General features: G+C 69.0%; 58 protein-coding genes, 2 tRNA genes and 1 pseudogene (1 of these 61 cut by a window edge). 32 read left to right on the top strand and 29 right to left on the bottom strand.

The features are described 5' to 3' along the window. Positions 1-343, top strand: partial view of a PAS domain S-box protein gene (locus O4N75_RS01115; protein ID WP_269627571.1) — the 3' end only. 401 nt of this gene lie to the left of the window's left edge; the window shows 343 of its 744 coding nt (coding positions 402-744); the start codon falls outside the window, past its left edge; its stop codon occupies positions 341-343. A 480-nt stretch (positions 344-823) separates the two neighbouring features. Here O4N75_RS01115 and O4N75_RS01120 read toward each other — a convergent pair whose 3' ends face one another. Beyond that, the gene (locus O4N75_RS01120) at positions 824-1,735 is read right to left on the bottom strand and encodes a PDZ domain-containing protein (RefSeq protein ID WP_269627572.1); all 912 of its coding nucleotides are present in this window, start codon (positions 1,733-1,735) and stop codon (positions 824-826) included. Between the two features lie 26 nt (positions 1,736-1,761). Between O4N75_RS01120 and O4N75_RS01125 the strand changes: the two genes are divergently transcribed. From O4N75_RS01125 to O4N75_RS01140, 4 genes are all read left to right on the top strand, one after another. After that, positions 1,762-1,980, top strand: coding sequence for a hypothetical protein (locus O4N75_RS01125; protein ID WP_269627573.1), 219 nt, complete (start codon positions 1,762-1,764; stop codon positions 1,978-1,980). A 373-nt stretch (positions 1,981-2,353) separates the two neighbouring features. After that, complete coding sequence (locus tag O4N75_RS01130) at positions 2,354-2,677, top strand: hypothetical protein (protein WP_269627575.1); 324 nt, start codon at positions 2,354-2,356, stop codon at positions 2,675-2,677. Further along, on the top strand, positions 2,674-3,132 hold the full coding sequence (locus O4N75_RS01135; protein ID WP_269627576.1) for a helix-turn-helix domain-containing protein: 459 nt from the start codon (positions 2,674-2,676) through the stop codon (positions 3,130-3,132). The genes O4N75_RS01130 and O4N75_RS01135 overlap by 4 nt, the downstream gene beginning before the upstream one ends. 160 nt (positions 3,133-3,292) lie before the next feature. Next, positions 3,293-3,445, top strand: coding sequence for a hypothetical protein (locus tag O4N75_RS01140; protein ID WP_269627577.1), 153 nt, complete (start codon positions 3,293-3,295; stop codon positions 3,443-3,445). A 430-nt stretch (positions 3,446-3,875) separates the two neighbouring features. Here the strand turns inward: O4N75_RS01140 and O4N75_RS01145 are convergent. From O4N75_RS01145 to rdgB, 7 genes and pseudogenes are all read right to left on the bottom strand, one after another. Further along, positions 3,876-4,730, bottom strand: a pseudogene (locus O4N75_RS01145) (ATP-binding protein); the annotation flags it as partial. Between the two features lie 132 nt (positions 4,731-4,862). Next, the gene (gene gshB, locus O4N75_RS01150) at positions 4,863-5,810 is read right to left on the bottom strand and encodes a glutathione synthase (RefSeq protein WP_269627578.1); all 948 of its coding nucleotides are present in this window, start codon (positions 5,808-5,810) and stop codon (positions 4,863-4,865) included. Positions 5,811-6,032: 222 nt separating this feature from the next. Further along, positions 6,033-6,848: a transglutaminase family protein gene (locus tag O4N75_RS01155; protein ID WP_269627579.1), complete on the bottom strand. Its 816-nt coding sequence runs from the start codon at positions 6,846-6,848 to the stop codon at positions 6,033-6,035. 11 nt (positions 6,849-6,859) lie between these two features. After that, positions 6,860-7,234: a YraN family protein gene (locus O4N75_RS01160; RefSeq protein WP_269627580.1), complete on the bottom strand. Its 375-nt coding sequence runs from the start codon at positions 7,232-7,234 to the stop codon at positions 6,860-6,862. Continuing rightward, positions 7,231-8,097, bottom strand: a complete 867-nt coding sequence (gene rsmI, locus O4N75_RS01165) for a 16S rRNA (cytidine(1402)-2'-O)-methyltransferase (RefSeq protein ID WP_269627581.1) — start codon at positions 8,095-8,097, stop codon at positions 7,231-7,233. Before rsmI ends, O4N75_RS01160 begins: the two co-directional genes overlap by 4 nt. 25 nt (positions 8,098-8,122) lie before the next feature. Further along, positions 8,123-9,268, bottom strand: coding sequence for a radical SAM family heme chaperone HemW (gene hemW / locus O4N75_RS01170; RefSeq protein WP_269627582.1), 1,146 nt, complete (start codon positions 9,266-9,268; stop codon positions 8,123-8,125). Continuing rightward, positions 9,265-9,864 carry an RdgB/HAM1 family non-canonical purine NTP pyrophosphatase gene (rdgB, locus tag O4N75_RS01175; RefSeq protein WP_269627583.1) on the bottom strand — a complete coding sequence of 200 codons (600 nt, stop codon included), beginning with the start codon at positions 9,862-9,864 and terminating at the stop codon, positions 9,265-9,267. Before rdgB ends, hemW begins: the two co-directional genes overlap by 4 nt. A gap of 331 nt (positions 9,865-10,195) precedes the next feature. Here rdgB and O4N75_RS01180 point away from each other — a divergent pair, with 331 nt between their 5' ends. The 3 genes from O4N75_RS01180 to O4N75_RS01190 all read left to right on the top strand — a co-directional run bounded on the left by O4N75_RS01180 (position 10,196) and on the right by O4N75_RS01190 (position 11,917). After that, positions 10,196-10,729, top strand: coding sequence for a DUF2975 domain-containing protein (locus tag O4N75_RS01180; RefSeq protein WP_267234305.1), 534 nt, complete (start codon positions 10,196-10,198; stop codon positions 10,727-10,729). 99 nt (positions 10,730-10,828) lie between these two features. Further along, complete coding sequence (locus O4N75_RS01185; protein ID WP_269627584.1) at positions 10,829-11,065, top strand: helix-turn-helix transcriptional regulator; 237 nt, start codon at positions 10,829-10,831, stop codon at positions 11,063-11,065. Between the two features lie 96 nt (positions 11,066-11,161). Continuing rightward, entirely contained in the window at positions 11,162-11,917 is a 756-nt protein-coding gene (locus O4N75_RS01190; RefSeq protein WP_269627585.1) for a creatininase family protein, read from the top strand. A gap of 133 nt (positions 11,918-12,050) precedes the next feature. Here the strand turns inward: O4N75_RS01190 and O4N75_RS01195 are convergent, their stop codons facing one another. The 4 genes from O4N75_RS01195 to tsaD are packed head-to-tail and all read right to left on the bottom strand — an operon-like array spanning position 12,051 to position 14,795. After that, positions 12,051-12,416 carry a Rieske (2Fe-2S) protein gene (locus tag O4N75_RS01195; RefSeq protein ID WP_269627586.1) on the bottom strand — a complete coding sequence of 122 codons (366 nt, stop codon included), beginning with the start codon at positions 12,414-12,416 and terminating at the stop codon, positions 12,051-12,053. Next, positions 12,416-12,706: a YciI family protein gene (locus O4N75_RS01200; RefSeq protein ID WP_269627587.1), complete on the bottom strand. Its 291-nt coding sequence runs from the start codon at positions 12,704-12,706 to the stop codon at positions 12,416-12,418. The genes O4N75_RS01195 and O4N75_RS01200 overlap by 1 nt, the downstream gene beginning before the upstream one ends. An 11-nt stretch (positions 12,707-12,717) precedes the next feature. Beyond that, entirely contained in the window at positions 12,718-13,707 is a 990-nt protein-coding gene (locus O4N75_RS01205) for an NAD(P)H-dependent glycerol-3-phosphate dehydrogenase (RefSeq protein ID WP_269627588.1), read from the bottom strand. Next, positions 13,704-14,795, bottom strand: coding sequence for a tRNA (adenosine(37)-N6)-threonylcarbamoyltransferase complex transferase subunit TsaD (tsaD, locus tag O4N75_RS01210; protein WP_269627589.1), 1,092 nt, complete (start codon positions 14,793-14,795; stop codon positions 13,704-13,706). Before tsaD ends, O4N75_RS01205 begins: the two co-directional genes overlap by 4 nt. Before the next feature lie 83 nt (positions 14,796-14,878). On the opposite strand from tsaD, the gene hemC reads away from it, so the two are divergent. The 5 genes from hemC to O4N75_RS01235 all read left to right on the top strand — a co-directional run bounded on the left by hemC (position 14,879) and on the right by O4N75_RS01235 (position 19,117). After that, complete coding sequence (hemC, locus tag O4N75_RS01215; RefSeq protein ID WP_269627590.1) at positions 14,879-15,847, top strand: hydroxymethylbilane synthase; 969 nt, start codon at positions 14,879-14,881, stop codon at positions 15,845-15,847. 64 nt (positions 15,848-15,911) lie between these two features. Further along, positions 15,912-16,619: a uroporphyrinogen-III synthase gene (locus O4N75_RS01220; RefSeq protein WP_269627591.1), complete on the top strand. Its 708-nt coding sequence runs from the start codon at positions 15,912-15,914 to the stop codon at positions 16,617-16,619. Then, the gene (locus O4N75_RS01225; protein ID WP_269627592.1) at positions 16,616-17,476 is read left to right on the top strand and encodes a mitofilin family membrane protein; all 861 of its coding nucleotides are present in this window, start codon (positions 16,616-16,618) and stop codon (positions 17,474-17,476) included. The genes O4N75_RS01220 and O4N75_RS01225 overlap by 4 nt, the downstream gene beginning before the upstream one ends. Next, positions 17,473-18,999: a heme biosynthesis HemY N-terminal domain-containing protein gene (locus tag O4N75_RS01230; protein WP_269627593.1), complete on the top strand. Its 1,527-nt coding sequence runs from the start codon at positions 17,473-17,475 to the stop codon at positions 18,997-18,999. Before O4N75_RS01225 ends, O4N75_RS01230 begins: the two co-directional genes overlap by 4 nt. 42 nt (positions 19,000-19,041) lie before the next feature. Then, positions 19,042-19,117 (top strand) — tRNA-Thr (locus tag O4N75_RS01235). Positions 19,118-19,239: 122 nt separating this feature from the next. Here the strand turns inward: O4N75_RS01235 and O4N75_RS01240 are convergent. Then, a complete protein-coding gene (locus tag O4N75_RS01240) occupies positions 19,240-20,136 on the bottom strand; it encodes a SurA N-terminal domain-containing protein (RefSeq protein ID WP_269627594.1) in 897 nt (298 codons plus the stop codon). Between the two features lie 303 nt (positions 20,137-20,439). Between O4N75_RS01240 and O4N75_RS01245 the strand changes: the two genes are divergently transcribed. After that, positions 20,440-20,727, top strand: a complete 288-nt coding sequence (locus O4N75_RS01245; RefSeq protein ID WP_269627595.1) for a hypothetical protein — start codon at positions 20,440-20,442, stop codon at positions 20,725-20,727. Positions 20,728-20,740: 13 nt separating this feature from the next. Here the strand turns inward: O4N75_RS01245 and O4N75_RS01250 are convergent, their stop codons facing one another. After that, positions 20,741-21,484 carry a Sir2 family NAD-dependent protein deacetylase gene (locus tag O4N75_RS01250; RefSeq protein ID WP_269627596.1) on the bottom strand — a complete coding sequence of 248 codons (744 nt, stop codon included), beginning with the start codon at positions 21,482-21,484 and terminating at the stop codon, positions 20,741-20,743. A gap of 276 nt (positions 21,485-21,760) precedes the next feature. Here O4N75_RS01250 and O4N75_RS01255 point away from each other — a divergent pair, with 276 nt between their 5' ends. From O4N75_RS01255 to O4N75_RS01265, 3 genes are all read left to right on the top strand, one after another. Further along, positions 21,761-23,668 (top strand): methyl-accepting chemotaxis protein, encoded by a 1,908-nt coding sequence (locus O4N75_RS01255; protein ID WP_269629418.1) that lies wholly within the window; start codon positions 21,761-21,763, stop codon positions 23,666-23,668. Further along, positions 23,668-24,132 (top strand): chemotaxis protein CheW, encoded by a 465-nt coding sequence (locus tag O4N75_RS01260; protein WP_269627597.1) that lies wholly within the window; start codon positions 23,668-23,670, stop codon positions 24,130-24,132. Before O4N75_RS01255 ends, O4N75_RS01260 begins: the two co-directional genes overlap by 1 nt. An 87-nt stretch (positions 24,133-24,219) precedes the next feature. Continuing rightward, positions 24,220-26,490 (top strand): methyl-accepting chemotaxis protein, encoded by a 2,271-nt coding sequence (locus tag O4N75_RS01265; RefSeq protein WP_269627598.1) that lies wholly within the window; start codon positions 24,220-24,222, stop codon positions 26,488-26,490. An 84-nt stretch (positions 26,491-26,574) separates the two neighbouring features. Here the strand turns inward: O4N75_RS01265 and O4N75_RS01270 are convergent, their stop codons facing one another. Beyond that, positions 26,575-26,859 (bottom strand): DUF167 family protein, encoded by a 285-nt coding sequence (locus O4N75_RS01270; RefSeq protein ID WP_269627599.1) that lies wholly within the window; start codon positions 26,857-26,859, stop codon positions 26,575-26,577. A 4-nt stretch (positions 26,860-26,863) separates the two neighbouring features. After that, positions 26,864-27,175 (bottom strand): YggT family protein, encoded by a 312-nt coding sequence (locus O4N75_RS01275; RefSeq protein WP_269627600.1) that lies wholly within the window; start codon positions 27,173-27,175, stop codon positions 26,864-26,866. 125 nt (positions 27,176-27,300) lie between these two features. On the opposite strand from O4N75_RS01275, the gene O4N75_RS01280 reads away from it, so the two are divergent. Further along, positions 27,301-27,376, top strand: a tRNA-Ala gene (locus O4N75_RS01280). A 43-nt stretch (positions 27,377-27,419) separates the two neighbouring features. On the opposite strand, the gene O4N75_RS01285 is transcribed toward O4N75_RS01280, so the two are convergent. Then, positions 27,420-27,836 carry a cupin domain-containing protein gene (locus O4N75_RS01285; RefSeq protein ID WP_269627601.1) on the bottom strand — a complete coding sequence of 139 codons (417 nt, stop codon included), beginning with the start codon at positions 27,834-27,836 and terminating at the stop codon, positions 27,420-27,422. Between the two features lie 99 nt (positions 27,837-27,935). After that, positions 27,936-28,796 (bottom strand): MBL fold metallo-hydrolase, encoded by an 861-nt coding sequence (locus tag O4N75_RS01290; RefSeq protein WP_269627602.1) that lies wholly within the window; start codon positions 28,794-28,796, stop codon positions 27,936-27,938. 74 nt (positions 28,797-28,870) lie between these two features. Here O4N75_RS01290 and O4N75_RS01295 point away from each other — a divergent pair, with 74 nt between their 5' ends. Genes O4N75_RS01295 through O4N75_RS01305 form a run of 3 tightly spaced genes read left to right on the top strand, consistent with a single transcriptional unit; the run spans position 28,871 to position 30,502 of the window. Then, positions 28,871-29,239: a metalloregulator ArsR/SmtB family transcription factor gene (locus O4N75_RS01295; protein WP_267234250.1), complete on the top strand. Its 369-nt coding sequence runs from the start codon at positions 28,871-28,873 to the stop codon at positions 29,237-29,239. Further along, complete coding sequence (locus tag O4N75_RS01300) at positions 29,199-29,729, top strand: rhodanese family protein (protein WP_269627604.1); 531 nt, start codon at positions 29,199-29,201, stop codon at positions 29,727-29,729. Before O4N75_RS01295 ends, O4N75_RS01300 begins: the two co-directional genes overlap by 41 nt. A 2-nt stretch (positions 29,730-29,731) precedes the next feature. Then, on the top strand, positions 29,732-30,502 hold the full coding sequence (locus O4N75_RS01305) for a sulfite exporter TauE/SafE family protein (protein WP_269627605.1): 771 nt from the start codon (positions 29,732-29,734) through the stop codon (positions 30,500-30,502). Between the two features lie 77 nt (positions 30,503-30,579). Here the strand turns inward: O4N75_RS01305 and ssuD are convergent, their stop codons facing one another. Beyond that, positions 30,580-31,728 carry an FMNH2-dependent alkanesulfonate monooxygenase gene (gene ssuD, locus O4N75_RS01310; protein WP_269627606.1) on the bottom strand — a complete coding sequence of 383 codons (1,149 nt, stop codon included), beginning with the start codon at positions 31,726-31,728 and terminating at the stop codon, positions 30,580-30,582. A gap of 377 nt (positions 31,729-32,105) precedes the next feature. Here ssuD and O4N75_RS01315 point away from each other — a divergent pair, with 377 nt between their 5' ends. Genes O4N75_RS01315 through O4N75_RS01325 form a run of 3 tightly spaced genes read left to right on the top strand, consistent with a single transcriptional unit; the run spans position 32,106 to position 36,728 of the window. After that, positions 32,106-34,400, top strand: coding sequence for a TonB-dependent receptor (locus O4N75_RS01315; protein ID WP_269627607.1), 2,295 nt, complete (start codon positions 32,106-32,108; stop codon positions 34,398-34,400). A gap of 11 nt (positions 34,401-34,411) precedes the next feature. After that, positions 34,412-35,791 (top strand): MFS transporter, encoded by a 1,380-nt coding sequence (locus O4N75_RS01320; RefSeq protein ID WP_269627608.1) that lies wholly within the window; start codon positions 34,412-34,414, stop codon positions 35,789-35,791. A gap of 34 nt (positions 35,792-35,825) precedes the next feature. Continuing rightward, the gene (locus tag O4N75_RS01325; protein ID WP_269627609.1) at positions 35,826-36,728 is read left to right on the top strand and encodes a TauD/TfdA family dioxygenase; all 903 of its coding nucleotides are present in this window, start codon (positions 35,826-35,828) and stop codon (positions 36,726-36,728) included. 51 nt (positions 36,729-36,779) lie between these two features. Here O4N75_RS01325 and ahcY read toward each other — a convergent pair whose 3' ends face one another. Continuing rightward, complete coding sequence (gene ahcY / locus O4N75_RS01330) at positions 36,780-38,171, bottom strand: adenosylhomocysteinase (protein ID WP_269627610.1); 1,392 nt, start codon at positions 38,169-38,171, stop codon at positions 36,780-36,782. 82 nt (positions 38,172-38,253) lie between these two features. After that, entirely contained in the window at positions 38,254-39,735 is a 1,482-nt protein-coding gene (locus O4N75_RS01335; RefSeq protein WP_269627611.1) for a CYTH and CHAD domain-containing protein, read from the bottom strand. Between the two features lie 86 nt (positions 39,736-39,821). On the opposite strand from O4N75_RS01335, the gene bioB reads away from it, so the two are divergent. The 4 genes from bioB (at position 39,822) to O4N75_RS01355 (ending at position 43,986) form a co-directional block, all read left to right on the top strand. After that, the gene (bioB, locus tag O4N75_RS01340) at positions 39,822-40,820 is read left to right on the top strand and encodes a biotin synthase BioB (RefSeq protein WP_269627612.1); all 999 of its coding nucleotides are present in this window, start codon (positions 39,822-39,824) and stop codon (positions 40,818-40,820) included. Positions 40,821-40,922: 102 nt separating this feature from the next. Then, positions 40,923-41,849: an ABC transporter ATP-binding protein gene (locus tag O4N75_RS01345; protein ID WP_269627613.1), complete on the top strand. Its 927-nt coding sequence runs from the start codon at positions 40,923-40,925 to the stop codon at positions 41,847-41,849. Then, positions 41,846-42,607: an ABC transporter permease gene (locus O4N75_RS01350; RefSeq protein WP_269627614.1), complete on the top strand. Its 762-nt coding sequence runs from the start codon at positions 41,846-41,848 to the stop codon at positions 42,605-42,607. The genes O4N75_RS01345 and O4N75_RS01350 overlap by 4 nt, the downstream gene beginning before the upstream one ends. 200 nt (positions 42,608-42,807) lie before the next feature. Continuing rightward, positions 42,808-43,986: an OmpA family protein gene (locus O4N75_RS01355; RefSeq protein WP_269627615.1), complete on the top strand. Its 1,179-nt coding sequence runs from the start codon at positions 42,808-42,810 to the stop codon at positions 43,984-43,986. Positions 43,987-44,051: 65 nt separating this feature from the next. On the opposite strand, the gene O4N75_RS01360 is transcribed toward O4N75_RS01355, so the two are convergent. From O4N75_RS01360 to O4N75_RS01380, 5 genes are read right to left on the bottom strand one after another with little or no spacing between them, the layout of a single operon-like run. Then, positions 44,052-44,324: an HPr family phosphocarrier protein gene (locus O4N75_RS01360; protein ID WP_267233764.1), complete on the bottom strand. Its 273-nt coding sequence runs from the start codon at positions 44,322-44,324 to the stop codon at positions 44,052-44,054. Further along, positions 44,321-44,725 carry a PTS sugar transporter subunit IIA gene (locus O4N75_RS01365; protein ID WP_267233765.1) on the bottom strand — a complete coding sequence of 135 codons (405 nt, stop codon included), beginning with the start codon at positions 44,723-44,725 and terminating at the stop codon, positions 44,321-44,323. Before O4N75_RS01365 ends, O4N75_RS01360 begins: the two co-directional genes overlap by 4 nt. Before the next feature lie 10 nt (positions 44,726-44,735). After that, positions 44,736-45,221 (bottom strand): HPr kinase/phosphorylase, encoded by a 486-nt coding sequence (locus O4N75_RS01370; protein ID WP_269627616.1) that lies wholly within the window; start codon positions 45,219-45,221, stop codon positions 44,736-44,738. Continuing rightward, positions 45,218-46,849 carry a stimulus-sensing domain-containing protein gene (locus O4N75_RS01375; RefSeq protein ID WP_269627617.1) on the bottom strand — a complete coding sequence of 544 codons (1,632 nt, stop codon included), beginning with the start codon at positions 46,847-46,849 and terminating at the stop codon, positions 45,218-45,220. Before O4N75_RS01375 ends, O4N75_RS01370 begins: the two co-directional genes overlap by 4 nt. Then, entirely contained in the window at positions 46,818-47,540 is a 723-nt protein-coding gene (locus tag O4N75_RS01380; RefSeq protein WP_267233769.1) for a response regulator transcription factor, read from the bottom strand. The genes O4N75_RS01375 and O4N75_RS01380 overlap by 32 nt, the downstream gene beginning before the upstream one ends. A 219-nt stretch (positions 47,541-47,759) precedes the next feature. On the opposite strand from O4N75_RS01380, the gene O4N75_RS01385 reads away from it, so the two are divergent. Next, the gene (locus O4N75_RS01385) at positions 47,760-49,481 is read left to right on the top strand and encodes a hypothetical protein (protein ID WP_269627618.1); all 1,722 of its coding nucleotides are present in this window, start codon (positions 47,760-47,762) and stop codon (positions 49,479-49,481) included. 121 nt (positions 49,482-49,602) lie between these two features. Here the strand turns inward: O4N75_RS01385 and O4N75_RS01390 are convergent, their stop codons facing one another. Then, positions 49,603-50,634 carry an aspartate-semialdehyde dehydrogenase gene (locus O4N75_RS01390; protein WP_183770747.1) on the bottom strand — a complete coding sequence of 344 codons (1,032 nt, stop codon included), beginning with the start codon at positions 50,632-50,634 and terminating at the stop codon, positions 49,603-49,605. A 129-nt stretch (positions 50,635-50,763) separates the two neighbouring features. Between O4N75_RS01390 and O4N75_RS01395 the strand changes: the two genes are divergently transcribed. Both O4N75_RS01395 and O4N75_RS01400 read left to right on the top strand, forming a co-directional pair. Continuing rightward, complete coding sequence (locus O4N75_RS01395; protein WP_269627619.1) at positions 50,764-51,333, top strand: hypothetical protein; 570 nt, start codon at positions 50,764-50,766, stop codon at positions 51,331-51,333. Positions 51,334-51,408: 75 nt separating this feature from the next. Then, positions 51,409-51,795, top strand: a complete 387-nt coding sequence (locus tag O4N75_RS01400; RefSeq protein ID WP_269627620.1) for a PaaI family thioesterase — start codon at positions 51,409-51,411, stop codon at positions 51,793-51,795. Here the strand turns inward: O4N75_RS01400 and O4N75_RS01405 are convergent. Together O4N75_RS01405 and O4N75_RS01410 are read right to left on the bottom strand one after the other, a co-directional pair. Beyond that, a complete protein-coding gene (locus O4N75_RS01405) occupies positions 51,792-52,544 on the bottom strand; it encodes an NAD(P)-dependent oxidoreductase (RefSeq protein WP_269627621.1) in 753 nt (250 codons plus the stop codon). The genes O4N75_RS01400 and O4N75_RS01405 overlap by 4 nt on opposite strands. Next, positions 52,545-52,778, bottom strand: a complete 234-nt coding sequence (locus O4N75_RS01410) for a hypothetical protein (protein WP_269627622.1) — start codon at positions 52,776-52,778, stop codon at positions 52,545-52,547. Positions 52,779-52,857: 79 nt separating this feature from the next. On the opposite strand from O4N75_RS01410, the gene O4N75_RS01415 reads away from it, so the two are divergent. Then, positions 52,858-53,301: a MarR family transcriptional regulator gene (locus tag O4N75_RS01415; RefSeq protein WP_269627623.1), complete on the top strand. Its 444-nt coding sequence runs from the start codon at positions 52,858-52,860 to the stop codon at positions 53,299-53,301. Positions 53,302-53,320 lie beyond the last annotated feature (19 nt).

The raw sequence follows: 53,320 nt of genomic DNA on the forward strand, positions 1-53,320 counted from the left end.
AGCGCGAAAACGGCTCGAGCGTAGGTTTCGTCAAGTCGTCGAGTCAGCCCCCAACGCGATGGTCATGGTTCGTCCCTCCGGCGGCATCGAGATGGTCAACAGTCAGGCCGAAAAGGTCTTCGGCTATTTGCGCGAGGAGTTACTCGGGAAGCCGGTCGAGATGCTCGTCCCCGAGCGATTCCGCGGCCGACATCCGCGACTACGAGAAGGCTTCTTTAACGACCTTCAGCAGAACGCGCGCGACCAGCGGTTACGCCGCAATCCGGTTCATGTGGCTCAGGGGCGAATACAGCAGCTGATGGTGGCCGGCCAGGCGCGTGCCGACCAATGGGAGGAGTTCTAAGGCCTGCGACTATTTCCGTATTCAGCGCCAGTACCTCAAGCATGGCTCGCTAATTCGATGGCTCGCGGCGCTCCCGATACCAGCGCAGATTTCCCCGGAAATATTCCGTGCGGCTCGACGCCTATATCCAAAGAGATGGTAGATGAAACATCGTGGTTGGAGGGTTGGATCAATCCGATTTTCGATCCGTATGGGGTGGCGAGCTAGGAAGCGAGCGTATCGGAGGATGGTTTGGCTATTCTGAAGTGCCTGTGGCCTTTCCGGGCGACCGCCAAGAGCATCCCTCACCGCATCAAGGTTCAAGGTGGGTATCTCGGCCCAAGCGGAAGCGTGCCGGCGCCACCAAAGGGCGGGAGTGCCTTCAGGCAGGGCCCTGTTACTCCGCCAAGTCCGCCTTCCAGACCGTAGCGATCGTCCTAAGGGGTTCGACTACCTCTTTGGCTGCCCGCAGCCAACCCGACCGGCCCCCCGCGCCGCGCTCTAGCCCGTTGGCCACTCGCCCGTTGGCCTAATCTGCAAGCTCTTTCGGATCACTACGCCATCTCGCCTAATCTCTAGATCGAGTGCTTGCCCCCACGGCATAGCCGCGTTGTAGCTCGCGAGATCATAGACCGGGCGCCCGTTCACCTGAAGGATGACGTCGCCAGGCAAGATGTCGCTAAGGAAGCCCGGCGATCCCGTTCGAATGGCCACGACGACGAGGCCGCGATTCGTGCCGTATCGGCGGGCCTCATCAAGATCGAGCGGCCGCACGCGTAAACCGTAGCCCTTACGTGGTATTGGGGCCAAGAAGATCGCCGATTGATCATACCGATCGACAGAGTACGGGACATAGTTCGTCTGCGAGCCGTAGGTCGTCGTTGTGCCCGAGTAGGTTCCGCTTGCCGACCCGCCATAACCGAAGATTTGCGCGGTGCCGTTGGAATATGTCGTTGTCGTGGTTGGGGTCGTGATGGGCAGCGTTCCCGAGATCGTGCTCGCATATTCAGCCGACATGATGATGCGCGTCGCGCCGACCTTCTTGGCTTGCCCGACGGCGCCGCGAGCGCCTTCCTGCGGACCGTTAAAGCTGGCTTGGCCGAGCGGAGAGTAGCCGTCGCGGAACGCGATCAGGACATCCTTGAGCGGGTCGCCGGTGCTGACTTGGACGCTGGGAGTGGCACCCATCACTGGCTCAGGAACGATGGTTTGGCCTGTATAATCAACGGGCTGATAGAACTTGCTGTAGCCACTAGAGCATCCGCTCAGCAGCGCCGCAGCGCAGATTGCCGCCAATAACCGCATCCGTCCCCCCAACCCTGACGCGCAGATACTCCCCGAGCGCGCGATCCGCGACAATTGAGAATTTCGCATAGTGGTGCGCTTTTCGCTCTGGCCGAACAATGCGATCATCGCGCAGCCTCCTAACTGGACGCCACATGCAGCTCGATTTCGCCGCCCACGAAGGCCTCACCAGCGCAGGTGACGCATACAACCGGCTCGACGTTTGCTTCCTGTGTGACCATAGCCATTCTGAAGCGAGCCCCGCCATCGGCCTGCTCTGGCTTGGATCGCTCTTCCAGCTCCCAGAGCATCTGCGGCGGCGGCTGGTCGACCGAATTCGACGCCACTGTTCGCGCGTGTTGATCAAATGGTGAGAGCTTGAGCTGGGAGCTGTCCTTGTTTTGCCCCCACGCCGAGTTCGGACTTAGGCTGCCATAGCGTGTGCGGGTCGACTTCACCGACGGGAGTTCCGCTCGCGTGCATGAGGGAAGAGTGACCCGCTGCCGTTCTGATCGACGCACGACGGCACTTTCAGATCCCAATCGGTCGTTGGAGTATTGGCCGCCCCGCAACGGCTAACCCGCTGCCAACTGCTGTTTGAGGTTTGACGCCGCAGCTTAGGCGGCCCTAGCGGACCCCTTTTGGGCAATCGTCTTTCAGAGGCAAAAACGACTGCAACGGCACCGTTGCGTGGATTTAACTTGCAACCAACTATCACAGTGATAGTTGTGATACCCCGGGGGACAAATGGGACCAGGCCAATGGTCGACTGGCAAGGCGACGCAGGAGATCAACGCATGCGCAAAGAGCGCTTCGCTGAACATCACCTTCGTGAAGCCCGTCAAGGACCGGCTTCGCGAGCGCGGGCTGATTATGGGCGACGCGCTCTATGTCCTCCGTCGTGGTTTCGTCCTTGAGGATCCAGGGACCACCACGCGACCTGGCTTCTTCAAGTACCTGATCGAAGCCACAACACCGAACAGCGAAGGCCGTACCGTGGGGATTCTAGTAATCCCCGATGGCTGCTGCATGCTTAAGCTTACCGACGTAAAATGGAGAGATGAATTATGAAGAGGCTGGATTACCGCTACGACGAATGCGGCCTCGATAACGTCATTCTCGTCGGCCTTGAAGTCGTTGAGGATGACGTGGGCGATAGCTCCATTACGATTCATAACGTCGATGGACTTCAGCGCGCGATCGTCGAGGGCATAGCGAAGAAGAAGACTGGCATTAGCGGCCGTGAACTTCGTTTCGCGCGTACCGAGCTCGGTTTGACGCAGGCGGAGCTGGCGATGGTGGTTAGCAAGGATGTCCAAACCGTAGGCCGATGGGAGCGTGGCGAGTTTCCGATCGACCCGACGGCCGAAACCGTCATTCGTGTGCTGGCGCTCCAACACGTGGAGGCCGCGTTGCCGGCCGTGGAACAGATGGCCTCGTGGTCGGTGGCTTCGTCGGGAGAACCTCCGATCTACATCGACGCTTCCGATCCGGACAATTGGCGACCGATGCCAATGGCGGCCTAGAACATCCGTTGTCCTTTTGAGCCCCGCTTCGGCGGGGCTTTTTCGTATCGGCTCGCCCGCCCTGGAACTATCACAGTGATAGCTCTATTGCGCTCCGCCTATCATGGTGATATATCCGCTTTGGACTATCATGGTGATAGGTCGCATGGAGAGCATAGCGATGACGAAGGCCGAAGACGCCAAGCCGCCGAAGAAGGATGAGACCCAGGTCCACGTCCTCCACGTCGGCGACCTGGCGAAGAAGAACTTCAAGGTAAGTGAGCAAATCCAGCTGCAGGCGCTCTGGGATCAGTCCTATGGGGTAGCGTTCTAGGCTCTCCCATGCAGCGCCTATCCGCGTTGCGAGAGACCGCACCAGGAACATCGCCTGTGCAAAGGCTGGTAGGTTTGAGAGCCCGTCTTGATCAAGGGCGTTTAGCGCCAAGATCAGGAGGCGCTGAAGAATTTGGACGTCATTGGCCGCCTGTCCCGATACCAGGAAGAGTTGGACCTCGTTCTGAGGAACGAGGGCTAGGTCGCCCTTCTTGAACGAGAGCGGATAGATCGTTGCTTGCATTCGAGCTTGGCCCTGGGTCGAGGCGAGCAGCTTGGGGGCTGAGCCTAAGACGATCGGCCTGTCCTCCATCCTGCTCGGGCTCATACACTGTTCCTGTAGACGCATGCACTGTTCGAGCGGCGCATCGTCTCTTCCCGTTGCACATCTCCTGTCAGGGACGCTCACTTCTTCCGAGAGACATCTTCTTCTTCCCTTTCACACCGCCGCCGGTCAGGGCGGCCATGCTGGCCGAGTGGTGCGGGGTGCGGAAGGGACGGGCGCGGGTCAACTCGCCCTTGGCGATCAGTCCGGCCACCGAATGGACCATCGAGGTCTCCAGCAGCTCGGCCGGCGACAGCGGCGGCAAGAGGCCGGGCAGCCGCGCGGCCATCATCGATTTGCCCGAGCCGGGCGGGCCGCAGAACAGCAGGTTGTGACCGCCGGCGGCGGCGACCTCCAGGGCCCGCTTGGCGTTCTCCTGGCCCTTGACGTCGCGCAGGTCTGGGACCCGCTCGCCGTCGAGCATGGCGCCGGGCCTGGGCGGGGCGAGCACCTGGGTCCCACGGAAGTGGTTGACGACCGCGACCAGCGAAGGCGCGGCCAGCACGCGGGTTTCACCCGCCCAGGCCGCCTCTGGCCCCGAGGCTTCCGGACAGATCAGGCCGAGCCCGAACCCGCCGGCCGCCACCGCCGCCGGCAGGGCGCCGGCGACCGCGACGATGCGGCCGTCGAGCGACAGCTCGCCGATCGCCGCCCACTCGGCCAGGGCGTCGGGCGGCAGCACACCCATCGAGGCCATCACCGCCAAAGCGATCGGCAGGTCGTAGTGGCTGCCTTCCTTGGGCAGGTCGGCGGGGGCGAGATTGACGATGATCCGGCGGCTGGGCATGGCCAGGCCGAGGCCGGCGAAGGCGGCGCGGACCCGCTCGCGGCTCTCGGCGACGGCCTTGTCGCCGAGGCCCACCAGCATGAACTTCACCTCGCCGGTGGTCAGCTGGACCTCGACGTCGACGCGGCGGGCCTCGACGCCCTGAAAGGCTACAGTGACGACGCGGGAAGCCATGCCAACCCCTAGAAATGGCTCAACTTATCCACAAGCCCAGCACGCCGCGCGGGCCGGATCAAGAACAAAAGTCGAACTTTTCAGGAAGGTGAGACGATTCCGCGACTTATGCGTGTCTCTTGGAGTTGCAACCTAAGCCGTTGTGCGTGCGGCTTCAATAGCGTCCCAGAGAATCGCCGCCGCATTGACGCCGGTGAACCGCTCCAGCGCCCGCGCGCCGGTCGGCGAGGTGACGTTGATCTCGGTCAGATAGTCGCCGATCACGTCGATGCCGACGAACATCAGGCCGCGGCGCTTCAGCTCGGGGCCGATGATCTCGCAGAGCTCGCGGTCGCGGGCGGTGAGCTCGACCGCCTCGGCGCGGCCGCCGACCGCGAGGTTGGAGCGGATCTGGCCGGCGTCGGGCACGCGATTGATCGCCCCGACCGGCGCGCCGTCGACCAGCAGGATGCGCTTGTCGCCCTTACTGACCGCGGGGATGAACTTCTGGGCGATCACCGGCTCGCGGCCGATCATCCGGTGCAGGTCGAGCATGGCGTCGAGGTTGGGATCGTCGGCCAGCAGCCGCGCCACCCCCGAGCCGCCGCCGCCGTAGAGCGGCTTGAGCACGATGTCGCCGTGGCGGGCGCGGAAGTCATAGATCGCCTCGACGTCCGAGGTGATCACGGTCGGCGGCTGCACGCCGGGGAAGCCGGTGACGAACAGCTTTTCCGGCGCGTTGCGCACCTCGGTCGGGTTGTTCACCACCAGGGTCTTCGGGTGGATCACGTCGAGGAAGTGGGTCGAGGTGATGTAGGCCATGTCGAACGGCGGGTCCTGGCGCAGCAGGACGACGTCGAACTCGGAGAGGTCGACCAGCTCCCAGTCGCCGAACCTGGCGTGGTCGCCCTTGACGTCCTGGACGGTGACCGCACGGCCGCGGGCCAGCACCTTGCCCTCTTCCAGCACCAGCCGGTCGGGTGTGTAGACGAACATCGAGTGACCGCGGACCTGGGCCGTCAGCATCATCAGGAAGGTGGAATCGCCTTCGATCTTGATGGCCTCGAGCGGGTCCATCTGGACGGCGACCTTCAACGACATGGCGGGCTCCTGAACGGCGAAGGTGTCTGAGATAGGCCGGGAGGGCGCAGAGCGCCAGCGCGCAGCGTACTGTTGCTGTCATCCCGGTATCGGCGCGGCCGAAGACCGGGACCCATTCGCGCCTGCGCTTCAAGGCATGGCGAGGCCGCGCCGCATCCTGATCCATCCGGTTTTCATGGGTGCCGGACAGCCGCTCTGCGGCTTCCGGGATGACACGTGGGGTCAGTTCAGCCGCAGGCGGACGCGTTCGCGCTGGGCGCGGGCGGCCAGCGCCGCGCCGCCGTCGAGGGTGCTGGCGTGGGCCAGGGCCTGGAGGGCGCCGGCCAGCGCGCCCTGGCCCTCGCGGGCGGCGGCGACGTCGAGCCAGGGCCGGTGGTCGAGCGGGTCGAGCAGGGCCCGGCGCAGGGCGGCGCGTTCGGCGCGGCCGAAGTCGCCGGCGGCGGCGGCGCGGGCGAAGACATTGTTCTGCAGCCGGATCAGCACCGCCCGGTCGCTGGCCGGGGCCATCAGCCGGTCGAGCCGGTCGGCGACGTTGGGGGTCAGGCCGGCGTGCAGGGCGCGGCGGGTGAGCTCGGAGGGCAGCACCACGCGGCCTTCGCTGAACGGGTCGAGGGCCAGGGGCCCCTCGAGCGTCTCGATGCGCAGCAGGAAGTGGCCGGGGAAATCGACGCCCTGGACCGACAGCCCACACTTGCGCGCCACGTGCAGGTAGAACACGCCCAGCGCCACCGGCAGGCCGCGGCGGCGTTCGGCGACCGCCACCACGCAGGCGTTGTCGGGATGGTCGTAGGTCAGGAGATCGCCGGTCAGGCCGAGGTCGCCGGCCAGGGTCTCGGCCAGGGCCTCCTCGGGGCTTTCATTGCGCAGCCGCGCCGAGAGCCGCTCGACGCCGAGACCTGCGAGGTCGAGCGCCGCCCGCGGATCGCGGGCCGGGTCCTCGTGCACGGCGCAGGCGACCGCGGCGTCGAAGAGCGGGAAGCTCTCGTCCGCGGCCTGGCCGGCTTCGCGCAGCAGATTTTCGGCGTCCTCTTGGGTCATCGCGCTCGGAATTATGCGCCCTTCCAGGCATCAGGGGCGTGAACCGGAAGCCGTCCGGGCGCCAGGGCGATCAAATCGAGCCGAACGGCGATATTTTGCAAGCTCGGCCGACGTGCGGCGATTGCGCGCCCCGCCCGCCGCAGCCGCTCGCGCTGGACGTCGGAGACCGCTTCGAGCGCGGCCTGGAGGGAGGCGCGCTGCTTGACCTCGACCACCGCCAGCACCCGGCCGCGCTGCGCCAGCAGGTCGATTTCCCCCTGCGGCGTGCGCAGCCGGAAGCCGAGAATGCGATAGCCCTTGGCCATCAGCCAGAGCGCCGCCCAGACCTCGGCTCGGCGTCCGGCGGTCCGGGCCGCCGCCCCGCGCGCCTGTCGGACGACGTTCACTTCTGCTTGAGCTCCATGGCCCGGCGGTAGAGATCGCGGCGCGGCAGGCCCAGCGCCTTGGCGACCTCGGCCGCGGCGTCGGCGGGTTTCAGGCGGGTGAGGGCGTCGGCCAGGGCGGTGTCGGCGTCGGCGGCGGTGGCCGCCGCCTCGCGGCCGGGGCCGACCAGGATCACCAGCTCGCCCTTGGGAAAGTCCATCTTGGGATCGGCGGCCAGCTCATCCAACGGGGCGCGGGTGACGGTCTCGTATAGCTTGGTCAGCTCGCGGCCGACGGCCGCCTCGCGCGGACCGAACACCGCGGCCATGTCGGCGAGGCTGGAGGCCAGGCGCGAGCCGCCCTCGAAGAACACCAGGGTGGCGCGGATGCCGGCTAGCTCCTCGAAGAACGCCCTGCGTGCGGCGCTCTTGGGCGGCGGGAAGCCGGCGAACAGGAAGCGGTCGGTGGGCAGGCCGGCGACCGACAGCCCGGCCAGCAGGGCCGAGGCGCCGGGGATCGGATAGACGGCCGAGCCCTGGGCCACCGCCTCGCGCACCAGCCGGAAGCCGGGATCGGAGACCAGCGGCGTGCCGGCGTCGGAAATCTGGGCGATGCGGCCGCCCTCGGCGAGCAGGGCCAGGGCCTTGGGGCCGCTGCGGTCGGCCGAGTGCTCGTCATAGCGTTCGACCTTCTTTGACAGGCCGTAGGCGGAGAGCAGCTTGGCGGCGACGCGGGTGTCCTCGGCCAGCACCAGGTCGCAGCCGAAAAGCACATCGAGCGCGCGCAGGGTGATGTCGCGCAGGTTCCCGATCGGCGTCGCCACAACGTAGAGGCCGGGATCGAGCGGGGCTTCAGAGAGGGGCGGTGGGGGCGGGTGACGCGACATGGGGCAAGGCTTCGCCGGTTATCGCTCAGGTCGCAAGCCTGGAGGTGACGTGGTCGAGCAGCAGGCGGCCCTCTCGCGTGGCGCGCAGGCGGGCCCGGTCGGGCGCAATCAGGCCGGCGGCGATCAGGTCGGTCACCTTCGGATGGTCGGGGGTAAGACCGAGGGCGGCGACCTCGTCGAAGCCGACGCCCGGCGCGATGCGCAGGCCGGCCAGCAGGCGTTCCTCGGCGGCTTCGACGGCGCTCAGGGTCTCGCGGGTGGCGAAGGTCGCCCCGCCAGTCTCGCGCGCGGCGATGTAGTCGGCCGGCTTGGCGTGGGCGAAGGTGGCGGTGCGGGCGCCGTCCAGGGTCAGCCGGCCATGCGCGCCGGGGCCGGCGCCAACATAGTCCTGGCCGGTCCAGTAGACGAGGTTGTGGCGCGAGCGGGCGGCGGCGCCGCGGGCGTGGTTGGAAACCTCATAGGCTTCGAAACCGGCGGCTTCGAGCACCGCCTGGGTGGTCTCGTAGAGTTGGGCGGCGGTCTCCTCGCCCGGCGGGACCAAGGTCCCGCGGCGCACGGCGCGGTCGAAGGCGGTGCCGGCCTCGATGGTCAGCTGATAGGGCGAGACGTGCTCAGCCCCGAGGTCGATGGCGGCGCGCAGCTCAGCCTGCCAGGCGGCCGGCGTCTGGCCGGGGCGGGCGTAGATCATGTCGACCGACAGCCGCGGAAAGCTGGCGGCGGCGACCTGGGCTGCGCGGCGGGCCTCGGCGGCGTCGTGATTGCGGCCGAGCAGGGCGAGGCTCTCGTCGTCCAGCGCCTGCAGGCCGAGCGACAGGCGGTTGACCCCGGCGTCGGCGAAGGCGGCGAAGCGGCCGGCCTCGGCGTCGGTGGGGTTGGCTTCGAGCGTCACCTCGACCGCGCCGGCCGGGGTCCAGAGGCGGCGGGCGAGCGCGATCAGCTCGCCGGCCCAGGCCGGATCCATCAGCGAGGGGGTGCCGCCGCCGAAGAAGATCGAGACCAGCTCGCGCGGCCCGGTCAGGGCGCGCTGGGCGGCGAGGTCGTCGGCGATGGCGCGGACCAGGGCCGCCTGCTCCTCGCCCCGGCCGCGGTCGCGATAGACGTTGAAGTCGCAGTAGGGGCAGATCTTCGCGCAGTAGGGCCAGTGGATGTAGAGGCCCAGTTCGGCGGTCAAAGCAGCGCGGCCTTCAGCTTGGCGAAGGCCATGGCGCGGTGGCTGATTTGGTCCTTGGCGACCGGGTCCATCTCGCCGAAGGTGATCTGGTGGCCGTCGGCGACGAAGATCGGGTCGTAGCCGTGGCCGCGGTCGCCGCGGCCGGGGAACACCAGCGTCCCGTCGACCCGGCCCTCGACCACCACCGCCGGCCCGTCCGGCCAGGCGACGGCGAGGGCGCAGGTGAACCAGGCCGAGAAGTCCTCGGCGCCGACCTCTTCCAGCCGTTGCTCGACCTTCTTCATGGCCCCTGCGAAGTCCTTCTCCGGGCCGCCCCAGCGGGCCGAATAGATGCCGGGCGCGCCGTCCAGCGCAGCGACCGACAGGCCGCTGTCGTCGGCCAGGGCGATCAGGCCGCTGGCCTTGGCCGCGGCGCGCGCCTTCAAGAGGGCGTTGCCCTCGAAGGTCGCTTCGGTCTCGTCGGGTTCGCCGAGGCCGAGTTCGCCGGCGGTGACCAATTCGAAGCGGTTGTCGAGGATCGCGGCCAACTCGCGGGCCTTGCCCGGATTGTGGGTGGCGACCACCAGCTTGGCGCCGGGTTCGAGCTTCAGGGCCATGGGCTTCTACCTGGAAACGAGGGGGCGGAACGAAGGGCGGCGGACCATAGTCCAGGGGCGATCATGCTGCATTGCAAAAGTTTAATATCGTTTTTCGATGTTTCGTTTGATCGAAAAACGACGATTGGCTATTGAAAGCCAAGCTTTGCAGCGCCATGTGCTGCGGCGCAACATAAGAAGAAAAGGAACTGTCTCCATGTTTGTGTCCACGATGTTCGACCGCGCCCTGATGATCGCCGCGGTGCTGATGGCCGCCCTGCCGATCGCCGCCTTGGTGACGGGCGGAGCTTTCGCCTAAGCTCGCCTGGCTGCGAGAGGACGGAGAACGGCGATGCGCGCCCTGGGGCCCGGCTCGGTATCGAGCTTTCTGAAGATCATCCTCGACGTGGTGTTCTTCGCCCTGTGGATCGGCATCGGCGCTGTCGGCCTGATGATGCTGGCCGCCGTCCTCTTCAGCTTCAATCCCGAGCTGATCAAGAACATGTCGATTCGGACCGGCGGCGGCACCGAGATCGACGCCGGCGGCCCGGTGCTGCTCGGCGGCCTGGCCGCTGCCGGCCTCTATCTCGGCGGCGTGCTGGTGATCGTCGAGCGGCTGCGCCGGATCTTCGCCACCCTGACCGCCGGCGATCCCTTTCATCCCGAGAACGTCCGCCGTCTGCGGGTCATCGGCCTGGTGCTGGCGGGCCTGGAAATCGGCCGCTATGTGATCTACGGCCTGGGCGCCTGGGCGCTGCCCGACGCGGCGATCTCGCAGCCGGAGTTCAGCCCGACCGCCTGGTTCTCGGTGCTGGTCGTGTTCGTGCTGGCCGAGGTGTTCCGTGAGGGCGCGCGCCTGCGCCGCGAAGCCGAGCTGACGATCTGAACCCATGCCCGATCTTTCGAACGTCTCACGCATGGTCAGTTCTCTCGGGTCGCGCTCCCAGACGGCGAACCGGTTCCCACTTCGCCTGGGAGCGCTCTGATGCCGATCCGCGTCAACCTCGACCGAGTTTTGCTGCAGCGGCGGATGTCGCTGACCGAACTGGCCGACCGCGTGGGCGTGACCATCGCCAACCTCTCGATCCTGAAGACCGGCAAGGCGCGGGCGGTGCGGTTCTCGACCCTTTCGGCCCTGTGCCGCGAGCTGGACTGCCAGCCCGGCGACCTGCTGATCTACGAGCCAGGTCCTGACGACGCGGGCGACGACGATTTCGAATAGCCTGCGCAACGCCGTCGCACCGGCGCGCGCCGATTGGATCAAAGCCCCGTTCGGGGGCTAGTGTGCACTTTCGCACGACCAAGTAGGAATTTCCGCATGCTGCTGCACCTGTCGACCTGGCAAGAGATCGAAGCCTATCTGCTACGCTCCAAGACGGTGGTCGTGCCGATCGGCTCGAACGAGCAGCACGGGCCGACCGGCCTGCTCGGCACCGACTGGCTGTGCCCGGAGATCATCGCCCACGAGGCGCAGAAGAGCTCGGACCTGCTGATCGCCCCGACTTTCAACATCGGCATGGCGCAGCACCACCTGGGCTTCCCCGGCACGATCTCGCTGCGCCCGACCACCTTCATCGCCGCGATCGGCGACTGGTGCCGCTCGCTGGCCGGCCACGGCTTCGAGAAGATCTATTTCCTGAACGGCCATGGCGGCAACGTCGCCACCATCGAGGCGGCGTTCTCCGAGCTCTACGCCGAGGCCAGCTTCGGCAAGGTCGAGCGCGGCTTCGCCTGCAAGCTCAAGAACTGGTGGGAGCTGAAGGGTGTCAACGCGCTGGCCAACCGACAATTCCCGGTCGGGCACGGCAGCCATGCCACCCCGTCGGAGATCGCGGTGACCCAGTGGGCCTATCCGGACGCCATCAAGACCGCGGACTATTCGCCGCAGATCGCCCCGACCGGGCCGATCCGCGAGGCGCTCGACTTCCGCGCCCGCTATCCCGACGGCCGCATGGGCTCGGACCCGGCGCTGGCGACCCCGGAAAAGGGCGGCGAGCTGGTGACGCTGGCCGCGCAGAACCTGGTCGACGACGTCGCCGCCTTCGCCGCCGAGTCGTTCCCGGCGCGGGGGTAGGGGCTCCGGATTTTCCTCTCCCCTGAGGGGAGAGGAGTTTTCTGGCCGCGTTGAGGCTTGGCGCGTTCCTGAACCTCAGCGCCGCCGATAGAGGGGGCCTAGGGACAAGGCCTGGGAAGACGATTCATTTTGGTCAGGCGGTGAGGATCTGGCCGTCCACGACCTGGACCGGCCAGGGGGTGAGCTTCTGGTCGGCGCAGGGGCCGACGACGCAGAGGCCGTCGAGCGGGCGGAACAGGGCCGCGTGGCCGCCGCAGAGGATCAGGTCGCCCTCGCGGGTCAGGTAGCGGTCGTCCCAGGCGGCCAGCGGCCAGCCGGCGTGCGGGCAGCTGTCGACATAGCCGCGGATCTGCCCGCCGACCAGGACCACGAAGCCGGCGAACATCTTGCCGTCCTCGCGGAAGCGGAAGCCCTTCGAACCGGGATCGGCCAGGTCGGCGAGCGCGCAGAGCGCGACGCCGGGACCCGGCCGGGCCGGATTGTCGGGGCCGTCGCGCATCAGCTCGCGAAGCCGCCGAGGCTCGGCTTGAAGGCGGTGATCTCGACGCGCTGGAAAAGGCCGGCCTTAGCGTAGGGGTCGTTCGCCGAGAAGGCGCGGGCCTGCTCGATGTCGTCGAACTCCATGATCAGCATCGAGCCGATCATGCCGCCGTCCTCGCCCAGCAGCGGGCCGCCCAGCTTGATGTGCGCTTTGAAGCCTCCGGCATAGGCCAGGTGCGCCTCGCGGTTGGCGAGCCGCAGCTCCAGCGAGGCCGGCTTGTCGAGGCAGTGGATGGCGAAGATGCTCACGGGCGTTCCTTTTAGCGTTCGGATCTGATCGGGCGCGACAGCAGGCCGGCGATGGCCTCGTCGACCTGGGCCTGGCCGGCCAGGATGGCGGCGACGGCTTCGCAGATCGGGGCCTCGACCTCCAGCTTGCGGGCCAGGGCGACGACGGCCGGCGCTGAGGCGACGCCCTCGGCCACCGAGACCTTGCCGGCCAGCGCCTGCTCCAGGGTCTGGCCGCCGCCGAGCGCCAGGCCGACGCTCATGTTGCGCGATTGCGGCGAGGAGCAGGTCAGCACCAGGTCGCCGAGGCCGCAGAGGCCGGCGACGGTCTCGGCCTCCGCGCCCAGCGCCACGGCCATGCGGGTCATCTCGGCGAAGCCGCGGGTGATCAGGGCGGCATGGGCGCTGCGGCCCAGGCCCTTGCCCTCGGAAATGCCGCAGGCGATGGCCAGCACGTTCTTCACCGCCCCGCCGATCTCGGCCCCGATCATGTCGGTGGCCAGGTACGGCCGGAAGGTCGGCAGGCTGAGCGCGGCGGCGATCTGGAAGCCGATCTCGTCGTCGGGGCAGGCCAGGGTGACGGCGGTCGGCAGGCCACGGGCGACGTCGGCGGCGAAGCTGGGACCCGAGAGCACGGCCGGGAGCGCCTGGGGCAGGCCCTCGTCCAGCACCTCGGTCATCAGCTTCAGGGTGCCCTGCTCGACGCCCTTGGAGCACAGCACCATCGGCACGCCGGCGCGGGCGTGGGGCCGGAAGGCCTTCAGGCTGGCGCGGAAGTGCTGGGCCGGGGTGACGTTGAGCACGAAGTCGGCGGCGCGCAGCTCGGCGAGGTCGCCGGTCGCCCGCACCGGGGCGTCGAAGACCACGCCGGGCAGGAAGGTCTTGTTCTCGCGGCTCTCGTTGATCGCGCCGACCACCTCTGGCTCGCGGGCCCAGAGCGTGGTGGAAAGGCCGGCGCGCGCGCAGACCAGGGCGAGCGCGGTGCCCCAGGCTCCGCCGCCGATGACGCCTGCGGTCTTCATGCCTTGGCTCCCTTGCGGCCGAAAGCGTGGGTGGGATTGGCGGCGGCCGCCTCCGGATCCAGCGGCCAGCGCGGCCGGGCCGGGGCGTCCAGCGGGTCGGATATGCCGAGCGCCAGGCGCTCGGCCCCGGCCAGGGCGATCATCGCCGCATTGTCGGTGCAGTAGGCCAGCGGCGGCGCGTCGAAGCTGAAGCCGTGCCGTTCGGCGATCTGCTGCAGGGCGGTCCGCACGGCCTTGTTGGCGGCGACCCCGCCGGCGACGACGAAGCGCAGCGGCTGGCCCGAGCGCTCGGCGGCGTAGGCGATCATGGCCCGTTCGGTGCGCTCGGAGAGCTGGCGGGCGATAGCCGCCTGGACGGCGGCGGCCAGGTCGCGGCGTTGGGCGTCGGTCTCGACCGTGGCGGCGAAGCGGGCGGCGGCGGTCTTCAGGCCCGAGAACGAGAAGTCGAAGCCCTTGCGGCCCAGCAGGGCGCGCGGCAGCTCGTAGGCCGCAGGATCTCCGCCCTCGGCGAGTTTCTCCAGCGCCGGGCCGCCCGGATAGGGCAGGCCCATGGACTTGGCGATCTTGTCGAAGGCCTCGCCGGCCGCGTCGTCTATGGTCGAGCCGAGCCGCTTGCAGGCCCCGACGCCCTCGACGCTGAGCAGTTGGCAGTGGCCGCCGGAGACCAGCAGCAGTAGGAAGGGATAGGGGATGTCGGCGGCCAGCCGGGCCGAGACCGCGTGGCCTTCCAGATGATTGACCGCGACCAGCGGCAGGCCGCGGGCCAGGGCCACCGCCTTGCCGAACGACAGTCCGACCATCACCCCGCCGACGAGGCCGGGGCCGGCGGTGGCCGCGACGCCGGTAAGGTCGCCGTAGCCGAGGCCGGCGGTCTTCATCGCCTCGGCGGCGACGGCGTCGATGGTCTCGACGTGCGAGCGGGCGGCGATTTCGGGGACCACGCCGCCATAGGGGGCGTGCAGGGCGAATTGAGCGCCGATCACCGAGGACAGCACCTGGACCTGGCCGTCGCCGCCCAGCCGCACGACCGACGCGGCGGTCTCGTCGCAGCTGGTTTCGAGGCCCAGGACGGTCAGCGGCTCTGTCAACTAAGGGCTCCCGCCGGTTGCGGCATTCGGTCCGGTCCTATAGGCCGGGGCTTCCTTTGAAACGCCGAGGTAGACTGCGCGTCGTGCCCACGCAACCGCTCGTCCGGATCGGAGCCCGCGGCTCCAAGCTTTCGCTGGCCCAGACCGGCATCGTCCAGCGCCGTATCGCCGCCGCCCTCGGCGCCGACCCGACCAACCCCGCCGAGGTGGAGGCGGTCGTCCAGATCGTGGCGATCACCACCACCGGCGACCGGGTCCAGGACCGCCGGCTGCTGGAGATCGGCGGCAAGGGCATGTTCACCAAGGAGATCGAGGAGGCGCTGCTGACCGGCGCCATCGACTGCGCGGTGCACTCGATGAAGGATATGCCGGCGCTGCTGCCGGAGGGATTGTGCATCGCCGCGATCCCCGAGCGCGAGGATCCGCGCGACGCCTTCCTGAGCCACAAGGTCGAGAAGCTGGAGGACTTGCCGCAGGGCGCGATCCTCGGCACCGCCTCGCTGCGCCGCCAGGCCCAGGCGCTGAATCGCCGGCCCGACCTCGACGTGCGGATGCTGCGCGGCAATGTCGGCACGCGCCTGGACAAGCTAGCCGCCGGCGAAGCCGACGCCATCCTGCTGGCCATGTCCGGGCTCAACCGCCTGGGGCTCGGCCATCTGCCGCAGAGCCTGCTCGACCCGGTCGCCTATCCGCCGGCCCCCGGGCAGGGCGCGCTGGCCATCGAGACCCGGCTCAGCGACATCGGCAAGCCGTGGCTGGAGGCCATCCGTCACGCCCCGACCGCGGTCGCGGTGTCGGCCGAGCGCGGCGCCCTGACGGCGCTGGAAGGATCATGCAAGACCGCGATCGGCGCCTATGCGCGGCTGTCGGGCGGCTCGCTGCACCTGATCGTCGAGGCGCTGTCGGCCGACGGGGCGCACAAATTCCGTCACGAGGGCTCGGCCGAACTGTCGGCCTCGCCCGACCCGCAGGAGGCGGCGCGGGCGCTGGGCCTGTCACTGGGAGCGGCGGTGAAGGCCGAGGGCGGCGATTTGATTCTCCCGCCGGAATAGCCGCCTTTTTGCAATGCAGCGGATTGATTCAGGCGCGGCGCCTCTCCAGGGTTGCAGCTGAGCCATGAGCAGTCAGCGTCCCCTGAAGATCTGGATCACCCGCGCGCAGCCGGGGGCCGAGGCCACGGCCGCGCGGGTGCGCGCGCTGGGCCACGCGCCGTTCGTCGCCCCGCTGCTGGCCGTGCGGATGGTCGAGGACCCGCAGATCGACCTGGAGGGCGTCAAGGCCCTGGCCTTCACCAGCGCCAACGGGCTGCGCGCCTTCGCCCAGGCCTGCGCGGACCGCTCGCTGCAGGTGTTCGCGGTCGGGGCCGCCACCGCCCAGGCCGCGCGCGAGGTCGGTTTCCGACGGGTGCTGTCGGCGGACGGCGACGTGGCCGCCCTGGCCGAGGGGATCGCTGCGCGACGGAACGAGATCGGCGGGGCGGTGCTGCATCCGGGCGCGGCCGAGCTGGCCGGGGATCTGGCCGGGGCGCTGGCCCGGGCCGGGGTCGAGGTCCGCGCCCTGACCCTCTACGACACCGCCCCGGCGGTGCTGGAGCCGGACCAGGTCGCAGGGCTCGGCGAGGTGGATGTCGCGCTCGTGCATTCGGCCAAGGGCGCTCGGGCACTGGCCGCCGTGCTGGCGGTCCATCCGCAGCCGCGGCTCAAGGTGCTGGGGCTGTCCAAGGCGGTGCTGGCGCCGTTGGCCGGCGTCCCGCTCGCGGGCCTGACCTCCGCGCCCTTTCCGCTCGAAGCGGCGCTGCTGAATCTGATAGACCGTTCAACATGAGCGACCAGCTGTCCGCCCCGCGCGATCCTGGCTCCTACGGCTCGCGCCGCCGCACCGGCCTTGGGGTCGGCGCCCTCGTCCTGTTCGGGATCGCCTGCGTAGCCGGCGGCTACAGCCTGGCGCGGTTCGGTCCGACCCTGCCCGAGCTCTATCCTGACAAGCCGCGCGCCGGCACGGTCGCCGAGATCGCGCCGCTGGCCGCGCCTGCGCCGGCATCGCCGGTCGACGAGGCGCCGCCGCCCAGCGATCCGATCGCCGCGATCGCCCCGAGCCACGACACTGCGACCGTCAGCCGTCTCGATGCGCTTGAGGCCGACCGTGGACGGCTGGCCACCGCCTCGGCCTCGGCGCTGGCGGCCAGCGCGCTGATGCAGGCGGCGCAGGGCTCGCGGCCGTTCGCGCCGGAGGTCAAGGCGGTGGCCGACCTGGCCCCGTCGCTGGACCTGCGCGCGCTGCAGGCTGACGCCGAGCGCGGGGCGCCCAGCCGCGCGGCCCTGGCCGCCAGCTTCCCCGACTACGCCGCGCGCGCCGCTTCGGCCGCTCGCGCGCCGGGCGACGGCGCCGGGGTGCTGGCCCGGGTCGGCCATGCGCTGAGCCGGGTGGTGGCGCTGCGCCGGGTCGGCGAGGTGCCGGGCGATGGTCCCGACGCGATCCTGGCGCGGGCCGAGCGGCAGATCGACGACGGCGACATTGTCGGGGCCCTGGCGACCCTGGAGGCGCTGCCGGCCGACGCCCGCGATGCGCTGGGCCCATGGCGCGACCGGGCCGAGCGCCGCGCCAAGATCGACCGCGAGATCGTCCGGATCCGCGCCCAGGCGCTGCAGGAGCTGTCGCAGCTGGCGCGGAGCGGCGGATGATCCGCACGGCGGTCATCCTGTTCCTGGTCGCCGCCCTCGCGACCGCCATGCTGGCGATCACCGGCGAGCCGGGCCACGCCAGCGTCGTCTGGCTGGGCTGGCGGGCGGACATGACCGCCGCGGCCTTCGTGCTGATCACCCTCTTGGTCGCGCTGTCGGCGATGCTGGCCTGGCGGCTGCTGGTCTGGGCGGCCGAGGCGCCGCGCCGGGCCGAGCGGACGCGCGCCGAGGCCAAGCGGCGGCAGGCCAACGAGGTGCTGACCCGCGGCTTCGTGGCGGTCGCGGCCGGCGACGGGCTGGAGGCGCGGCGGCTGGCCGCGAAAGCCGCCGACCTCGCCGACGAGGCGCCGGGCCTGGTGCGGGTGCTGGCGGCCCAGGCGGCCGAGGCCGCCGGCGACGCGGTCGCCGCCCAGGCCGCCTACACCGCCATGCTCAGCCTGCCTGACATGCGGCTGGCCGGGCGCAAGGGGCTGATGCAGCTGGCGCTGGCCCAGGGCGACCGGGCCGCCGCCACGACCCACGCCGAGGCCGCCTATGGCGAGCCGCGCACCGCCCGCTGGGCCTGGCGTGCGGTGCTCGAGGCGCGGCTGGAGGCCAGCGACTGGGACGGCGCACGCGAGCTGGCCAAGGGCGCGTTGGAGCGCAAGATCATCTCGCCGCTGGTCGCCGACCGGGCGCGGGCCGCGCTGCTCGCCGCCTCGGCCGCCCAGCTCGAAGCCGACGCCGATCCCAAGCGCCGCGCCCAGGCGCTGGAGCGCGCGGTCGAAGCCGCCAAGCTGCAGCCGGGCTTCGCGCCCGGGGTGGTGATGGCCGCGCGCCTGCTAAGCGGCGACGGCAAGGCCGGCCGCGCGGCGCAGGCGCTGGAGAACGCCTGGAAGGCCGCGCCGCATCCGGCGCTGTGGTTGGCCTATCGCGACCTGAAGACCGACGAGACCCCGCGCCAGCGCGGCGAGCGGCTGTGGCGGCTGGCCGCGCTGAACCCGGGCGAGCGCGAGAGCCGCATCCTGCTGGTCGAACAGGCGCTGATCGCCGGCGACCCCGAGCGGGCCCAAGAGGCGGCCCGGGAGCTGGCCTCCGAACCCGTCACCGCCCGCATCGCCGGGCTGTTTGCGCGCGCCGCCTTCGCCGCCGGCCAGCCGGACGAGGCGCGGGTCTGGATGGCCCGCGGGCTCGGCGCGCCGCAGGAGCCGGACTGGTCCGATCTCGACCCCGAGGGCCGCGCCTTCGCCTACCAGCCGGCCGACTGGGCCCGGTTGGTGGTCAGCTTCGCCGAGAGCGGCGAGCTGATCCATCCGCGCCACGAGCGGCGCGAGCGGACCCTGGGCGAGCTGCCTGAATTGCCGATTTCCTATGCCGATTCAGCAGTTTTGCTGGCCGGGCACGAGGCGGCGTCGACCCCCTACGACATCGCCGACGGTGTCTATGAGGACGACGAGCCGCCGCCGCCGCCGGCCCCGCGCGGCGGTGATCGACGGCCATCTGGAAGGCGGCGCTTGGCGAGCGCGCCGAGAGTCGCTAAGTAGGCGCTCCCTCGCAGGCCAAATCGGCCGGCGAGCGCGTACCAGGCCGCTTTAGCTCAGCTGGTAGAGCACCTCATTCGTAATGAGGGGGTCACAGGTTCGAGTCCTGTAAGCGGCACCATCTCCCTGACATCGACGTCACGACACCGGTTGGCGGCCAGGCTGTGCGCGACCTGTGCATGGTCCACGAAAAAGGGCGCGGCTGGAGCCGCGCCCTTCGTTCGGTGAGCCGGGGTCGGTCCCTTAGGTGTTCGGGGCCGGGGCCGGGGCGGCCGGAGCCGCCGGCTTGGCGGCCGGCTTGGCCGGGTCGGGCTTGTACTTGTCGTTGTAGGTGATCTTGTCCTGCGCGCCTTTGCGGATCGCTTCAATCTGGCGGTTGACGGCCTCCTGGGTGCGCATCTGCTTCAGGCCGGCGGTGGCGTAGTTGATCGCCCGCTCGCCGGTGAACGGCAGGGTGCGGCTCTCGCGGATCTGGTTGACGAACACGGCGTTGCCGCGCGGGAAGATGAAGATCTCGCCGGCCGGCAGCTTCATCAGGGTCTGGGTCAGGCCCTCCGGCGCGTTCAGCGTGTCGAGCACGGTGGTGGTGCGCTGGAAGTCGAGGTTCTCGCGGCCGAGCACGGCCTCGACCTGCTCAAGCGTGGTCAGCGGTTCGAACTGCTTCATCAGTTCGGGGCTGAACTTGCCGACCACGATCTGGTCGACGACCATCACGCGGCGGTCGGCGAACATGTGCGGATGCTCGGCGACGAACTTCTCGGCCTCGGCGCGCGAGGGGTTGACCACGGTCGAGGCGACCTTGCGCTGCATGGCGCCGACCAGCATCGATTCCTTGGCCTGCATTTCCTGCTGGGCGAAGGCCGGGGTCTTGTCGAGCTTCTGTTCCTTGGCGGTCTGGGCCAGCAGCTTGCGGGTGATGATCGACTGCAGCGCGGCCTGTTCCATCGCCTTGCGCTGGGTCGCGTCCGCCGCGGACGCGCCGCCGAGCTCGCGGTTGAGTTCGGTGACCGTAATCTCCTCGCCGTTCACCGTGGCGACGACCTGACCCTTGGGGGCCTTGGAGCCGCCGCCGATCATGCCGCAGCCGCTCATGGCCACGCAGGCGAGCAGCGCTGCGCCATGAGTCCAGTTCAATTTCATCGGTTTCTCCCCGAGTAAGCCGTACAGGCCTCGCCGATAGCGGCGCACCACGTTGGCGGGCGCCGGTCAACCTTGGCTGGCCGTTGCTCTGTTTAACCCTGAAACATCTTAAGCTGTCACGAACAGCGATCTTCGGCGAGCCGTGACCGGGCTGCGACGAAGCGCGCCGGCGGCGGCGCGCGCGTCAGGGTGGTTTTCGTGCCGATTGGTGTTGCAACTCAAGGCCGGACACGGGAAAACGCCAGCCGCACCGCGCGGCCAGCGCCGCGGCGGGTCCGCCGACGAGGTCCCCAGTCCCAACCGATGAGCGACGAACCCAAGCGCCGCCCGATTCTGTCCCTGAAGAATCCTCCGAAGGTCGTCGTGCCCGAGGGGCCGAAGCGCCCTGCGCCGCCGCCAGCCCCGCCGCCTCCGCCGCAGTACGACTGGAAGTGCAAGCCCTGCGGCGCGGGGCTGTCGATCGAAGATCACCTGACCGACGAGGTCGTGATCCGCTGCCCGTCGTGCAACGCCAAGCTCGGCACGGTCGCCGATTTCCGCGCCGACCCGCCGCCGACCCGCCTGCGGGCGCGCCCGACCAAGCGCGCCTAGCGTCCTGGGCGGGTCAGCCGCCGACCACCTGCGACATCACCGGTCCGATCTCGTCGTGCAGCACGATGTCGGCCACCGCGTCCTGGTCGGTGGGCTCACGGTTGACGATCGCCAGGGTCGCGCCGTTGCGCTTGGCCATCAGCGGGAAGCCGGCGGCCGGATAAACCACCAGAGACGAGCCGAGCACCAGGAAGAGGTCGCAGCCGAGAGTCTGGGCCTCCGCTCGGTCCATCGGCTCCGGCGGCATCGACTGGCCGAACGAGATGGTCGCCGATTTCACCAGGCCGCCGCAGGCGCGACAGACCGGGATTTCGCCGCGCTGGGTGAAGCTTTCGCGAAAATCTTCGAACTCGTGACGCAGGCCGCAGGCCAGGCAGCGCGCATAGTGCGCATTGCCGTGCAGCTCGATGACCTTGTCGTCCGGCACTCCGGACTCCTGGTGCAGGTTGTCGACGTTCTGGGTGATGACCGCGCTGGCCCTACCGTCGGCGACCAGCTTGGCGACGGCGGTATGGCCGTCGTTGGGGCGCGCGCCGGTCCACTTGGCGGCGCCGGAGAACACGCGCGTCCAGGCCTCGCGGCGGCGGGCCTCGTCGCCGACGAACTCCTGGAAGTAGATCGGCTTCATCTTGCTCCACACCCCGCCAGGGCTGCGGAAATCGGGCACGCCGGACTCGGTGGAGATGCCGGCCCCGGTAAACACCACGATGCGGCGCGCCTTCGCGATCGCCTCCGCCAGCTGCGCGCGTCCGGCCATATGTCTCCTCCTTGCCGCCCTCGGCGTCAGAAAGAGGGGTAGCGCGTCGCGGCCCGCAACGCCACGCCGGTATGGCTGGGATTTTCAAAGGTATTACCTGGCGTTGGCGCCAAGTATTACCGTCGATCGTCGATATAATCGACATTAATGTGTCGCGTATGTGGCCCATCTAGACTTTGCCTGCGACAATCTGTCAGGCCATCATTAATCACGATTAATAATCCAGAAGCCTGTGAGTGCTTCAATGATCTGATCTGTACTGTTTGGTGGCTCACAGTGAATTTCAGTAACGCGCGTATTTCCGCGAAGTTGATCATGGCGTTCGCCGTGATCCTTTCAGTTTTCACCTTGGCCTCCGCGGCCGTGTTCATGAGCCTCAGCGCCACCGTGAAGGCGGCCGAGCAGAACAATGTGAGCAATCTCAACATCCAGGACGTGACCGCAGTGCTCAATCACGCGGTCGAACAACAGAACGCGGCGCGCGGTTTCGCGGCGACGCGCAACGCTGACTTCCTGAAGAACTACGAAACTGACGGCGCGACCGCCGACAAGAGCCTGGAAGCTTTCGCCGGCCGCACGACGCGGCCCGAGCAGAAGGAGCGCGCGACGCGCCTGAAAGCCGAACTCGCGGCATGGCGCACCAGGAACGACGAGATCATCGCCCTGGCGCGGGACCCGGCTACGGAGTTCCAGGCGTTGGCGATGATCGACGAAGTGCGCCTGCTGAAGGTGCGTGAAGTCCAGGGCGAAATCCTCACCGCCCAACGCAAGCTTGTCGCCGAGCGCTGGCGCCAGCAGCAGGACGCGATTTCCCAGGCGCGCATGACCCTTGTCGGCGGCAGCCTGATCGCGATCCTCGCCGCTGCGGCCATGGCCTGGCTGCTGTCGCGGGCCATCGCCACCCCGGTCAGCGCCATGACGCGGACGATGGACCGGCTGGCCGGCGGCGATAACACCGTCGAGGTGCCGGCGGTCGGCCGCAAGGACGAGATCGGCCAGATGGCTAACGCCGTGCTGGCCTTCAAGGAGGCCGCGATTCAGAAAATGCGGGTCGAGGCCGAGGTCGCCGAACAGCGCGCCGCCGCCGAGCTCGAGCGCCAGGCCCGCGAAGAGGAGAAGGCCCGCGAGGCCGAGCAGGACGCGATCGCCATCGGCTCGCTGGCCGAAGCACTGGGCAAGTTGGCCCATGGCGACCTGACCTATCGCATCACCGCCGCCTTCGCGCCGAAGGCCGAGCAGTTGAAGACCGACTTCAACGCCGCCGTCGCGACCTTGCAGAACACCATGAAGGTGATCAGCGGCAACACCACGAGCATGCGCTCGGGCGCCGGCGAGATTAGCCAGGCCGCCGACGACCTGTCGCGCCGCACCGAACAGCAGGCCGCCAGCCTGGAAGAGACCGCCGCGGCGCTGGACCAGATCACCGCCACGGTCCGCAAGACCGCCGAGGGCGCCAACCACGCCCGCGAAGTGGTCGAGACCGCCCGCACCGATGCCGAGCGCAGCGCCAACATCGTGCAGCGGGCGACCGCGGCGATGGGCGAGATCGAGGACAGCTCCAAGCAGATCGGCCAGATCATCGGCGTGATCGACGAGATCGCCTTCCAGACCAACCTGCTGGCCCTGAACGCAGGGGTCGAAGCGGCCCGCGCCGGCGACGCCGGCAAAGGCTTCGCGGTCGTCGCCTCCGAGGTCCGGGCCCTGGCCCAGCGCTCGGCCGAGGCGGCCAAGGAGATCAAGACCCTGATCAACGCCTCCAGCGCCCAGGTCGGCCAGGGCGTCGACCTGGTGGCCGAGACCGGCAAGGCGCTGCAGCGCATCGCCTCCCAAGTGGCCGAGATCAACGCCTCGGTATCCGAGATCGCGGCCAGCGCCCAGGAGCAGGCGGTCGGCCTGCAGCAGGTCAACACCGCCGTTAATCAGATGGATCAGGTTACGCAGCAGAATGCGGCCATGGTCGAAGAGTCCACAGCCGCCAGCCATGCGCTCGCCAATGAAGCCGTCGAGCTCGCCCGTCTCATGGGCCAGTTCTCGATCGGCCAGGACCAAGGCCGCCCGATCGTCAGCAAAACCTCTGCGCCGCGCATCAGCAAGCCTGTCGCGACGCGGGGACTCAGCTCCGGCGCCGCCACCGCGGCGAAGCTCGAGCCGGTCGGAGAAACCGACACTTGGGAGGAATTCTGATGGAAGCCCAAACGCGCATCCCTTCGCCGGGCGCCGAGTTGATCTCGGTCCGCATCGGCGAGCAGGCTTATGCGATCGACATCATGGCTGTGCGCGAAATCCGCGGTTGGTCGGCGGCCACGCCGCTGCCGCACGCTCCGTCGCACGTGTTGGGGATGATGAACCTGCGCGGCGCGATCCTGCCGGTCATCGACCTCGGCGCGCGGCTGGGCCTTGGCCCGGCCAATCCCAGCGCCTCGTCGGTGGTGGTGGTGGCGCAGATCGGCGAGGCCCAGATGGGCCTGGTGGTCGATGCGGTGTCCGACATCCTGACCGTGACCGAGGGGCTGATCCAGCCGCCGCCGGAAGTCGGCAGTCCGGAATCGACCGCCTATGTCAGCGGCGTGATGACCACCGACACCGGGATCGTCTCGCTGTTGTCGCTTGACCACATCCTGCCGCCGGACATCGCGGCCGCAGCCTAAAGCCGGTCCGCCAGGGACCAGTGCAGTTCAGTCAGTCGTCGGGGGTATTTTAAAGTGCTGGCTCGTCTATCCATCGCATGGAAACTCATGCTTGCGGCTGGCTGCGCCATCGGCGCGCTGCTGCTGCTGGCCGCGGCCCTGGTGGCCGCCAACGCCAGCGGCATCGTCCGCGACCTGTCCAATGACAACGCGCAGGCCCTGGCCGGCAAGGCCGCCGCCGAGGTGGCCAGCGACATCGGCGAGATCCAGGGTCTGGGCCGCTCGATGGCCCAGACCCTGGGCGCCGCCCACGCCGCCGGCGTGCGCGACCGCAAGGTGCTGAGCGAGATGATCAAGCCGGCGGCTTCGGCCTCGCCGATGATCCTCGGCGCCTGGTTCATGGAGATCCCCAACGCGCTGGACGGCCAGGACGAGGCCCATATGGGCCAGGTGGACTCCGGCTCCAACAAGCTCGGTCAATTCACGCCCTACTGGGTGAACAACAACGGCTCGCTGAGCCTGGAGCCGCTGGACACCGGCAGCGACTACGACCAGCCTTTCTACCAGACCAGCTTCAAGAGCCAGAAGGCGGCGATCGTCGAGCCCTATCCCTACGAGGTGGGCGGCAAGACCATCTCGATGACCTCGGTCACCTTCCCGGTGATGTCGAACGGCCAGCTGATCGGCGTGGCCGGCATCGACCTGGCGCTGGACGACGTCTCCAAGCAGCTCGACGCTCTGCGCCCGTTCGGCGACGGCCGGGTCATGCTGGTCTCGCCGGCCGCCAATTGGGTCTCGCACCCCGACGCCAAGCTGCGCATGAAGCCCTACGCCGACACCGGCGCGGCCGAACTCAAGGGCGCGATGTCGAGCGGCCAGTCCGTGCTGCTCAGCGGCCTGGACCAGCCGGCCGGCAAGGTCGAGCGTCTGGTCACGCCGGCCCCGCTGCCGGGCCTGAACTCGACCTGGGCGGTGGTCATGGACGTGCCGACCAAGCACATCACCGGCCCGGCCCGCCAACTGGCGATTTGGCTGGCGGTCGGCGGTGTGGTGATCCTGGGCCTGGTGCTCGGCGCGCTGTTCATCGCGGTCGGCAAGCTGGTGCGTCAGCCGCTGGCCGGCATCACCGCCGCGGTGGGCGAACTTTCCGCCGGGCGCTACGAGAAGCCGGTGGGCGGCGCCGACAAGCATGACGAGGTGGGCGAGATCGCCCGCGCCCTCGAAGGCTTCCGCCATGGCCTGGCCGAGAACCGCGCCCTGCGGGCCGGCCAGGAAGCGGCCAACGCCCAGGCCGAGGCCGAGCGGCGCCGGTCGGAGGCCGAGCGCGCCGCGGTGGCTGAACAGCAGGCCGTCGTGGTCACCGCCCTGGCCAAGGCGCTCGAGCGCCTGGCGCACGGCGACCTGACCGCCCGGGTCGAGGCCCAGGTGTCTCCGGAATACGAGGCGCTGAAGCACGACTTCAACGTCGCCATGAGCCAGCTGCAGAACACCATGGGTGTCGTGGTCGGGGCGACCTCGTCCATGCGCTCGGGCGCCGACGAGATCAGCAAGGCGGCCGACGATCTGTCGCGCCGCACCGAGCAGCAGGCGGCCAGCCTGGAAGAAACCGCCGCGGCGCTGGACCAGATCACGGCCACGGTCCGCAAGACCGCCGAGGGCGCCAACCACGCCCAGGGCGTGGTCGCCACCGCCCGCTCGAACGCCGCCGAAAGCGCCGACGTCGTGCAGCGGGCGACCGCGGCGATGGGCCAGATCGAAGACAGCTCCAAGCAGATCGGTCAGATCATCGGCGTGATCGACGAGATCGCCTTCCAGACCAACCTGCTGGCCCTGAACGCGGGGGTCGAAGCCGCCCGCGCCGGCGACGCCGGCAAGGGCTTCGCGGTCGTCGCCTCCGAGGTCCGGGCCCTGGCCCAGCGTTCGGCCGAGGCGGCCAAGGAGATCAAGACCCTGATCAACGCCTCGAGCGCCCAGGTCGGCCAGGGCGTCAGTCTGGTGGCCGACACCGGCAAGGCGCTGCAGCTGATCGTCAGCCAGGTGGCCGAGATCAACGGCATCGTCACCGAGATCGCGGCTAGCGCCCAGGAGCAGGCGGTCGGCCTGCAGCAGGTCAACACCGCCGTCAACCAGATGGACCAAGTGACCCAGCAGAACGCCGCCATGGTCGAGGAATCGACCGCCGCCAGCCACTCGCTGGCCGGCGAGGCGGTCGAGCTGGCCCGCCTGATCGGCCAGTTCAAGACCGACGAGCAGGGCGCCGCCGCGGCGTCGACTCGTGCGCCCGCGCCCGCGCCGCGCGCGGCTCCGGTCAAGCGCGTCGCGGTCGGCGGCGGCCGCAGCCTGCCGGCGGCCGAGGAAGAGGGCTGGGAGGAGTTTTAGGCTCGCCCCTTATCGCTCACCCCGGCGAAGGCCGGGGTTCTGGCGGCGCTTCGGCCACGGCTGGAGCGCCGTTTGCGTGCCTGGCTAGGCGCTCGGCGGCGGGCCAAGCGCGGCGTGCGCCGCCGGCTCGTCCAGGCCGTCGATCTCGATCATCTTCAGGCGTGCGGTCTCGCCGGCGACGATGCGCACCGATGACTTGGGCCGCTTCAGGGTCTTGGCCAACAGGGCGACCAGCGCCGCATTGGCCGCGCCCTCGCTGGGCGGGGCGCTGACCCTGATCTTCAGATAGGGGCGGCCCTCCGGATCGAGGGCCCAGCCGTCCACGCCGTCGCGACCACCCTTGGGCGTCAGCCGCACGGCCAGGCGCACCGGTCTAGCCGAGGCCCATCAGTGCGCCGGCCGCGGCCGGCAGCAGGTAGCGCTGGATGCCCGAGATCACCAGGATCGCGATCACCGGGCTGATGTCGACGCCGCCGAGCGACGGAATGATCTTCTGGAACGGGGCCAGCACCGGTCGCGTCACCGCGTCGAGGAAGCGGGCGACGTTGTAGACGAACTGGTTGCGCAGATTGATCACGTCGAAGGCGACGAGCCAGGACAGGATGGCGCTGGCGATCAGCGCGAACACCAGCAATCCGAGCAGCGCGTCGATGATGAAGAAGACAAATCCGACCAGCGGGGCCATCAGAAAATCCGAGTGGAAAGGGCCTCCTGTATCGACTGGCGCGGCGGCGCTGGCAAGTCGCGACGCCGCATCGGCGATCAGCCGCTTGACAGACCCCGCCTTCGCCTCCTAAGTCCGCGCCTCCTGGGGCCGTAGCTCAGTTGGTAGAGCGCCTCGTTCGCAATGAGGAGGTCAGGGGTTCGACTCCCCTCGGCTCCACCAATTCCTCGCGGAATTGGTCGAACCTCAGGAATTTTCCGGACAATCAGATCTTCGTGCCCGGGCCGTCTTCGGTCAGGACGCCGTCGAAGTGCTCCTCGCTGGCGTCGGCTTCGGCCTTGGTGGCGCGGACGATGCCGTCGCGGTGCTCGGGCGGACCGTAGAGGGTATAGAGCCGCAGGGCCTTGTCGCCGGTGTTGATCACGTTGTGGCGGGCGCCGGCCGGGACGATGATCGCGAAGTCGGCCTTCACCTTGGTCTTCGCCCCGTCGATCCAGACCTCGCCCTTGCCCTTCTCGATGCGGAAGAACTGGTCGTGGGTGTCGTGCACCTCCTCGCCGATCTCCTCGCCGGGCTTCAGCGACATCAGCACCAGCTGCAGGTGCTTGCCAGTGTAGAGCACACGGCGGAAGTCCTTATTGCTTTCCGTCAGCTCCTCGATGTCGTCGACAAAGCCCTTCATGGCGCGTCCTTTCCTGATGCTGCTTATCCAGCCTGAGCCGAGCGCGCGGCGCAGGCCTTGATGCTAATCAAGCCTGCGCCGGCGACGGTCCGATGACGGTCAAGCCTGGGTAACGGGAAGCCGCAGGAACACGTTCCCTGCCGCCGTGGCCGGCGGCAGGGCCCCGGCGCGGATGTTCACCTGCAGCGAGGGCAGGATCAGGGTCGGGGCGGCCAAGGTGGCGTCGCGCGCCTCGCGCATGGCGACGAAGGCGGCCTCGTCCACGCCGTCATGCACATGCACGTTGCGGGCCCGCTGCTCGGCGACGGTGGTCTGCCAGGCGAAGGTGTCGCGGCCGGCCGGCAGATAGTCGTGGCCGACGAAGATGCGCGTCGTTTCGGGCAGAGCCAGGATCTTGCGCGTCGAACGATAGAGGGTCGCCGCATCGCCGCCCGGGAAGTCGGCGCGGGCGGTCCCATAGTCGGGCATGAACAGGGTGTCGCCGACGAAGGCGGCGTCGCCGATCATATAGGTGACGCAGGCCGGGGTGTGGCCGGGTGTGTGCAGCACCCCGATGTCCAGCGATCCGAGGGGCAGCACGTCGCCCTCGGCCAGCAGCCGGTCGAAGACCCGTCCATCGTCGGCGACATCGTCGGCCTCGAAGCGGGGGATGAAAGCCTTCTGCACCTGGGTGATCTCGGCCCCGATCACCACCTGCGCGCCGGTTTCGCGGCGGATGTAGTCGGCCGCCGACAGGTGGTCGGCGTGCGCGTGGGTCTCCAGCACATAGGCCAGGGTCAGGCCCTGTTCGTGCACCGCGGCCAGCACCGCATCGGCCGAGCCGGTCGAGAGCCGGGCCGCCTTGGGCTCGAAGTCGAGCACCGGGTCGATCACCGCGGCGACCCGGGTGGCCGGGTCACTGACCAGGTGGGTCGCGGTCGAGGTGGCCTTGTCGAAGAATGTCTGTACGTGGGGGGTCATGGTTGGAGCCTCCTTCGGCGTCGGGCCAACATATAAGAACTTGCTAAATTAGAAACAACTCATATATTGCGGCTATGTTCGATCTCGCGAACTTCGACATCACCCGTTTCGAGGCCAGCGCTGGGGAGGCCGCCAAGCTTCTGCGCGCGCTGGGCAACGAGCGGCGGTTGATGATCCTCTGCCAGCTGACCGAAGGCGAGCGATCGGTGGGCGAACTACTGCCCCTGGTCGGCCTGTCGCAATCGGCCCTGTCGCAGCACCTGGCGGTGCTGCGCGAGGAAGCCGTCGTGGCCACGCGCCGCGAGGGCCAGACCATCTGGTATCGGATCGCCGACCCCGCCGCGATGAAGGTGGTGGCGACGCTCGCGGAGATCTTCTGTCCTCCAGACATGAAGAAGGCCGATGACCGCTCCGACCCAACTGAATCCCAAGGACGTCGCTGACCTGCTGGCCAAGGGCCAGGCGGTGCTGTTCGACGTCCGCGACCCCGACGAGTTCGCCCGCCGCCACGTGAAGGGCGCGCGGCTGCGCCCGCTGGCGAGCCTTGAGTCCGCGCCGCTCGACGTGCCGGCCGGCGCCTTGCCGATCTTCACCTGCCGTTCGGGCATGCGCACGGCCGCCAATTGCGCGCGGCTGGCGGCGGTCAGCGGCGGCCAGGCCGTGGTGCTGGCCGGCGGCGTCGACGGCTGGGCGGCCGCCGGCCTGCCGCTGGTCGAGGACCGCAAGGCACCGCTGGAAATGATGCGCCAGGTGCAGATCGCCGCCGGCACGCTGGTGCTGGTCGGCGTCGGCCTCGGTCTGCTCGTCCATCCCGGCTTCTTCGGCCTCGCGGCCTTCGTCGGCGCAGGCCTGACCTTCGCCGGGGCGACCGGCTTTTGCGGCATGGCCCGGCTGCTGGCGCATATGCCCTGGAACCGGCCGGCGAGGGACTAAGCATGGACCCGGTGAGCCTAGCGCTGGCGGCGGCCGGCGGCGCGCTGATCGGCCTGCTGCTGTCGGTGTTCGGCGGCGGCGGCTCGGTGCTGGCCGCGCCGCTGTTGCTCTATGTGGTCGGCGTGCGCGATCCGCACATCGCGATCGGCACCTCGGCCGCCGCCGTCGCGGTCAACGCCGCCGTGGGCTTGGCCGCGCAGGCCAAGGCGGGCCGGGTGAAGTGGCCCTGCGCCCTGGTGTTCGGCGGCGCGGGCCTGATCGGTTCGCTGGCCGGCGCGCATCTGGCCAAGATGATCGACGGCGGCCAGCTGATCCTATGGTTCGCCGGGGCGATGGCCCTGGTCGGAGTCTCGATGCTGGCCCCCAAGAAGGACGAGGGCGATCCCAGCGTGCGGCTCGACGCGGCGCTGACCCGCAGGCTTGCGCCGCTGGGTCTGCTGGTCGGCTCGGCGGCCGGGTTCTTCGGGATCGGCGGAGGCTTCCTGATCGTGCCCGGGCTGATGGCCGCGACCGGCATGACCCTGGCCAACGCCGCGGCCAGTTCGCTGGTCTCGGTGGTGCTGTTCGGGGCGGCGACCAGCGCCAGCTACGCGGTCTCGGGACTGGTCGACTGGCCGGTGTTCGCGGCCCTGGTCGCCGGCGGCGGGGTCGGCGCGCTGGCGGGCGGGCCGCTCGCCGCCCGGCTGGCGGGCCACGCGGCGAGCGCCCGCCGGGCGTTTGCGCTGATGGTGCTGGCGACCGCGGCCTATGTCGCCTGGCGGACGCTGGGCTAGACCCCGTCCCGGTTGGCTTGAATCAAGCCAACCGGGATGAACAGGGTCACGGTGATCCATAGTGAGTGGGAATGGCTCTAGGAGGCCGCGCGCAGCGGCGGGGCGACGAACGACGGCGAGACGTTCGGGAAGCGCAGCTCGGTCTCGCCGATCTGGTGCTTCAGGTTCAGCTTCGGGAACAGCAGCTCGGCGACGCGGTAGGCTTCCTCCAGGTGCGGATAGCCCGAGGCGATGACCGTATCGACGCCAAGCTGGGCGTATTCCTCCAGCCGCTCAGCGATGGTGTCGGGGGCGCCGACCAGGGCGGTGCCAGCTCCGCTGCGCACCAGCCCGACGCCGGCCCACAGGTTGGGGCTGACCTCGAGGTTGGCGCGGCTGCCGCCATGCAGGGCGCTCATCCGCGCCTGGCCGACCGAATCGGACCCCTTGGCCATAGCCCGCTGGAAGGCGGCGATGGCGTCGTCGGTGACGTATTTGATCAGCTCGTTCGCCGCGTCCCAGGCCTGGGCCTCGGTCTCGCGGACGATGATGTGCAGGCGGACGCCGAAGCGGATCTTGCGGCCGCGCTTGGCGGCGCGTTCGCGCACGTCGTCGATGACCTCCTTCAGCTGGGCCGGGGGCTCGCCCCAGGCCAGGTAGACGTCGACGTGCTGGGCGGCGATCTCACGGGCGATGTCGGACGAACCGCCGAACCAGATCGGGGCGTGCGGCTCCTGCACGAACGGGAACAGCAACCGGCCCTTATCGATCGACAGGTGCTTGCCTTGGTGGGTGACGGTCTCGCCGTTGGCCAGGCGCCGCCAGATGTTCAGGAATTCCTCGGTCTGCACGTAGCGTTCGTGGTGGTCGAGGAACAGGCCGTCGGCCGCCAGGGCCTGCGGGCTGCCGCCGGTGACGATGTTGACCAGCGCCCGCCCGCCGCTCAGCCGGTCCAGCGCGGCGGCCTGGCGCACGGCCTCGGAGGGGTGGATCAGGCCCGGACGCGCGGCGACCAGCAGCCGTAGCCGCTCGGTGAACGGCGCGATCGAGGCCGCGGTGATCCAGGCGTCGGTGCAATGGGCGCCGGTCGGCAGCAGCACCCCGGAATAGCCTAGCCGGTCGGCGGCCACGGCGATGTCGCGCAGGTAGCGCGGGGTCGGGGCGCGGTCGGTCTCCGGATGGCTCAGATAGGCGTTGTCGCCCGCCGACGGGATGAACCAGAGGAAGTCGAGCGGGGTCTTGGACATAGGGGCCTCCTGTGCGCCAAAGGGGCGCGGACCCGTATTCCTACATTTTCTATAGGATTAATCTTGCTACGAGAAATCCTCATGCGAAACCCCAGGATTCCCGACAATAGCGGGGCCGAAAGCCGCTGCAGAAAATCTATGGCGACTAATATCCTATTTTATCCATAGGAATAAGGGGTGACGTCCGTCCTCCCCTTCTGGCGTCGCACCTCAAGCGGAGCGTGGGCTCGACCGGCGGGTCCACGCGACGCCTTCTGAACCTCTGGCGCGCAAGCGCCCAACATGGCGCCGAACGGCGTCTCGACACCTGTTTCATCATCTGGAGGCAGGAGGCGCCCCGTCGCGCCTCTGCGGGGATAGCTGTGCCTGAACTGAGCTTGAAATCGAAACTGATCCTGTCCGCCGCGACCGTGGCGATCCTGATCGGCGCGCCGCCGCCGGCCTTCGCCGATGACGCCGCCGACGCCTCCGTCGAGGAGGTGGTGGTCACCGTCCGCCGCCGCGCAGAAAAACTGCAGGACGTGCCGATCACCGTCTCGGCCGTGACCGGGCAGACCCTGGCCGCCGAGCGCCTGGATCGAGTCGCCGACTATGCCGCCAAGATCGCCAACTTCAACGCCCTGCAGCAGAACACCCGGGTTTCGACTCTGACCATCCGCGGGGTTGGCGGCAACGCCAACAGCGATGGCTCCGAGGCCGGGGTCGGCCTGATCGTCGACAACGTGTTCTTCACCCACCCGGGCTTCTCGTGGCTGGACTTCGTGGACCTGGAGAGCGTCGAGCTGGCGCGCGGTCCGCAGGGCACCCTGCTGGGCAAGAACACCACCATCGGCGCCCTGGTGGTGACCACCAAGAAGCCGTCGTTCACGCCCGAGGCCCAGGCCAGCGGCACGATCGCCAACAACGAGCGCTACCAGCTGCGGGCCAACATCTCAGGGCCGCTCGCGGACGACAAGCTGGCCGGGCGGCTGACCTTCTATCGCGACATCGGCGGCGGCTACGTCACCAACAAGTTCGACGGCGAGGACTATCTCGGCAACGACCGCTGGGCGCTGCGCGGTCAGCTCTTGTTCGAGGGCGAGAGCTTCTCCAACCGGCTGATCGCCGAGCACTACGAGACCAAGGAATACAACAACTTCTATCCGCCGGCCGGCGACCCGACGAGCTTCGTCAACGGCGCGCCGCGCAACGGCTGGGAGCGCAAGCTGCGCACCGCATTCGGCTATGTCCCGAGCTACGACGTCTACGACAACGCCGACCTCGACACCCAGGACAAGATCGTCTCGCGCACCGACGGGATCTCCAACCAGCTCGACTGGCGGTTCGGCGGCCACACCCTGACGTCGGTCACCGCCTGGCGCCGGCTCTATTTCCGGCCCCAGAACGACAGCGACCTGACGCGGTTCTCGATCTTCCGGGCCGGCTACGACGTCGATGTCGACCAGTACTCGCAAGAGCTGCGGCTGGCCTCGCCGGCCGACGGACGGTTCGACTACCAGGTCGGCCTCTTCCTGCTGAAGCAGGACGTCACCAGCAACTACCGCACCCTATTCTATGATGACGCCAGCGCCTTCCTGCTGAGCCCGGCGGTCCCGGGCCTGGTGCTTGACGGTCTGGAGACCAACCAGGTCGGCAAGGCGCAGACCAAGAGCGCGGCGGTGTTCGGCCAGGGGACCTATCGGTTCAATGACCGCGCCAGCCTGACCGCCGGCCTGCGCTACACCTACGAGGAGCGGGAAGCCTCCAACCGGGGCCTGGCCTTCGGCGGGGTTCCGCTGAGCGGCGCCCTGGCGGCCTACGCCCCGTTCCGCGCCGCGGTGGCCGGCGCGCCGTTTCTGGTCGAGGGCCAGAAGGAATCCGGCTCGTTCTCCTGGCTGATCAACCCATCCTACAGGCTCACTGACGACATCCTGGCCTATGCCAGCGTCAGCTACGGCGAGAAGTCAGGCGCGGCCAATCTCGGCGCGCGGCCGGGCGATCCGATCATCATCTCGCCGGAGAAGTCGATCGACTATGAGCTGGGCCTCAAGACGACGTGGCTGGACGGCCGGGCGACCCTCAACGGCAACCTCTACTGGAACGACATCACCGACTATCAGGCGACCCTGACCAGCCAGGTTGGGACCACCGCCCGCTCGTACCTGTCGAACGTCGGCAAGGTGCGGCTGCGCGGGGTCGAGGTGGAGGGCCAGGCGCAGCTGACCGAGGCCTGGCGGGTGTCGGCCAGCGCCGCGTTCAGCGACGCACGCTATGAGTCCTACGTGGGCGCCCCGGTCCCGGTGGAGTACGGCTATGCCGGCGGCCCGGCCTTCGTCGACCTGTCGGACACCCGCGTGCCGTTCGCGCCGAAGTTCACCGGCCAGGTCAGCGTCAACTACGAGGCCCCGCTGACCGGCGACCTGGTGCTGTTCGCCTACGCCAACCAGACCTGGCGCAGTTCGACCTTCCAGCACTCGCTCTCGCAGTACGGCCGCCAGGACGCCTACGGCCTTACCCACGCCGGGATCGGGCTGAAGGACGCCTCCGGCCGCTGGTCGGGCAACATCTGGGCGAAAAACCTGTTCGACCAAGAGTACGCCGCCGCCTTCGGCAACGCCTCGGCCAACACCCCCTACATCGCCATCCTTGGTGAGCCGCGCACCTTCGGCCTCACCTTGACCGGCCGCTACTGAGGGAACGCGCGATGACTGCTTCGGCTCGTCTTCCCGCATGGCGCTTGGCGGTGTTCGCCGCCCTGGCCATTCCGCTGGCCGGGGCGGGGCTGCCGCTGGCGGTCTATCTGCCGCCCTACTACGCCCAGGAGTTGGGCCTGGGGCTCGGCGCCGTCGGACTGATCTTCATGCTCAGCCGGGTGTGGGACGCGGTGACCGACCCGCTGGTGGGGGTGCTGTCGGACCGCAGCCGCAGCCGGTTCGGGCGGCGCAAGCCGTGGATCGCGGCCGGCGCGCCGCTGTTCGCGCTCGCCACCACGGCGATCTTCGCGCCCGGCCTGTTCGGCGTGGCGCGGCCCGGCGCGGCCTGGCTCAGCGTCTGGCTGGTGGTGTTCTACGTCGGCTGGACGATGATCCAGATTCCGGTCTCGGCCTGGGCCGGGCAGCTGGCGGCGCAGTACCACGAGCGCAGCCGGGTGCAGACCTATTTCCAGGTGGCGACGGCCGGCGGCCTGCTGCTGGTGCTGGTCCTGCCGGCCGCGCTCGACCAGATCGGCGCCCGCGCGGGCCTGCCCGCCGATCCGGGGCTGAAGGTCGCGGCGATGGGCGGGTTCATCCTGGCCACCTTCGTCCCGACCCTGATCGCCGCCCTGACGCTGGTGAAGGAGCCGCCGGCCCCGCCGCCGAGCCCGGCGCGATCGACCCTGCGCCGCGACCTGGCGGTGGCGGCGCGCGATCCGCTGCTGCGCAAGGTGCTGACCTCGGACTTCGCGGTCACCCTCGGCCAGCTGATCCGCTCGTCGCTCTTCGTGTTCTTCGTCTCGGCCTATATGGGCCGCCCGGACCTGGCCGCCGGCCTGTTCCTGCTGCAGTTCGTGTTCGGGGTTTTCGCCGGGCCGATCTGGCTGCGGATCGGCTACCGGCTGGGCAAGCACCGGGCGGCGGTCGCCGGCGAGCTGGCTCAGGTGGCGATCAATCTCGGCCTGCTGCTGATTACGCCCGGCGCCCTGCCGCTGCTGGTCGGCCTGACGATCGCCCAGGGCCTGGCCCAGGGCTCGGGCAACCTGATGCTGCGCTCGATGGTCGCCGACATCGCCGACAAGCAGCGCCTGGAGAGCGGCGAGGACCGCACCGGCCTGCTGTTCTCGATCTTCAGCCTGACCGGCAAGGCCGCCACCGCGGTCGCAGTCGGGGTCGCCCTGCCGCTGGTCGGGCTGCTGGGCTTCAAGCCCGGCGCCGTCAACGCGCCCGAGGCGCTGCTCGGCCTGAAGCTGGCCTTCGCGCTCGGTCCCGCCTTCGCCCATCTGGCCTCGGCCTGGCTGATCGCCGGCTTCTCGCTGGACGAGGCCGGCCACGCCGACATCCGCCGTCAACTGGACAGCCGCGACGCCGCGGCGGTCCCCGCCGAATGACCTTCGCTTCAAGACTTCAGAGGAGACCCTTCAGATGAGCACTCACGACCTCGACATCCGCCCCGTCGCCGGCCGCATCGGCGCCGAAGTCGCCGGCGTCACCCTCTCGGCCGACCTGCCCGACGCCACGGTCGCGGCGATCGACGAGGCCCTGCACCGCTACAAGGTGCTGTTCTTCCGCGGCCAGGGACATCTGGACGACGCTTCGCAGGAGGCCTTCGCCGCTCGGCTCGGCGATCCGGTCGCCCACCCGACCGTGCCGGTGGCCAAGGGCAGCAGCTATCTGCTCGAGCTCAATTCGCAGCATGGCGGCCGGGCGAACGCCTGGCACACCGACGTCACCTTCGTGCCGGCCTATCCGAAGGCCTCGATCCTGCGGGCGGTGGTCTCGACCGCCTCGGGCGGCGACACCGTCTGGGCCAACACCGCCGAGGCCTATGCGCGCCTGCCCGACCACCTGAAGGCCCTGGCCGATAATCTCTGGGCGCTGCACACCAACGCCTACGACTACGCAGCGGCCAAGCCGGCGGCGAGCCGCGAACAGATCGATCGTCACCGCAACGTCTTCGCCTCGACCGTCTACGAGACCGAGCACCCGGTCGTGAGGGTGCATCCGGTGACCGGCGAGCGGACCCTGATCCTCGGACAGTTCGTGAAGTCGCTGGTGGGGCTGTCGAGCGCCGACTCGCGGCGGATCTACGACACCCTGCAGGAGCACGTGATACGGCTGGAGAACACGGTCCGTTGGCGCTGGCGCGCGGGCGACGTGGCGATCTGGGACAACCGGGCGACCCAGCACTACGCGGTCGACGACTACGGCGACCAGCATCGCGTCATGCGCCGCGTCACCCTGAACGGCGACGTCCCGGTCTCGGTCGACGGGCGTCCGAGCCGGGCGATCTCGCCGCTGCCGGCGACGGCGATCGCGGCGGAGTAGGGGGCAGCGGCCCGGACTTCGGCCCGCGAGGCCGAAGTCCGGGCGCCGTCATCAGTAGCGGTAGTGGTCCGGCTTGAACGGGCCGGCGGTCGGCACGCCGATGTAGTCGGCCTGGTCCTTGGAGAGGGTGGTCAGCTTGGCGCCCAGCTTTTCCAGGTGGAGGAAGGCGACCTTCTCATCCAGGTGCTTGGGCAGGGTGTAGACCTTGGTCTCGTACTTGGACTTGTTGGTCCACAGCTCGATCTGGGCCAGGGTCTGGTTGGTGAACGAGGCCGACATCACGAAGCTCGGGTGGCCGGTGGCGTTGCCGAGGTTCACCAGGCGGCCTTCCGACAGCACGATGATCTTCTTGCCGTCCGGGAACTCCACGTGGTGGACCTGCGGCTTGATCTCGTCCCACTTGAAGTTGCGCAGGCCGGCGATCTGAATTTCGGAGTCGAAGTGGCCGATGTTGCAGACGATGGCGTTGTTGCGCATCCGGCGCATGTGGTCGACCGTCAGGACGTCCTTGTTGCCGGTGGCGGTGACGAAGATGTCGGCCTTGTCGGCGACGTCTTCCATGGTCTGGACTTCGTAGCCTTCCATCGCCGCCTGCAGGGCGCAGATCGGGTCGATTTCGGTGACGATGACGCGGGCGCCGCCGTTGCGCAGCGAAGCGGCCGAGCCCTTGCCGACGTCGCCGTAGCCGAGCACGACCGCGACCTTGCCCGACAGCATGACGTCGGTGCCGCGACGGATGGCGTCGACCAGGCTCTCACGGCAGCCGTACAGGTTGTCGAACTTCGACTTGGTGACGCTGTCGTTGACGTTGATGGCGGGGAACGGCAGCTCGCCGCGCTCGGCCATCTGGTACAGGCGGTGCACGCCCGTGGTGGTTTCTTCCGACACGCCGCCGATGGCGTCGCGGATCGCCGAATAGAAGCCCGGCTTTTCCTTCAGGTAGCGCTTCATCACCGCGTAGAGCGCTTCTTCTTCCTCGTTCTGCGGGTTGTTCAGGACCGAGGGGTCCTTCTCGGCCTTCGGGCCAAGCACGCAGAGCAGGGTGGCGTCGCCGCCGTCGTCGAGGATCAGGTTCGGGTAGCCGCCGTCAGCCCATTCGAAGATGCGATGGGCGTATTCCCAGTACTCGACCAGGTTCTCGCCCTTGATCGCGAAGACCGGGGTGCCGTTGGCGGCGATGGCCGCGGCGGCGTGGTCCTGGGTCGAGAAGATGTTGCACGAGGCCCAGCGGACTTCGGCGCCGAGCGCTTCCAGGGTCTGGATCAGCACGGCGGTCTGGATGGTCATGTGCAGGGAGCCGGCGATGCGGGCGCCCTTCAGCGGCTGGTCCTTGCCGAACTCGGCGCGCACGGCCATCAGGCCCGGCATCTCGGTTTCGGCGATCGCGATTTCCTTGCGACCGAAGTCGGCCAGGGTGATGTCTTTCACGACATAGTCGGTCATCGGGCGGTCCTGTCGGAGAGGGTGATTGTCGGCTCTATAGCCGCCGGCCGCCAGATCAGCAAGAAATCACATAAAGAAACCTTTATATGACCCAGAAGGCCGGACTGCCGGCCAGCCGCTCCATGGCCTTGACCGCGCCCTTGACGCTCTTGGGCTTGGCCGCCTCGCGCGCCGTCAGCAGCGTCCGCGCCGCAGCCAGGGCCGCGCCCTTTAGGCGCAGCCGCGCAACCAGCTCGGCGGCGACGGCGGCGTCGTTCAGGGCCCCGAGCTCCTCCTGCAGCTGCTTGACCGACTTGATGAACGGCTTGGCGTCGGCGTCGAACAGCGGGGCGAAGGCCTCGGCCGCGTAGCGCAGCTTCTTGGCGGCGATGCGGGCGTCGTGGCGGGCCTGGTCGTCGACGCCCTTGAGGTCGGCGGCGAGCTTCAGCAACCGCTTGCGCCGGCGGTCCAGCGCCTTGGCGGCGAAGCGGTCGGCGTCCATGTCACGGCGCTTGGCGTGAGCTTTGCCGCCCATCGACAACCAGGCGCCGGTCTCCACCCAGGCGGTGGTGTCGAGCACCAGGTCGCGGAACCGTCCCGAGGCGACGGCGGCGCAGGCCTTGGCGTGGGCCCGGGCGCGAGCGGCCTCGACCACCGGGGCCAGGGCCGAGAGATCGAGGGTCGGGTCGACCAGCGCCGCGGCGCTCTCGGCGAAGACGTCGAGGTCGCGGGCCTCGTCGCAGGCCCCGGCCAGCCACTTCAGCTCCGCCTTGATCGCCTCGGCATGGTCGTCGTCGGCGACGTCGGAGAACGTGGAGACGGCGCTGCGCAGGCGGCGCACGGCGACCCGCAGTTGGTGCACAGCCTCGACGCTGTCGGCTTCGCGCAGCACCACGCCGTTGGCGGCGATCTGCACCAGGGTGTTGCGGGCGATGGCCTGGAAGGCGCCGGCCGCGGTCAGGCCGCGGGCCAGCGGGGCCTTGTCGTGGCGGCGCGGCGAGCGGTCGGAGCCGTCGATCAGCCCCTGGCCCTGGGTCGCCTTGCCGTCGAACGACAGGTAGAGCGGTGCGGTCCGCGACAGCTCGCGGGCCAGGTCGAACATCGGCCGGCAGTCGCCGCCCTTCAGCTCCAGTTCGACCTCGCTGATGCGCCGGACGCGCTCGCCGGCCTGCACTTCCCCCTCGTCGACCGCCAACTCGATCGACGAGCCGCCGAAGTCGAAGGTCCGCTGGCGGCGGATGACCCGCACGGTGAAGATCGGCGACAGCGTCTTGCGCTTGGCTGGCGGCAGGGCGTCCTTCAGGGCCGGGAAGCCGAGGTCGAGGCCGTCGGTGGTGATCGCCTGTTCGTGTTCCTCGCGGGCGAATCCGTCGCCGCGCTTGAGGGTCTGCACCCGCTTGCCGCCGCCCTCGCGGATGCGCAGCGAAATCCGCGCCTTGCGAAGATCGCCCTGGGGCGTGTCGTAGTAGGTCGAAACCAGAGCCTTTTCATAGGTTTCGCCGTGCGGCGCGGCAGCGAGCACGACGGCCAGGTCGGCCGGCTCGCAGAGGAATTTCAACTCGATCTCGTCTTCACCCGCGCTCATGCGCTACACGCTCCCGACCCCGCGCGGTTCGCCGTCCTGTTCGCAGGCGGCCGACATCGGCGCCCGTTCGCTTGAGGAGGCTCCCCATGAACGCTCCAATCGCTCAAGGTTTCCGTTCTGTCGATCCCGCAGAGCCGCGTCACGACTGGACGCCGGCGGAAGTCGAGGCGCTGTTCGAGCTGCCATTCATGGAGCTGGTGTTCCAGGCCGCGGCCGTGCACCGGGCCTGGTTCGATCCGAACGAGGTGCAACTGTCTCAGCTGCTCAGCGTCAAGACCGGCGGCTGCGCCGAGAACTGCGGCTATTGCAGCCAGAGCCAGCACTTCGACACCGGCGTGAAGGCCGGCAAGCTGATGGACGCGACCACCGTCATCGCCGCGGCGATGGAGGCCAAGGCCGGCGGGGCCCAGCGCTTCTGCATGGGCGCGGCCTGGCGCGACCTGAAGGACCGCGACGTGCCGAAGGTGGCGGCGATGATCTCCGGCGTGAAGGCGCTCGGCCTGGAGACCTGCGCCACCCTGGGCATGCTGACCCGCGACCAGGCCCAGTCGCTGAAGGACGCCGGCCTCGACTACTACAACCACAACCTCGACACCGGCCCGGCCTACTACGACCAGGTGGTCACCACCCGCACCTATCAGGACCGGCTCGACACCCTCGAAGCGGTGCGCTCGGTGGGCATGAGCACCTGCTGCGGCGGCATCGTCGGCATGGGCGAGACGCGGGCCGACCGCGCCGGCCTGCTGCACGCGCTGGCCACCCTGCCCGAACATCCGAACTCGCTGCCGATCAACGACCTGATGCCGATCCCAGGCACCCCGCTCGGGAACTCCGAGGCGGTCGATCCGCTGGAGTTCGTGCGCATGATCGCCGTCGCTCGCATCGTCTGCCCCAAGACCGTGGTGCGGCTCTCGGCCGGCCGCGAGCACATGTCCAGAGAACTTCAGGCGCTGTGCTTCCTGGCCGGCGCCAACTCGATGTTCATCGGCGGCAAGCTGCTCACCACCGCCAACCCTGACAAGGACACCGACGCCGCGCTCATGGCCGACCTCGGCCTGCGGCCCATGACCATGGCGGCGAATTAGTCGGGGACGACTGTCGGCTGCTGACAGGTCCGTGCGTCCTTCGGACTAGCTGGAGCGTTGGCGTCCGCCTATCTGGGGGGCGCCGCCCTGACAGGAGTCCGCGTGCAGCCGATCATTTCCGTAGCTGGTCTGTCGAAGACCTATGCCGGGGGCTTCCAGGCCCTCAAATCCGTCGACCTGGAGATCCGGCAGGGCGAGATCTTCGCCTTGCTGGGCCCGAACGGCGCGGGCAAGACGACGCTCATCAGCATCATCTGCGGCATCGTCAATCCGAGCGGCGGCAAGGTGACCGCCGACGGTCACGACATCATCGCCGAGTATCGTGCCGCCCGCGGCAAGATCGGCCTAGTGCCGCAGGAGCTGTCCACCGACGCCTTCGAGAGCGTCTGGGACACGGTGAAGTTCAGCCGCGGGCTGTTCGGCAAGTCGCCTAATCCAGCCTATCTTGAGAAGATCCTTCGCGACCTGTCGCTCTGGGACAAGAAGGACTCGAAGATCATGGCGCTGTCCGGCGGCATGAAGCGCCGGGTGATGATCGCCAAGGCGCTGTCCCACGAGCCGCGCATCCTGTTCCTCGACGAGCCGACCGCCGGGGTCGACGTCGAGCTGCGACGCGACATGTGGGAGATGGTGCGCGGGCTGCGCGAGAGCGGCGTCACCATCATCCTGACCACCCACTACATCGAGGAGGCCGAGGAAATGGCCGACCGGATCGGGGTGATCAGCAAGGGCGAGATCATCCTGGTCGAGGACAAGGACGTGCTCATGCGCAAGCTGGGCAAGAAGCAGCTGACCCTGCACCTACAAGAGCCGTTGAGCGCCCTGCCGGCCGACCTCTCGGACTATCAGCTGGAACTCGCCAATGGCGGGGCCGAGTTGGTCTACACCTTCGACGCCCAGAGCGAGGACACCGGCATCGCCGGCCTCCTGCGGCGGCTCAGCGCCGCCGGCGTCGACTTCAAGGACCTCCGGACCGAGGAAAGCTCGCTGGAGGAGATCTTCGTCAGCCTGGTGAGGGGCCGGCCATGAACCTGCACGCCATCAAGGCCATCTACATCTTCGAGCTTGCGCGCACCTGGCGCACGCTGATGCAGTCGATCGCCTCGCCGGTGATCTCGACCTCGCTCTACTTCATCGTGTTCGGATCGGCGATCGGCTCGCGGATGGTCGAGATCGAGGGGGTCAGCTACGGCGCCTTCATCGTGCCGGGCCTGATCATGCTTTCGATCCTGACCGAGAGCATCATGAACGCCTCGTTCGGGATCTACATGCCGAAATTCTCGGGGACGATTTACGAGGTGCTGTCGGCCCCGATCTCGGCCTTCGAGATCGTGGTCGGCTATGTCGGGGCGGCGGCCACCAAGTCAGTGATCCTCGGGCTGATCATCCTGGCCACGGCGCGATTGTTCGTGGACTTCAGCATCCTGCACCCGTTTTGGATGATCGGCTTCCTGGTGCTGACCTCGGTCGCCTTCAGCCTGCTCGGCTTCGTGATCGGGGTCTGGGCCGACGGATGGGAGAAGTTGCAGATCGTGCCGATGATGATCGTCACGCCGCTGGCCTTCCTGGGGGGCAGCTTCTACTCGATCAGCATGCTGCCCGAGCTCTGGCAGAAGATCACCCTGTTCAATCCGGTGGTCTATCTGATCTCCGGCTTCCGCTGGAGCTTCTACGGGATCTCGGACGTCGACGTCGGCGTCAGCCTGGGGGCGACCTTCGGCTTCGTACTGGTGTGCTTGGCGGCGATCTGGGCGATCTTCCGGACTGGCTACAAGCTCAAGACCTGAGCCCGGAATCCGACCGAGAACGCCTATCGGGTATCTACGCAACTATCGCGGGCGATCCGATCGTGTGTAGACAGTTCGGCTTTCTACCATTTGTCGGACGTGTCCGCGCAGCGCGGGGCCTGTCTGGGGGGATCGAGTACGGCTTGAGTGCGTGACTTGCGCTGAGCGGCCCGCGATCCAACCCCTGCGGGAGATCTGTCGTGACCAACCTCGTTCAGACTGTGATCGGCGCCCTGTCGCCGGACATGATCGGCAAGCTGTCCAGCGTACTGGGAGAATCCTCGGGCTCGGTGAGCAAGGGCGTGTCGGCGGCGGCGCCAGCCCTGCTCGCCGCGGCGCTGCAGCAAAGCTCGACCAGCAGCGGCGCGACCGGCCTGCTCAGCCTGATCAGCCAGGCGACCGGCGGCGGCAACCCGCTCGACCGGTTGCCGGCGCTGCTCGGCGACGACACCGCGCGGGCCGGGCTGCTCAGCCAGGGTAAGACGCTGTCCGACAGCCTGCTCGGCGCCAATGCGGGGGCGGCGACCAACGGCCTGGCCAGCTTCGCCGGCGTCAAGGCCGGGGCGGCCACGCAACTGCTCTCGCTCGCCGCGCCGCTGGTGCTGGGGGCGATCGGCAAGGCGCTCGGCGGCGCCCCGACCGCCTCGGGCGTCCAGTCGCTGCTTTCGGACCAGCGGGCCAGCATCCTCGGCGCGCTGCCGCCTGGGCTCGGCGCGCTGTTCGGCCTCGGCGGGGCGACGCAGGGCGCGCGCGCGGCAGCCGGCAGCGGGGGCGGCGGCTTCGGCAAGATCCTGCCCTGGCTGATCGCCGCGGCGGTGGTGCTGGCGCTGATCTTCGGTCTGCGCAACTGCGGCGCCAAGAAGGTCGAGGCCCCGCCGCCGCCGGTCAAGACCGAGGTGGTTCCCGCGCCGGCGCCGGCTCCCGTCGCCGCCGCGCCGGAGACCCTGACCCTCCCGGGCGGGGCGACCATCACCGTGCTGCCGACCTCGATCGGTTACGGGGTGACCAAGTTCCTCGAATCCAACGAGGCGGCGCCCAAGACCTTCGTGTTCGACAACCTCAACTATGACACCGCTTCGAACGCCCTGACGCCGGAGAGCAAGCCGACGATCGACACCCTCGTCCTGATCCTGAAGGCTTATCCGAATGTTCGCGGGCGGGTGGTCGGCTACACCGACAACCAGGGTGATCCGGCGGCCAACAAGACGCTGTCCGACGCCCGCGCCGCGACGGTGAAGAAGGAGTTGTCGGCCCAAGGCATAGCCGGCGAGCGGATCGAGACGGCCGGCATGGGAGAGGCCGACCCGATCGCCGACAACGCCACGGAGGAAGGGCGCGCCAAGAACCGGCGGACCGAACTGGTCATCGTCCGCAAGTGATCAACCTGTGTAACTTGTAGGACGTCTGGCGACTTTGGAGCGGCGCGCGGCGCGGCGGGCCGTTCCTATTCGTCCTCGTCGAAGCGGGCGGCGACCAGCGCGGCCAGGGCCTCGACGGCGGGCGCGGCCTCGTTGCCTTCGGCCTGGATGTCGATGCAGCAGCCGGGGCCGGCCGCCAGCATCATCAGGCCCATGATCGAGCGGGCGTCGACGCTGGACCCGTCCTTGGCGACCTTGACCTCAGCGTCGAAGGTGGCGGCCAGCTTGACGAACTTGGCCGAAGCCCGCGCGTGCAGACCGCGCTTGTTGACGATCTCGACGGTCCGCGAGGCGCTCATTTTTCGCCGGCCAGCACGTAGGACGCGACGGAGATGTACTTGCGGCCGGCCTCCTGGGCGCAGGCCACGCAGTCCTCAAGCGATTGGCGCGTGCGAACCGATGCCAGCTTGATCAGCATGGGCAGGTTGAGGCCGGCGATGACCTCGGCCTTGGTCTGCTCCATCACCGAAATGGCCAGGTTCGAGGGCGTGCCGCCGAACATGTCGGTCAGCAGAATGACGCCGGAACCGGAATCGACGGCCTCGCACGCCGCCAGGATGTCCTTGCGGCGCTTTTCCATGTCGTCCTCCGGCCCAATGCAGATGGACGCGACCGCAGCCTGCGGCCCCACCACATGCTCCATGGCGAAGACGAATTCCTCGGCCAGCCGCCCGTGCGTAACGATCACGAGCCCGATCATGCCAACTCTCTCAACGGGAATCCCCACCCGGCCGCGGCGATACGCCTACCGCGAGGGCGTCTAGATACGCTTTATCCGGCCAAGCTCCAAGATGTTGCAGCGCGCGACGAAGTTTCGCGGGCGCGGATGACTCTAGCGCCTGAAGTGAAAGCGACGGGATACTCAACCCGACGTAATCCTTGAAAGCCGGCTCGGGCATCCGCTCATGCTGCTCGCAGGCGACCGCCAAGGCAATGCGGCAAAAGGGAAGGGCGGGCTCGCGCAGCACCCCGAGGCCGCGGACCTCGATCAGCCCGGCGAGGGTGTCGGGGGCGCGGCCATAGAGCGCGCCTTCGCAGGCCCAGAGCGCGACCCGGTCGTCGGCCACCAGCCGGAAGCCGTGGTCGAGGGCGCGCAGGGCCAGATCGCTCTTGCCGGACCCAGAGGGGCCCTCGATCAGGACCCCGCGCCAGGCGCCGTCGACATGGGCGGCCAGCAGGCCGGCATGGAGGATCATCGCCGGGCCTCGGGCAGGGTGACGACGAAGCGGGCGCCCTCGACCGCGCCATCCGGGCCGGTGCGGTTCTCGGCGCGGATCGAACCGCCCTGGGCGGCGGCGATCTGGCGGGCGATCGACAGGCCGAGGCCCGAATTGCCGCCGAACGCCGCACCCTTGGGCCGCGAGGTGTAGAACCGCTGGAAGATGGTCTCGAGGTTGTCGGGCGGAATGCCGGGGCCGTCGTCGTCGACGGTCAGCACCGCCTGGCCGCGGCCGCGCTCGAGCTGCACGCGCACCTCGCCGCCGGGCGGGCTGAACGAGCGGGCGTTGTCGATCAGGTTGCGCAGCAGCTGGCCGAGCGGGCCCTCGCGGCCCGAGACCATGATCGGCTCCAGGGTGTCCGGGGCGGCGTAGGCGACGGCCACGTCGCCCGGCTTGGCGGTGTCCTGGTAGAGTTGGGCGACCTCGCCGATCAGCCGGCCGAGGTCGAGCGGGCGAAGGTCCTCGCGCGAGAGCTCGGCGTCCAGGCGCGAGGCGTTGGAGATGTCGGTCACCAGCCGGTCGAGCCGCTGGATGTCGTTCTTGAGGATCGCCATCAGCCGGTCGCGGGCGGCGGGATCCTTGACCAGGTCGAGGGTCTCGACCGCCGAGCGCAGCGAGGTCAGCGGGTTCTTGATCTCGTGGGCGACGTCGGCGGCGAACCGCTCGATGGCGTCCATCCGCTCGGACAGGGCGTCGGTCATGTCCTCGAGCGAGCGGGTCAGGTCGCCGAGTTCGTCGTCGCGGCGGGCCAGCTGCGGCAACGAGATCGACCGGGCCCGCGACAGTCGCACGCGGTCGGCGGCGCGCGCGAGCATCCGCACCGGCTGGGCGATCAGGTTGTTCAGCAGCAGCGACGAGACCAGGGTCACGAAGATCGCGATCAGGATGAACGGGGCCAGGGCCTGCCGTTCGGCGCGGATGATCTCGTCGACGTCGCTGGCCTCCAGGGTCAGGACCCCCAGCACGGCCTGGACGTGCTGGATCGGGATCGACACCGAGACCACCCGCTCGCCGTCCTCGGCGGTGCGCATGCCGGCCCAGTGAACGCCGCGCAGCGCCTGGCCGACCTCCATCATCAGCGCGCGCTGGGCGGCCGGAGCCGGCGGCGGCGGCGGGCGGCCGAGCTTGAGGTCGAGGGCCAGGCCGCGCTGGTCCTCGCGCGGGCGGGCCGGGGGCAGCACCTTCCATTCGACCCGGTCGGCGACCCAGTAGCTGTCGGCGATCAGGTTGCCCTGGGCGTCGAACAGCCGGGCCCGCTGCGAGCGCGGGTTGGACAGCATCTGCAGGATTTCGCTGGCCGCCTGGGCGTCGAGCTCGGGCGTCGGCTCGCCGACGGTGGCGGCGCGGTTGATCACGTTGACGATCAGCTCGCCCTGGGTGGTCAGGCTGTCGATGCGCGCGCCGACCAGGCCGCGGCGCAGTTCGTTGAGCAGCAGCGATCCGGCGATGATGATCGCCAGGCCCAGAACGTTGAGCAGGATGATGAATCGCCCCAGGCGCGAGCCTGGCAGCCAACTGAAGAACGAGGGCCCGGAGGGCGGCGGCCGCGGTTTGCGGGCCGTCCGCTTCGGGTCAGGCTTCGCGGTATCTGTATCCGACGCCATAGAGGGTTTCGATCGCGTCGAACTCCGGGTCGACTTCGCGGAACTTCTTTCGCATCCGCTTGATATGGCTGTCGATGGTGCGGTCGTCGACATAGACCTGATCGTCGTAGGCCGCATCCATCAGGTTGTCGCGGCTCTTCACGAACCCGGGACGTTGGGCCAGCGACTGCAGCAGCAGGAACTCGGTGACGGTGAGCTTCACCGGCTTGCCATCCCACAGGCAGTCATGGCGGGCGGGATCCAGGGTCAGCTTGCCGCGCTTCAGGGCGCGCGACTGCGACTCCCCATTGCCGTTGGCGGCCGCGGCGACGGCGGGCTCCTCGCCCTCGACGCCGGCCCGGCGCAGCACCGCCTTCACCCGCTCGATCAGCAGGCGCTGGCTGAACGGCTTATGCATGTAGTCGTCGGCCCCAAGGTTGAAGCCGAGGATCTCGTCGATCTCCTCGTCCTTGGAGGTCAGGATGATCACCGGCAGGTCCGAGGTCCGCCGCAGCCGGCGCAGCACCTCCATGCCGTCCATGCGCGGCATCTTGACGTCGAGGATCGCCAGGTCCGGGGGATCGTTCTCCAGGGCCGCCAGACCCGAGGCGCCGTCGAAATACGCCTTGACCTCGTGGCCATGGCTTTCGAGGGCGAGGCTGACCGACGTGACGATGTTCTCGTCGTCGTCCACCAGGGTGATCTTGGCCATAGGTCTCGTCGTATCCTTCAGCGAAGCTTGGCAAGCTAATGGCCCGCCAGCGTGTCCTCAATGGGGCGCCGCACGGAGGCGGCGGCTCCGCCAACAGGGAAGCCGGCGAGCGGCCCGCCGGTTCCCTCGGCGCGAAAGCCCCGGCGAGGCGCGGCAATCCCTTATGATAAAACGGTATTAAGCTTGTTGGCGCATGCTGTCCGGGAGGGGGGATGTCTCGTGGCCGGCCAGCAAGTCCATTACGAAGTCTTCATTCGGCGGGCCCCGGGCGCGGCGTGGAAGCTCGACATGGCCACGGAGAGCCGCACGGCTGCGGTCTCGGTCGCCGAGGAACTGATGGCTGAGGGACGGGTCGCCGCGGTCCGGGTCACCAAGGAAACCCTCGATCCGGACACCCGCGAGTTCCAGTCGGTGACGATCCTCAACCTCGGCGTCGCCGAGGCGCCGAAGAAAAAGAAGGTCGTCGAGAACCAGGATCCGCTCTGCGTCAGCCCGCAGGATCTCTACACTGTCCACGCCCGCGAGCGAATCGGGCGGCTGCTGGAGGGCTGGCTGGAGCGTAAGGGGGCGACGCCCTTCGAGCTGTTGCACCGCCCCGACCTGGTCGAAGAGCTTGAGGCGTCGGGCACCGACCTGCAGCACGCGATCCAGAAGGTCGCGATCCCCGAGGCCCAGGCCCGCGGATTGACCGTCCACGAACTGATCCGCACCTTCTCGAGCCTCGTCGAGCGCGCCATCGACCGGCTGCTCAAGGATTGCCGCCGCGGCGGCATGCCCAATCTCGACAAGGAAGGCTTCGCCCGCGCCGCCGAACGGGTCAGCCAAGATCCGGAGCGCGCCTACCTGCTGGGCGCCGGCGTCGCGGCCTCGATCGCGCCGGCCCGCTCGTGGTCGGAGAAGGTCTCACGCCTGCTGGACCTCGCCGACGCCGCCCCGATCACTGGGCCGCCGCGCGGCCTGGCGCTGCAGACCGTCGAACAGCCGCTGGCCGAAATCCTCGGCTCGAAGTCGGGGCTGGACAACATCATCGGCCAGGACCTGGACCTGGGGGGCCAGCTGGCGGCGATGACCCGGCTGGCGGCCTGCGACACGGTCGACGCCCTGATCCGCGCCGAGCCGTCGGTGGCCAAGATGATGCCGCCGCTGTCGGAGGCCGCCACGCGGCTGTCGAAGTGGCTGGCGGCCGACGACTTCGCCAGCGTCCGGGTCGCCATCGCCAAGCGGGTGGTCCGCGAACTGAACGGCCCGCGCCGGCTGCGCCCGTCGGACGCCTCGGGCGAGATCGAGGTGATGCGCGGCCTGGCCATGACCCTGACCGCTGCGGCTGCGGCTGGGGCGCTGCTGAACGTCGACGATGTACAGGCCGCCTTCGTCCAGCGCTCGCGCATGCTGGTCACCAGCGACTTCGTCGAGGCCTATCTGGGCGGCGGCGAGCGCACCGCCCGCGAGGAGATCGAGGCCCTGGTATGGCTGGTCGAGAACGTGATCGGCGGCGCCAACAAGCGCCAGGCAGGCCGCTACCTGGCGGCGGGCGTCTCGGCCCTGCGGTTCGAGAAGGAATTCCGCTACGGCCCCGACACCGCGGCGGTGAAGCTGCAGAAGCTGGCGGCGCTGCAACGGGCGGTGGCGCGCGGCGGGCTGGCGGCCGAGGACTACATTCCCATCCAGGCCAAGATCGGCGATGTCGGCGGCTTGGTGGAGGCGGATGCGCGGCTGGTGCCGACCCTGGCCAAGACCCCGGCCTCGCCGGCTCAGAAGCTGTTGCTGCTGTTGAGGCTCGCCGCGGGCGAGACCGCTCCGGCCGGCCCGGCGGCCGATCGGGCCCGCCAGGAGGCCATGCGCCTGGTCCGTCAGGAAGAGACGCGGGCCGAGCTGGCGGCCAATCCAGAGCGCATGGACCAGGTGCGAAGCCTGATCCACCAGCTCGGCGTGGCCGCCTAGAGCGTGACAGCTTCAAGTGGAAGCCGGTTGAAGCGGCCGTCACGCTCTACGCTTTTGAAGATAGACCCTTTTTGTCCGGTTCAGGTGATTCCACCTGAACCGGAAAGGGTCTAGAGGCGGGTTAGGCGGCGGTCTTGCTCTTCAGCAGGCCGCGCTCGTGCAGCAGTTCGGCGATCTGCACCGCGTTGAGCGCCGCCCCCTTGCGCAGGTTGTCGGCCACGACCCAGAGGTTGAGGCCGTTTTCGACGGTCGGGTCCTTACGGATGCGCGACACGAACACCGGGAACTCGCCCTGCGCCTCTTTGGGGGTGATGTAGCCCTTGTCGTTGCGCTGATCGATGACGATCAGGCCGGGGCTCTCGCGCAGCAGGTCGCGGGCCTCGTCCTCGTCGAGCGGGTCGTGGAACTCGATGTTGACGCTCTCGGAGTGGCCGACCATGACCGGCACGCGGACGCAGGTGACCGTCAGGGCGATCGACGGGTCGATCATCTTGTGGGTCTCGTTCCACATCTTGGCTTCTTCGTCGGTGTAGCCGTCGTCGCCGAAGGCGCCGATGAACGGGATGACGTTGAAGGCGATCTGCTTGGGGAACTTCTTGGGCTCGGGCGCGCCGAGCACGAAGACGCCCTTGGTCTGGTCCCAGAGCTCGTCCATGCCTTCCTTGCCGGCGCCGGAGACCGACTGGTAGGTCGAGACCACCACCCGCTTGATGCGCGCGCGGTCATGCAGCGGCTTCAGCGCCACGACCAGCTGGGCGGTCGAGCAGTTCGGGTTGGCGATGATGTTCTTCTTGCCGGCGTAGGCGACGTCGTCGGGGTTCACTTCCGGCACGATCAGCGGCACGTCGGGGTCCATGCGCCAGGCCGAGGAGTTGTCGATGACGATCGGGCCCGCGGCGCCGATCTTCGGCGACCATTCCTTGGAGAACGAGCCCGAGACGCTCATCAGCACGACGTCGACGGTCGAAAAGTCGAACTGCTCGACGTCTTCGCATTTGAGGATCTGCTCGCCGAACGAGACCTCGACACCGATCGACCGGCGGCTGGCGATCGCGTGAATCTTGTCCACGGGGAAGTTCACTTCCTCCAGGATGTTCAGCATCTCGCGGCCCACATTGCCCGTGGCGCCGACCACGGCCACCCGATAGCCCATGGCGGTCTCCTTAAGAGGTTCAGAAAGCGGAGCGTCCCCTTACGCCTTGCGGTTCCCGCGCGCAATGAACCGCGAACGCCCGTTTGGCCCGCCGCTTGCGAGGCCGGGGGCCTCACAGCGGGAGGCGTCATGTCCATCAGCAGCATTTCCTCGGTCCCGGCGGGCGGCGCGGCCGTCGCGTGCGGTTCGGCCAGCGACCCCCGCGGTGAGGGCAACCTTCTGTTTGCAAAGCGCTTCGGGTCCGCCGCCGATCGCCTGGCGGCGCTGGAGGACGAGGCCGACCTGGCCGCGATGATGGATCTGGCGGGCCTGACCGGCGGCAACAACGACTCGGCGGCTTTTGCCGCCCGGCCGCAGGGCGCCGAGAGCGCCGGCTTCGTCGACAGCCTGCGCGAGGTGCTGGCCGAGGGCGGCCTGGCCAGCTGGCTGGTGACGGGCGAGTCCGAGCCGATGAGCCTGGCCGACCTGCGCGCCGAGGTGACGGGCGGCGAGGTGCTGCCTTCGTACGGCCTGGCGCCGCGGCTGCCTGATCCGGCCGCGCCCGACTATCTGGACCAGGTCCGCCGCCGGCTGATCGGCATCGGCGAGGCGGGGGCGGCACCGCAGGCTCAGGACGCCCTCGACCGGGTGCTGCGCGAGGAACGGGCGCGGATGACAGAGCGCATGGTCGCCCAGCTGGCCCGCGGGGCGCACGGCTAGGCCTTACCTCGCAGGTCATCGACCGGCCGCGCCCAGCGGCCCATATCGGACCCAGCGACAACAGGAGGACGCCTCATGGCGCAGGACACCGGCATGCCCTTTTCCAACCTGATGGGGGTGGAGATCGTCGAGCGGAGCAAGGAGCGGGTGGTCGGCCGGCTGGTGGTGCGCGAGGACCTTTGCACCGCCGGCGGCATCCTGCACGGCGGGGCGTTCATGGCCTTCGCCGATGCGCTCGGCGCAATCGGCGGTTTCCTCAACCTGCCGGCAGGGGCGCGGACCACGACCCTGGAGTCGAAGACCAACTTCCTGGGCGCGGCCAAGGTCGGCGCGACCGTCACCGGCGAGGCCATACCGCTGCATATCGGCCGTCGCTCCAGCGTCTGGCAGACCCGCATCACCAGCGCCGAGGGCAAGCTGCTGGCCCTGGTGCTGCAGACCCAGATGACGGTCGAGGCTTAGCCGGCCCCGATGTCGGCGGCGCGGGTGAGGTTGAGCATCGCTTCGCCGCGCAGGTAGCGGCCCATGTTCTCGAGGAACAGGGCGTCGCCGCGCGCGCCGGTCAGCTCGCCGCGGTTGGAGGCGTGCGGCGTGACCCGCACCTTCGGGTGATCCCAGAACCAGGCGTCGGCCGGCAGTGGCTCGGTCTGGAAGACGTCGAGCACCGCATGGGCCGGCTGGTCGCGGTCGAGGCCGGCGCGCAGGGCGTCCTCGTCGAGCGGACCGCCGCGGCCGATGTTGATCAGGATCGCGCCCGGCTTCATGGCCGCGAAGAAGGCCGCGTCGGCCAGGTCGCGGGTCTCCTCATTGAGCGCGCAGGCCAGCACCACCACGTCGGCCGCCGGCAGGGTGCGCGGCAGGTCGACGAGCGTGCTCACCGCGTCGGCCAGACCCTCCGGATCGGGCGTGCGGCGGACGGCCTCGACCTCGGCCCCGAACGCCTTGGCGCGCCGGGCGATCTCACGGCCGATATTGCCGAAGCCGACGATCAGCCAGCGGGTCTGCCCGACCTCGCGGAAGTTCACCGGCGTCCAATCGTGGGCGCGCTGGCGGGCCGCCTGCTCGGCGATCGGATGCAGCAGGCTGAGCGCGTGGATGGTCACATATTCGGCGATGGCTGGGGCCTGGGCGCTGGAGTTCGTGACGGTCAGCCCATCCCGGGCCAGCGGCCTGAACATCGGGTTGTCGAGGCCGGCGAAGGCGGTCTGCACCTAGCGCGCGTCGGGCGAGGCGGCCAGCCGCGGGAAGTAGTCGCCGCCGCGTTTGCCGAACGCCTCAAGGCTCAGCCACCAGATGTCCGGTTTCAGGGCGCCGGGGTCGAACGGCGCGCCGCGCAGGGTCAGGCCGCCGTCCGGCTCCAGCACCACCACGTCGAGATCGGGCGCCAGGGCAGCGAGGCGGTCGGCGATGCGCTCATAGGGCGCGCGCAGGAGCAAGGCTTGCATGCCGCAACTCTAGCTCGCCGTCAGGCCGCGGCAATGGCTCACATTTGACAGTATGCTGTCAAAATAGCAATCTGCTGTCATGGAAGCATCCGCCGACGCCGTCCTGCGCCTGGTCGACGCTGTGGGCAGCGCCGCCGAACGCTTCGCCCAGCTCGAGGACAGGATGCTGGCCGACACCGGTTTCACAGGCGCGCGGATGCGGATCGCCGCGGTGCTGGCGCCGGACGCGACCCGGACCGCGCCGCAGATCGCCCGCAGCCTGGGGCTGACCCGCCAGGCGGTGCAGCGGGTGGCTGATGATCTCGCCGAGCTGGGTCTAGCCGAGTGGCTGGAGAACCCTGAGCACCGCCGCGCCCGCCTGTTGCAACTCACGCCGGCCGGGCGGGCGGCCTATGGCGAGGCCTTGCAGCGCAAGGCGCTGTGGGCCCAGGGCCTGTCGGAGGGGCTGACCCCCGCCTGGCTGGCGGTGGCGACCGAGCTGCTGGGCCTGATGACCCGGCGCATGGGGGCGAAAACGCGTTAGTTGACTCCGTCAACTAACC

The sequence above is a fragment of the Phenylobacterium sp. NIBR 498073 genome (assembly GCF_027286305.1).
GTDB lineage: Bacteria > Pseudomonadota > Alphaproteobacteria > Caulobacterales > Caulobacteraceae > Phenylobacterium.

What these genes read in the sequence shown, in the direction of transcription:
- O4N75_RS01395 (WP_269627619.1), top strand. Translation starts at nt 50,764, where the DNA reads ATGTCCATCAGCAGCATTTCCTCGGTCCCGGCGGGCGGCGCGGCCGTC.
- O4N75_RS01390 (WP_183770747.1), bottom strand. Translation starts at nt 50,634, where the DNA reads ATGGGCTATCGGGTGGCCGTGGTCGGCGCCACGGGCAATGTGGGCCGC.
- O4N75_RS01285 (WP_269627601.1), bottom strand. Translation starts at nt 27,836, where the DNA reads ATGAAGGGCTTTGTCGACGACATCGAGGAGCTGACGGAAAGCAATAAG.
- O4N75_RS01380 (WP_267233769.1), bottom strand. Translation starts at nt 47,540, where the DNA reads ATGGCCAAGATCACCCTGGTGGACGACGACGAGAACATCGTCACGTCG.
- O4N75_RS01195 (WP_269627586.1), bottom strand. Translation starts at nt 12,416, where the DNA reads ATGCGCGACGGCCCCGACAATCCGGCCCGGCCGGGTCCCGGCGTCGCG.
- O4N75_RS01155 (WP_269627579.1), bottom strand. Translation starts at nt 6,848, where the DNA reads ATGACCCAAGAGGACGCCGAAAATCTGCTGCGCGAAGCCGGCCAGGCC.
- rdgB (WP_269627583.1), bottom strand. Translation starts at nt 9,864, where the DNA reads ATGGCCCTGAAGCTCGAACCCGGCGCCAAGCTGGTGGTCGCCACCCAC.
- O4N75_RS01320 (WP_269627608.1), top strand. Translation starts at nt 34,412, where the DNA reads ATGACTGCTTCGGCTCGTCTTCCCGCATGGCGCTTGGCGGTGTTCGCC.
- O4N75_RS01120 (WP_269627572.1), bottom strand. Translation starts at nt 1,735, where the DNA reads ATGATCGCATTGTTCGGCCAGAGCGAAAAGCGCACCACTATGCGAAAT.
- O4N75_RS01225 (WP_269627592.1), top strand. Translation starts at nt 16,616, where the DNA reads ATGAGCGACCAGCTGTCCGCCCCGCGCGATCCTGGCTCCTACGGCTCG.
- gshB (WP_269627578.1), bottom strand. Translation starts at nt 5,810, where the DNA reads ATGTCGTTGAAGGTCGCCGTCCAGATGGACCCGCTCGAGGCCATCAAG.
- O4N75_RS01360 (WP_267233764.1), bottom strand. Translation starts at nt 44,324, where the DNA reads ATGAGCGCCTCGCGGACCGTCGAGATCGTCAACAAGCGCGGTCTGCAC.
- O4N75_RS01240 (WP_269627594.1), bottom strand. Translation starts at nt 20,136, where the DNA reads ATGAAATTGAACTGGACTCATGGCGCAGCGCTGCTCGCCTGCGTGGCC.
- O4N75_RS01135 (WP_269627576.1), top strand. Translation starts at nt 2,674, where the DNA reads ATGAAGAGGCTGGATTACCGCTACGACGAATGCGGCCTCGATAACGTC.
- O4N75_RS01325 (WP_269627609.1), top strand. Translation starts at nt 35,826, where the DNA reads ATGAGCACTCACGACCTCGACATCCGCCCCGTCGCCGGCCGCATCGGC.
- O4N75_RS01275 (WP_269627600.1), bottom strand. Translation starts at nt 27,175, where the DNA reads ATGGCCCCGCTGGTCGGATTTGTCTTCTTCATCATCGACGCGCTGCTC.
- ssuD (WP_269627606.1), bottom strand. Translation starts at nt 31,728, where the DNA reads ATGTCCAAGACCCCGCTCGACTTCCTCTGGTTCATCCCGTCGGCGGGC.
- ahcY (WP_269627610.1), bottom strand. Translation starts at nt 38,171, where the DNA reads ATGACCGACTATGTCGTGAAAGACATCACCCTGGCCGACTTCGGTCGC.
- O4N75_RS01265 (WP_269627598.1), top strand. Translation starts at nt 24,220, where the DNA reads ATGCTTGCGGCTGGCTGCGCCATCGGCGCGCTGCTGCTGCTGGCCGCG.
- O4N75_RS01375 (WP_269627617.1), bottom strand. Translation starts at nt 46,849, where the DNA reads ATGGCGTCGGATACAGATACCGCGAAGCCTGACCCGAAGCGGACGGCC.
- O4N75_RS01300 (WP_269627604.1), top strand. Translation starts at nt 29,199, where the DNA reads ATGACCGCTCCGACCCAACTGAATCCCAAGGACGTCGCTGACCTGCTG.
- O4N75_RS01230 (WP_269627593.1), top strand. Translation starts at nt 17,473, where the DNA reads ATGATCCGCACGGCGGTCATCCTGTTCCTGGTCGCCGCCCTCGCGACC.
- rsmI (WP_269627581.1), bottom strand. Translation starts at nt 8,097, where the DNA reads ATGTCGCGTCACCCGCCCCCACCGCCCCTCTCTGAAGCCCCGCTCGAT.
- O4N75_RS01125 (WP_269627573.1), top strand. Translation starts at nt 1,762, where the DNA reads ATGCAGCTCGATTTCGCCGCCCACGAAGGCCTCACCAGCGCAGGTGAC.
- O4N75_RS01305 (WP_269627605.1), top strand. Translation starts at nt 29,732, where the DNA reads ATGGACCCGGTGAGCCTAGCGCTGGCGGCGGCCGGCGGCGCGCTGATC.
- O4N75_RS01350 (WP_269627614.1), top strand. Translation starts at nt 41,846, where the DNA reads ATGAACCTGCACGCCATCAAGGCCATCTACATCTTCGAGCTTGCGCGC.
- O4N75_RS01220 (WP_269627591.1), top strand. Translation starts at nt 15,912, where the DNA reads ATGAGCAGTCAGCGTCCCCTGAAGATCTGGATCACCCGCGCGCAGCCG.
- O4N75_RS01290 (WP_269627602.1), bottom strand. Translation starts at nt 28,796, where the DNA reads ATGACCCCCCACGTACAGACATTCTTCGACAAGGCCACCTCGACCGCG.
- O4N75_RS01260 (WP_269627597.1), top strand. Translation starts at nt 23,668, where the DNA reads ATGGAAGCCCAAACGCGCATCCCTTCGCCGGGCGCCGAGTTGATCTCG.
- O4N75_RS01415 (WP_269627623.1), top strand. Translation starts at nt 52,858, where the DNA reads ATGGAAGCATCCGCCGACGCCGTCCTGCGCCTGGTCGACGCTGTGGGC.
- O4N75_RS01140 (WP_269627577.1), top strand. Translation starts at nt 3,293, where the DNA reads ATGACGAAGGCCGAAGACGCCAAGCCGCCGAAGAAGGATGAGACCCAG.
- bioB (WP_269627612.1), top strand. Translation starts at nt 39,822, where the DNA reads ATGAACGCTCCAATCGCTCAAGGTTTCCGTTCTGTCGATCCCGCAGAG.
- O4N75_RS01205 (WP_269627588.1), bottom strand. Translation starts at nt 13,707, where the DNA reads ATGAAGACCGCAGGCGTCATCGGCGGCGGAGCCTGGGGCACCGCGCTC.
- O4N75_RS01410 (WP_269627622.1), bottom strand. Translation starts at nt 52,778, where the DNA reads ATGCAAGCCTTGCTCCTGCGCGCGCCCTATGAGCGCATCGCCGACCGC.
- O4N75_RS01180 (WP_267234305.1), top strand. Translation starts at nt 10,196, where the DNA reads ATGCGCGCCCTGGGGCCCGGCTCGGTATCGAGCTTTCTGAAGATCATC.
- O4N75_RS01245 (WP_269627595.1), top strand. Translation starts at nt 20,440, where the DNA reads ATGAGCGACGAACCCAAGCGCCGCCCGATTCTGTCCCTGAAGAATCCT.
- O4N75_RS01370 (WP_269627616.1), bottom strand. Translation starts at nt 45,221, where the DNA reads ATGATCCTCCATGCCGGCCTGCTGGCCGCCCATGTCGACGGCGCCTGG.
- O4N75_RS01250 (WP_269627596.1), bottom strand. Translation starts at nt 21,484, where the DNA reads ATGGCCGGACGCGCGCAGCTGGCGGAGGCGATCGCGAAGGCGCGCCGC.
- O4N75_RS01130 (WP_269627575.1), top strand. Translation starts at nt 2,354, where the DNA reads ATGGGACCAGGCCAATGGTCGACTGGCAAGGCGACGCAGGAGATCAAC.
- O4N75_RS01335 (WP_269627611.1), bottom strand. Translation starts at nt 39,735, where the DNA reads ATGAGCGCGGGTGAAGACGAGATCGAGTTGAAATTCCTCTGCGAGCCG.
- O4N75_RS01190 (WP_269627585.1), top strand. Translation starts at nt 11,162, where the DNA reads ATGCTGCTGCACCTGTCGACCTGGCAAGAGATCGAAGCCTATCTGCTA.
- O4N75_RS01365 (WP_267233765.1), bottom strand. Translation starts at nt 44,725, where the DNA reads ATGATCGGGCTCGTGATCGTTACGCACGGGCGGCTGGCCGAGGAATTC.
- O4N75_RS01295 (WP_267234250.1), top strand. Translation starts at nt 28,871, where the DNA reads ATGTTCGATCTCGCGAACTTCGACATCACCCGTTTCGAGGCCAGCGCT.
- O4N75_RS01400 (WP_269627620.1), top strand. Translation starts at nt 51,409, where the DNA reads ATGGCGCAGGACACCGGCATGCCCTTTTCCAACCTGATGGGGGTGGAG.
- O4N75_RS01185 (WP_269627584.1), top strand. Translation starts at nt 10,829, where the DNA reads ATGCCGATCCGCGTCAACCTCGACCGAGTTTTGCTGCAGCGGCGGATG.